The 56,621-nt window shown below is 57.2% G+C and carries 55 protein-coding genes and 1 tRNA gene; 34 read left to right on the top strand and 22 right to left on the bottom strand.

What is annotated here, in order from left to right; translation table 11 throughout:
• Window positions 1-32: 32 nt before the first annotated feature.
• The 3 genes from ACSVHP_RS18225 to ACSVHP_RS18215 all read right to left on the bottom strand — a co-directional run bounded on the left by ACSVHP_RS18225 (window position 33) and on the right by ACSVHP_RS18215 (window position 2,508).
• Window positions 33-386 (bottom strand): DUF4156 domain-containing protein, encoded by a 354-nt coding sequence (locus tag ACSVHP_RS18225; RefSeq protein ID WP_089600261.1) that lies wholly within the window; start codon window positions 384-386, stop codon window positions 33-35.
• A 152-nt stretch (window positions 387-538) separates the two neighbouring features.
• Window positions 539-2,182: a chaperonin GroEL gene (gene groL / locus ACSVHP_RS18220; RefSeq protein WP_010427772.1), complete on the bottom strand. Its 1,644-nt coding sequence runs from the start codon at window positions 2,180-2,182 to the stop codon at window positions 539-541.
• A gap of 32 nt (window positions 2,183-2,214) precedes the next feature.
• Window positions 2,215-2,508, bottom strand: coding sequence for a co-chaperone GroES (locus ACSVHP_RS18215; RefSeq protein WP_003855929.1), 294 nt, complete (start codon window positions 2,506-2,508; stop codon window positions 2,215-2,217).
• Window positions 2,509-2,686: 178 nt separating this feature from the next.
• Here ACSVHP_RS18215 and yjeH point away from each other — a divergent pair, with 178 nt between their 5' ends.
• Window positions 2,687-3,928, top strand: a complete 1,242-nt coding sequence (gene yjeH / locus ACSVHP_RS18210) for an L-methionine/branched-chain amino acid transporter (protein ID WP_447552641.1) — start codon at window positions 2,687-2,689, stop codon at window positions 3,926-3,928.
• 49 nt (window positions 3,929-3,977) lie between these two features.
• On the opposite strand, the gene ACSVHP_RS18205 is transcribed toward yjeH, so the two are convergent.
• On the bottom strand, window positions 3,978-4,442 hold the full coding sequence (locus ACSVHP_RS18205; protein ID WP_234673138.1) for an FxsA family protein: 465 nt from the start codon (window positions 4,440-4,442) through the stop codon (window positions 3,978-3,980).
• A 334-nt stretch (window positions 4,443-4,776) separates the two neighbouring features.
• Here ACSVHP_RS18205 and aspA point away from each other — a divergent pair, with 334 nt between their 5' ends.
• From aspA to ACSVHP_RS18180, 5 genes are all read left to right on the top strand, one after another.
• Entirely contained in the window at window positions 4,777-6,213 is a 1,437-nt protein-coding gene (gene aspA / locus ACSVHP_RS18200; protein WP_234673141.1) for an aspartate ammonia-lyase, read from the top strand.
• Window positions 6,214-6,330: 117 nt separating this feature from the next.
• Window positions 6,331-7,632 carry an anaerobic C4-dicarboxylate transporter gene (locus tag ACSVHP_RS18195; protein ID WP_417313017.1) on the top strand — a complete coding sequence of 434 codons (1,302 nt, stop codon included), beginning with the start codon at window positions 6,331-6,333 and terminating at the stop codon, window positions 7,630-7,632.
• Window positions 7,633-7,745: 113 nt separating this feature from the next.
• Complete coding sequence (gene cutA, locus ACSVHP_RS18190) at window positions 7,746-8,069, top strand: divalent cation tolerance protein CutA (protein WP_063144118.1); 324 nt, start codon at window positions 7,746-7,748, stop codon at window positions 8,067-8,069.
• The gene (locus tag ACSVHP_RS18185) at window positions 8,045-9,742 is read left to right on the top strand and encodes a protein-disulfide reductase DsbD (RefSeq protein WP_447552640.1); all 1,698 of its coding nucleotides are present in this window, start codon (window positions 8,045-8,047) and stop codon (window positions 9,740-9,742) included. Before cutA ends, ACSVHP_RS18185 begins: the two co-directional genes overlap by 25 nt.
• Window positions 9,743-9,791: 49 nt before the next feature.
• On the top strand, window positions 9,792-10,367 hold the full coding sequence (locus tag ACSVHP_RS18180; protein ID WP_234673146.1) for a transcriptional regulator: 576 nt from the start codon (window positions 9,792-9,794) through the stop codon (window positions 10,365-10,367).
• Here the strand turns inward: ACSVHP_RS18180 and ACSVHP_RS18175 are convergent.
• Window positions 10,364-10,954: a LysE family translocator gene (locus tag ACSVHP_RS18175; protein WP_417313011.1), complete on the bottom strand. Its 591-nt coding sequence runs from the start codon at window positions 10,952-10,954 to the stop codon at window positions 10,364-10,366. The genes ACSVHP_RS18180 and ACSVHP_RS18175 overlap by 4 nt on opposite strands.
• A gap of 37 nt (window positions 10,955-10,991) precedes the next feature.
• Complete coding sequence (locus ACSVHP_RS18170; protein WP_447552639.1) at window positions 10,992-11,837, bottom strand: AraC family ligand binding domain-containing protein; 846 nt, start codon at window positions 11,835-11,837, stop codon at window positions 10,992-10,994.
• A 169-nt stretch (window positions 11,838-12,006) separates the two neighbouring features.
• Here ACSVHP_RS18170 and ACSVHP_RS18165 point away from each other — a divergent pair.
• Both ACSVHP_RS18165 and ACSVHP_RS18160 read left to right on the top strand, forming a co-directional pair.
• Window positions 12,007-12,082: transfer RNA gene (locus ACSVHP_RS18165), tRNA-Phe, on the top strand.
• A gap of 193 nt (window positions 12,083-12,275) precedes the next feature.
• Window positions 12,276-12,503, top strand: a complete 228-nt coding sequence (locus ACSVHP_RS18160) for a YceK/YidQ family lipoprotein (RefSeq protein WP_447552638.1) — start codon at window positions 12,276-12,278, stop codon at window positions 12,501-12,503.
• 31 nt (window positions 12,504-12,534) lie between these two features.
• Here ACSVHP_RS18160 and ACSVHP_RS18155 read toward each other — a convergent pair whose 3' ends face one another.
• From ACSVHP_RS18155 to ACSVHP_RS18135, 5 genes are read right to left on the bottom strand one after another with little or no spacing between them, the layout of a single operon-like run.
• Window positions 12,535-12,966, bottom strand: a complete 432-nt coding sequence (locus ACSVHP_RS18155) for a hypothetical protein (RefSeq protein WP_447552637.1) — start codon at window positions 12,964-12,966, stop codon at window positions 12,535-12,537.
• Window positions 12,967-12,994: 28 nt separating this feature from the next.
• Window positions 12,995-13,669: a SanA/YdcF family protein gene (locus tag ACSVHP_RS18150; protein ID WP_447552636.1), complete on the bottom strand. Its 675-nt coding sequence runs from the start codon at window positions 13,667-13,669 to the stop codon at window positions 12,995-12,997.
• Between the two features lie 17 nt (window positions 13,670-13,686).
• Complete coding sequence (locus ACSVHP_RS18145; RefSeq protein WP_447552635.1) at window positions 13,687-14,880, bottom strand: SGNH/GDSL hydrolase family protein; 1,194 nt, start codon at window positions 14,878-14,880, stop codon at window positions 13,687-13,689.
• The gene (locus ACSVHP_RS18140) at window positions 14,873-15,979 is read right to left on the bottom strand and encodes an SGNH/GDSL hydrolase family protein (protein ID WP_447552634.1); all 1,107 of its coding nucleotides are present in this window, start codon (window positions 15,977-15,979) and stop codon (window positions 14,873-14,875) included. Before ACSVHP_RS18140 ends, ACSVHP_RS18145 begins: the two co-directional genes overlap by 8 nt.
• Window positions 15,966-17,357 (bottom strand): MBOAT family O-acyltransferase, encoded by a 1,392-nt coding sequence (locus tag ACSVHP_RS18135; RefSeq protein ID WP_447552633.1) that lies wholly within the window; start codon window positions 17,355-17,357, stop codon window positions 15,966-15,968. Before ACSVHP_RS18135 ends, ACSVHP_RS18140 begins: the two co-directional genes overlap by 14 nt.
• A 385-nt stretch (window positions 17,358-17,742) precedes the next feature.
• Here ACSVHP_RS18135 and ACSVHP_RS18130 point away from each other — a divergent pair, with 385 nt between their 5' ends.
• Window positions 17,743-18,696, top strand: coding sequence for a nickel/cobalt transporter (locus tag ACSVHP_RS18130; RefSeq protein ID WP_447552632.1), 954 nt, complete (start codon window positions 17,743-17,745; stop codon window positions 18,694-18,696).
• 51 nt (window positions 18,697-18,747) lie between these two features.
• Here the strand turns inward: ACSVHP_RS18130 and proP are convergent, their stop codons facing one another.
• Window positions 18,748-20,250, bottom strand: coding sequence for a glycine betaine/L-proline transporter ProP (proP, locus tag ACSVHP_RS18125; protein ID WP_234676000.1), 1,503 nt, complete (start codon window positions 20,248-20,250; stop codon window positions 18,748-18,750).
• A 649-nt stretch (window positions 20,251-20,899) separates the two neighbouring features.
• Between proP and kdgT the strand changes: the two genes are divergently transcribed.
• Entirely contained in the window at window positions 20,900-21,892 is a 993-nt protein-coding gene (gene kdgT / locus ACSVHP_RS18120) for a 2-keto-3-deoxygluconate transporter (protein WP_234676002.1), read from the top strand.
• Window positions 21,893-21,927: 35 nt separating this feature from the next.
• On the opposite strand, the gene ACSVHP_RS18115 is transcribed toward kdgT, so the two are convergent.
• Together ACSVHP_RS18115 and crfC are read right to left on the bottom strand one after the other, a co-directional pair.
• A complete protein-coding gene (locus ACSVHP_RS18115; protein WP_447552631.1) occupies window positions 21,928-22,806 on the bottom strand; it encodes a diguanylate cyclase regulator RdcB family protein in 879 nt (292 codons plus the stop codon).
• Window positions 22,803-25,157, bottom strand: coding sequence for a clamp-binding protein CrfC (gene crfC / locus ACSVHP_RS18110; protein ID WP_447552630.1), 2,355 nt, complete (start codon window positions 25,155-25,157; stop codon window positions 22,803-22,805). The genes ACSVHP_RS18115 and crfC overlap by 4 nt, the downstream gene beginning before the upstream one ends.
• A gap of 598 nt (window positions 25,158-25,755) precedes the next feature.
• Here crfC and ACSVHP_RS18105 point away from each other — a divergent pair.
• The 16 genes from ACSVHP_RS18105 (at window position 25,756) to phnP (ending at window position 37,633) form a co-directional block, all read left to right on the top strand.
• Window positions 25,756-26,091, top strand: coding sequence for a zinc ribbon domain-containing protein YjdM (locus ACSVHP_RS18105; protein ID WP_042719123.1), 336 nt, complete (start codon window positions 25,756-25,758; stop codon window positions 26,089-26,091).
• Between the two features lie 87 nt (window positions 26,092-26,178).
• Window positions 26,179-26,613 (top strand): VOC family metalloprotein YjdN, encoded by a 435-nt coding sequence (yjdN, locus tag ACSVHP_RS18100; RefSeq protein WP_447552629.1) that lies wholly within the window; start codon window positions 26,179-26,181, stop codon window positions 26,611-26,613.
• A gap of 190 nt (window positions 26,614-26,803) precedes the next feature.
• Window positions 26,804-27,592: a phosphonate ABC transporter ATP-binding protein gene (gene phnC / locus ACSVHP_RS18095; protein ID WP_447552628.1), complete on the top strand. Its 789-nt coding sequence runs from the start codon at window positions 26,804-26,806 to the stop codon at window positions 27,590-27,592.
• Window positions 27,593-27,615: 23 nt separating this feature from the next.
• A complete protein-coding gene (phnD, locus tag ACSVHP_RS18090; RefSeq protein ID WP_447552627.1) occupies window positions 27,616-28,632 on the top strand; it encodes a phosphonate ABC transporter substrate-binding protein in 1,017 nt (338 codons plus the stop codon).
• A 118-nt stretch (window positions 28,633-28,750) separates the two neighbouring features.
• Window positions 28,751-29,530, top strand: coding sequence for a phosphonate ABC transporter, permease protein PhnE (phnE, locus tag ACSVHP_RS18085; RefSeq protein ID WP_234676080.1), 780 nt, complete (start codon window positions 28,751-28,753; stop codon window positions 29,528-29,530).
• Between the two features lie 20 nt (window positions 29,531-29,550).
• Window positions 29,551-30,276: a phosphonate metabolism transcriptional regulator PhnF gene (phnF, locus tag ACSVHP_RS18080; protein WP_447552626.1), complete on the top strand. Its 726-nt coding sequence runs from the start codon at window positions 29,551-29,553 to the stop codon at window positions 30,274-30,276.
• The gene (gene phnG / locus ACSVHP_RS18075; RefSeq protein WP_417314552.1) at window positions 30,277-30,729 is read left to right on the top strand and encodes a phosphonate C-P lyase system protein PhnG; all 453 of its coding nucleotides are present in this window, start codon (window positions 30,277-30,279) and stop codon (window positions 30,727-30,729) included. It begins immediately after the preceding gene.
• Window positions 30,726-31,310 carry a phosphonate C-P lyase system protein PhnH gene (phnH, locus tag ACSVHP_RS18070; protein WP_447552625.1) on the top strand — a complete coding sequence of 195 codons (585 nt, stop codon included), beginning with the start codon at window positions 30,726-30,728 and terminating at the stop codon, window positions 31,308-31,310. The genes phnG and phnH overlap by 4 nt, the downstream gene beginning before the upstream one ends.
• Entirely contained in the window at window positions 31,310-32,374 is a 1,065-nt protein-coding gene (locus tag ACSVHP_RS18065; protein WP_447552624.1) for a carbon-phosphorus lyase complex subunit PhnI, read from the top strand. Before phnH ends, ACSVHP_RS18065 begins: the two co-directional genes overlap by 1 nt.
• The gene (gene phnJ / locus ACSVHP_RS18060) at window positions 32,367-33,212 is read left to right on the top strand and encodes an alpha-D-ribose 1-methylphosphonate 5-phosphate C-P-lyase PhnJ (RefSeq protein ID WP_447552623.1); all 846 of its coding nucleotides are present in this window, start codon (window positions 32,367-32,369) and stop codon (window positions 33,210-33,212) included. Before ACSVHP_RS18065 ends, phnJ begins: the two co-directional genes overlap by 8 nt.
• Window positions 33,209-33,964 carry a phosphonate C-P lyase system protein PhnK gene (gene phnK, locus ACSVHP_RS18055; protein WP_447552622.1) on the top strand — a complete coding sequence of 252 codons (756 nt, stop codon included), beginning with the start codon at window positions 33,209-33,211 and terminating at the stop codon, window positions 33,962-33,964. The genes phnJ and phnK overlap by 4 nt, the downstream gene beginning before the upstream one ends.
• A 112-nt stretch (window positions 33,965-34,076) precedes the next feature.
• Window positions 34,077-34,757, top strand: a complete 681-nt coding sequence (phnL, locus tag ACSVHP_RS18050) for a phosphonate C-P lyase system protein PhnL (RefSeq protein ID WP_447552621.1) — start codon at window positions 34,077-34,079, stop codon at window positions 34,755-34,757.
• Window positions 34,754-35,890, top strand: a complete 1,137-nt coding sequence (phnM, locus tag ACSVHP_RS18045; RefSeq protein WP_447552620.1) for an alpha-D-ribose 1-methylphosphonate 5-triphosphate diphosphatase — start codon at window positions 34,754-34,756, stop codon at window positions 35,888-35,890. Before phnL ends, phnM begins: the two co-directional genes overlap by 4 nt.
• The gene (gene phnN / locus ACSVHP_RS18040) at window positions 35,890-36,438 is read left to right on the top strand and encodes a ribose 1,5-bisphosphokinase (protein WP_447552619.1); all 549 of its coding nucleotides are present in this window, start codon (window positions 35,890-35,892) and stop codon (window positions 36,436-36,438) included. Before phnM ends, phnN begins: the two co-directional genes overlap by 1 nt.
• Window positions 36,431-36,865: an aminoalkylphosphonate N-acetyltransferase gene (gene phnO / locus ACSVHP_RS18035; RefSeq protein ID WP_447552618.1), complete on the top strand. Its 435-nt coding sequence runs from the start codon at window positions 36,431-36,433 to the stop codon at window positions 36,863-36,865. The genes phnN and phnO overlap by 8 nt, the downstream gene beginning before the upstream one ends.
• 9 nt (window positions 36,866-36,874) lie before the next feature.
• Entirely contained in the window at window positions 36,875-37,633 is a 759-nt protein-coding gene (gene phnP, locus ACSVHP_RS18030) for a phosphonate metabolism protein PhnP (protein WP_447552617.1), read from the top strand.
• 28 nt (window positions 37,634-37,661) lie between these two features.
• Here phnP and yjdP read toward each other — a convergent pair whose 3' ends face one another.
• On the bottom strand, window positions 37,662-37,991 hold the full coding sequence (yjdP, locus tag ACSVHP_RS18025; protein WP_447552616.1) for a DDRRRQL repeat protein YjdP: 330 nt from the start codon (window positions 37,989-37,991) through the stop codon (window positions 37,662-37,664).
• Window positions 37,992-38,226: 235 nt separating this feature from the next.
• On the opposite strand from yjdP, the gene fdhF reads away from it, so the two are divergent.
• The 4 genes from fdhF (at window position 38,227) to ACSVHP_RS18005 (ending at window position 43,090) form a co-directional block, all read left to right on the top strand.
• The gene (gene fdhF, locus ACSVHP_RS18020) at window positions 38,227-40,374 is read left to right on the top strand and encodes a formate dehydrogenase subunit alpha (RefSeq protein ID WP_234676050.1); all 2,148 of its coding nucleotides are present in this window, start codon (window positions 38,227-38,229) and stop codon (window positions 40,372-40,374) included.
• Window positions 40,375-40,671: 297 nt separating this feature from the next.
• A protein-coding gene (locus tag ACSVHP_RS18015) for an IS3-like element ISKpn8 family transposase (protein ID WP_085956500.1) occupies window positions 40,672-42,041 on the top strand; the annotation gives its coding sequence in 2 pieces (ribosomal slippage) (window positions 40,672-41,152 and window positions 41,152-42,041; 1,371 coding nt in all).
• 100 nt (window positions 42,042-42,141) lie between these two features.
• Window positions 42,142-42,294, top strand: a complete 153-nt coding sequence (locus ACSVHP_RS18010) for a Hok/Gef family protein (RefSeq protein ID WP_447552615.1) — start codon at window positions 42,142-42,144, stop codon at window positions 42,292-42,294.
• A 121-nt stretch (window positions 42,295-42,415) separates the two neighbouring features.
• Window positions 42,416-43,090, top strand: a complete 675-nt coding sequence (locus ACSVHP_RS18005; RefSeq protein ID WP_447552614.1) for a tetratricopeptide repeat protein — start codon at window positions 42,416-42,418, stop codon at window positions 43,088-43,090.
• Window positions 43,091-43,171: 81 nt separating this feature from the next.
• Here ACSVHP_RS18005 and gltP read toward each other — a convergent pair whose 3' ends face one another.
• Window positions 43,172-44,485, bottom strand: coding sequence for a glutamate/aspartate:proton symporter GltP (gene gltP / locus ACSVHP_RS18000; RefSeq protein ID WP_447552613.1), 1,314 nt, complete (start codon window positions 44,483-44,485; stop codon window positions 43,172-43,174).
• Window positions 44,486-44,908: 423 nt separating this feature from the next.
• Here gltP and acs point away from each other — a divergent pair, with 423 nt between their 5' ends.
• The 3 genes from acs to actP all read left to right on the top strand — a co-directional run bounded on the left by acs (window position 44,909) and on the right by actP (window position 48,964).
• A complete protein-coding gene (gene acs / locus ACSVHP_RS17995) occupies window positions 44,909-46,867 on the top strand; it encodes an acetate--CoA ligase (protein WP_447552612.1) in 1,959 nt (652 codons plus the stop codon).
• Window positions 46,868-47,003: 136 nt separating this feature from the next.
• Window positions 47,004-47,318, top strand: coding sequence for a DUF485 domain-containing protein (locus ACSVHP_RS17990; RefSeq protein WP_234676041.1), 315 nt, complete (start codon window positions 47,004-47,006; stop codon window positions 47,316-47,318).
• The gene (gene actP, locus ACSVHP_RS17985) at window positions 47,315-48,964 is read left to right on the top strand and encodes a cation/acetate symporter ActP (protein ID WP_417313233.1); all 1,650 of its coding nucleotides are present in this window, start codon (window positions 47,315-47,317) and stop codon (window positions 48,962-48,964) included. Before ACSVHP_RS17990 ends, actP begins: the two co-directional genes overlap by 4 nt.
• A gap of 32 nt (window positions 48,965-48,996) precedes the next feature.
• Here the strand turns inward: actP and ACSVHP_RS17980 are convergent, their stop codons facing one another.
• The 3 genes from ACSVHP_RS17980 to ACSVHP_RS17970 form a co-directional block, all read right to left on the bottom strand.
• Entirely contained in the window at window positions 48,997-49,956 is a 960-nt protein-coding gene (locus ACSVHP_RS17980) for a DUF4431 domain-containing protein (RefSeq protein WP_447552611.1), read from the bottom strand.
• Window positions 49,957-50,036: 80 nt separating this feature from the next.
• The gene (locus ACSVHP_RS17975) at window positions 50,037-50,726 is read right to left on the bottom strand and encodes an LrgB family protein (RefSeq protein ID WP_447552610.1); all 690 of its coding nucleotides are present in this window, start codon (window positions 50,724-50,726) and stop codon (window positions 50,037-50,039) included.
• A complete protein-coding gene (locus ACSVHP_RS17970; RefSeq protein WP_234676038.1) occupies window positions 50,719-51,129 on the bottom strand; it encodes a CidA/LrgA family protein in 411 nt (136 codons plus the stop codon). The genes ACSVHP_RS17975 and ACSVHP_RS17970 overlap by 8 nt, the downstream gene beginning before the upstream one ends.
• A 102-nt stretch (window positions 51,130-51,231) precedes the next feature.
• Here ACSVHP_RS17970 and ACSVHP_RS17965 point away from each other — a divergent pair, with 102 nt between their 5' ends.
• Entirely contained in the window at window positions 51,232-52,134 is a 903-nt protein-coding gene (locus ACSVHP_RS17965) for a LysR family transcriptional regulator (protein WP_417313234.1), read from the top strand.
• Between the two features lie 46 nt (window positions 52,135-52,180).
• Here ACSVHP_RS17965 and ACSVHP_RS17960 read toward each other — a convergent pair whose 3' ends face one another.
• From ACSVHP_RS17960 to ACSVHP_RS17950, 3 genes are all read right to left on the bottom strand, one after another.
• Entirely contained in the window at window positions 52,181-53,827 is a 1,647-nt protein-coding gene (locus ACSVHP_RS17960; protein ID WP_234676034.1) for a Na+/H+ antiporter, read from the bottom strand.
• A 149-nt stretch (window positions 53,828-53,976) separates the two neighbouring features.
• A complete protein-coding gene (gene ghxP, locus ACSVHP_RS17955) occupies window positions 53,977-55,326 on the bottom strand; it encodes an NCS2 family permease (protein WP_234676032.1) in 1,350 nt (449 codons plus the stop codon).
• Window positions 55,327-55,624: 298 nt separating this feature from the next.
• Complete coding sequence (locus tag ACSVHP_RS17950; RefSeq protein ID WP_417313236.1) at window positions 55,625-56,296, bottom strand: glutathione S-transferase family protein; 672 nt, start codon at window positions 56,294-56,296, stop codon at window positions 55,625-55,627.
• Window positions 56,297-56,621 lie beyond the last annotated feature (325 nt).

Raw genomic sequence — 56,621 nt, 5'->3', positions numbered from 1 at the left:
TCTCTTTTACGGGAGGGAAACCCGCGCTCACATCAGTTCGGGCACTTATAAACCTGGCCGTTCATCTGGCTTGCGGTCGGCACGAAGCTCGACAGCATTCCCTGCGTTGGGCTGCTCACGCCGTAAATCACGTTGCCGCCCATTGCCGCCGCCTGGTTACGCAGCGCGTTCGCCGCGCCGCGCATAGAGCCGCCCTCTTCGCCGTGCTGGCCTGACATCCAGTTGCTTTGCTCACCGGTAGCGGTGCCCAGCAGCTGGCATTCACTGCCCGGCTTATCTTCTACAAAGCGAACGCTCTGACCCGCAGCCGACAGCTCATTACTGGAGCTACAGCCCGCCAGCAGCAACGCTGCCCCTACGATCCCTGCACAGACTTTTACGCGCATGTTATTCCTCGTTTTCAATAAGCTGGACAGTAGTTGTCCGTGTGTAAACCTTATACCTAAAAGATGACCAAAAGAAAAACCCCCAGACATTTCTGCCCGGGGGTTTTTCAATTATGGGAGATACGCCCTGAAGATGTCAGGGCGCAGGGCAATTACATCATGCCGCCCATTCCACCCATGCCGCCCATACCAGCAGCACCTAAGTCAGGTGCGTCGCCTTTAGGCAGGTCGGTAACCATGCATTCGGTGGTGATCATCAGACCCGCAACAGAGGCCGCGTATTGCAGAGCAGAACGGGTCACTTTGGTTGGGTCCAGGATACCGAAGTCGATCATGTTGCCGTATTCTTCAGTTGCAGCGTTGTAACCGTAGTTACCTTCGCCCGCTTTCACGTTGTTGGTCACAACGGATGGCTCTTCACCGGCGTTAGAAACGATCTGACGCAGAGGCGCTTCCATCGCGCGCAGCGCAACTTTGATACCCACGTTCTGATCTTCGTTCTGAGCGGTCAGGCCAGCCAGTTTAGCGGCAACGCGCACCAGCGCAACGCCACCACCAGCAACCACGCCTTCTTCTACCGCAGCACGAGTTGCGTGCAGGGCATCGTCAACGCGTGCTTTTTTCTCTTTCATTTCAACTTCGGTCGCAGCACCGACTTTGATTACCGCAACACCGCCAGCCAGTTTCGCTACGCGCTCTTGCAGTTTTTCACGGTCGTAATCAGACGTTGCTTCTTCGATCTGCTTACGGATCTGACCAACACGGCCCTGAATCGCCGCTTCTTCACCCACGCCATCGATGATGGTGGTGGTGTCTTTGTTGATCACAACGCGTTTCGCCTGACCCAGGTCTTCCAGCGTCGCTTTTTCCAGCTCCATACCGATCTCTTCAGAGATCACGGTACCGCCAGTCAGGGTCGCGATATCCTGCAACATCGCTTTACGGCGGTCGCCGAAGCCAGGTGCTTTAACCGCAGCCACTTTCACGATGCCGCGCATGGTGTTAACCACCAGGGTCGCCAGCGCTTCGCCTTCAACATCTTCAGCGATGATAACCAGCGGTTTGCCTGCTTTCGCAACGGCTTCCAGCACTGGCAGCATTTCGCGGATGTTGGAGATTTTTTTGTCAGCCAGCAGGATGAACGGGCTTTCCAGCTCAACAGCGCCCGTTTCTGGCTTGTTGATGAAGTATGGGGACAGGTAGCCACGGTCGAACTGCATACCTTCAACTACGTCCAGTTCGTCTTCCAGACCGGTACCGTCTTCAACGGTGATCACGCCTTCTTTACCGACTTTATCCATCGCTTCTGCGATCAGTTTACCTACGGTTTCGTCGGAGTTAGCGGAGATAGTACCAACCTGAGCAATGGCTTTAGAGTCAGAGCACGGTACGGACAGGGCTTTCAGCTCTTCAACGGCGGATGCGACGGCTTTGTCGATACCACGTTTCAGATCCATCGGGTTCATACCCGCAGCAACGGCTTTCAGACCTTCAGTGATGATAGCCTGCGCCAGCACGGTCGCGGTGGTGGTACCGTCGCCCGCAGCGTCGTTCGCTTTAGAGGCAACTTCTTTCACCATCTGCGCGCCCATGTTTTCGAATTTGTCTTCCAGTTCGATTTCACGTGCTACAGAAACACCATCTTTGGTGATGGTTGGCGCGCCGAAGGATTTATCCAGCACTACGTTGCGGCCTTTCGGGCCGAGAGTCACTTTAACTGCGTCTGCCAGTACGTTTACGCCGCGGAGCATTTTTACACGAGCGTCGTTACCGAATTTTACGTCTTTAGCTGCCATGTTCTTATTTCCTCAAATTCTCGTGCGTAAAATTACGCTTCAACAATTGCCAGAATGTCGCTTTCGGACATGATCAACACTTCTTCATTGTCGATCTTCTCGGATTTCACGCCGTAGCCATCGTTGAAAATGACGATGTCACCAACTTTAACGTCCAGTGGCTGCACAGTTCCGTTTTCCAGGATGCGGCCCTTACCGACAGCGATGATTTCGCCACGCGTTGATTTTGCTGCCGCAGAACCGGTCAGAACGATGCCGCCAGCAGATTTGGTTTCAACTTCTTTACGTTTGACGATCACACGATCATGTAACGGACGAATACTCATTGATAGCTCTCCTTTGAGAAAGTCATTATCAGTTATGGATGACGCCGGGCCGCACGCGGTTTTCCGGCTAGTGCCCTGAGAGATGGGGATAGCTTTTTCCCCCTTCAAGGGGGAATCGAAAAAAAAATTGTGAAAGTGTTACCATCCCCTCTCTTTGAGCGGTGGCAGGACGATGTAAATGAGTGGTCTCAAGCAGGAGCTAGGGCTGGCGCAGGGCGTTGGATTGCTCTCAACCTCCTTGTTAGGTACGGGCGTTTTCGCGGTTCCCGCGCTGGCGGCGCTGGTCGCAGGCGATAACAGCCTGTGGGCGTGGCCGGCCTTGATTGTGCTGGTTTTCCCGATTGCCATTGTATTTGCCGTGCTGGGCAGACATTTCCCCAGCGCGGGGGGCGTGGCGCACTTTGTCGGCATGGCCTTTGGCCCGCGCCTTGAGCGCGTGACCGGCTGGCTGTTTCTCTCGGTTATCCCGGTCGGCCTGCCTGCGGCGCTGCACATCGCCACGGGCTTCGGTCAGGCGCTGTTTGGCTGGCATGACGAACAGCTGCTGTTTGCCGAACTGGGCACGCTGTTGATTATCTGGTGGGTTGGCTCGCGCGGCGCCCGCTCCAGCGCCAATCTGCAAACGCTGGTCGCGATCCTGATCGTCGCGTTGATTGCCGCCATCTGGTGGGCGGGCGATATCACCGTGAGGGAAATTCCCTTCCCGCCGCTCTCAGATGTCAGCACCTCACAGCTTTTCGCCGCGCTGTCGGTGATGTTCTGGTGTTTTGTCGGTCTTGAAGCGTTTGCCCATCTGGCGTCGGAATTTAAACAGCCCGAGCGCGATTTCCCGCGCGCGCTGATGATTGGCCTGCTGCTGGCGGGGTCGGTCTACTGGGCCTGTACCGTGCTGGTGCTGCACTTCAACGCCTTCGGGGAAGATAAAGCCGCAGCCGCCTCGCTGCCGGGCATCGTGGTGACGCTGTTCGGGGTGAAAGCGCTGTGGGTCGCCTGCGTGATTGGCTATCTCGCCTGTTTTGCCAGCCTGAATATCTATATTCAGAGCTTCGCCCGTATGGTGTGGTCGCAGGCGCAGTACAGGCCCGAGGGCCACCTCGCCCGCCTGTCAAAACGTCAGCTGCCGCTGAACGCGCTGAACGCCGTGCTGGGCTGCTGCGTGCTGAGCACGCTGGGGATTTACTGGCTGAACATCAATCTGGACGCGCTGATTGTCTATGCCAACGGCATTTTCATCATTATCTATCTGCTGTGTATGCTGGCGGGCTGTCGTCTGCTGACGGGGCGCTATAAAACGCTGGCGGTAATTGGCGGGGTGCTCTGTTTGCTGCTGCTGGCGATGGTCGGATGGAAGAGCCTGTACGCCATCGTAATGCTGGCGGGGCTGTGGGCGTTTTTGCCGAAGCGCGGAGCCTTAAAATAGCGCCCGGTGGCGCTTCGCTTACCGGGCCTACAAAGGGATAAACTGCCGTTTAACGGTCGTCTTTATGATCTAAACGGTCGTGCTGCTCGTCTTTACGCTGATATTCCCCGTCAAAGGTATCGCCCGGGCCGGTGCTGAACCCACCGCCCGGCATCCGGTTAAAGCGCAGGTGCGGCAGAAGCTTCAGGGTCAGGTGCTTTTGCACCGGCGGCAACAGCAGCAGCAGGCCAAGGAAATCGGTGAAGAACCCCGGCAGGATCAGCAGCAGGCCGGCAATAATCAGCGACACGCTTTTAATCATCTCGGCCGCCGGGCTTTCGCCTGCCGCCATCTTCTGCTGCATTAACAGGAAGTTTTTGAAGCCCTGATTACGCACCAGCGACATCCCAATGACCGACGTGAAGATCACCAGAATCAGGGTCAGCAGGACGCCCAGCACGTGAGCGACCTGAATAAAAATCGAAATCTCGATGTAAACATAGAGAAAAATGGCAATTAACGGTATCCAGCGCACCGGCATCTCCTGTGTGGCAGAGGCGCTTCGCCCCTGTCTGAATGTGTTCGCAACTCGCGTTCAGGAGAAATGGGGGTGGATAGCCAAAATTCAATCAGTTTGCACGGATATTTTTTTTGGAAATATTAAAGCGGTGACTCATTTCACAGATTAATAATTATCATGTAACAGGCTCGATAATAAGTGATCCAGATTACGGCAATTCGCTATCATCAGCATATGATCTCGAACATCTGGCTGATTGAGGGAATAATCGTCGGTCAGCAAATAGTGAAAACCACATATCTACTGTGTGTTTAGTACAATCCATCGGCAGCTTTAAAAGAAGGTTCACATGTTAAACAACATTCGTATCGAAGAAGATTTGTTGGGTACCAGGGAAGTTCCAGCGGATGCCTACTATGGTGTTCACACTCTGAGAGCGATTGAAAACTTCTACATCAGCAACAGCAAAATCAGCGACATCCCTGAGTTTGTGCGTGGCATGGTGATGGTGAAGAAAGCCGCAGCCCTGGCGAACAAAGAGCTGCAAACCATTCCGAAAAGTGCTGCAAATGCGATTATCGCCGCGTGCGATGAAGTGCTGAACAACGGCAAATGCATGGATCAGTTCCCGGTTGACGTCTATCAGGGCGGCGCGGGTACTTCCGTCAATATGAACACCAACGAAGTACTGGCGAACATCGGCCTGGAGCTGATGGGCCACCAGAAAGGTGAATACCAGTACCTCAACCCGAACGACCACGTGAACAAGTGCCAGTCCACCAACGACGCCTACCCAACCGGCTTCCGCATCGCGGTCTACGCCTCGGTGGTGAAACTGGTCGACGCGATCAACCAGCTGGGCGATGGCTTCCAGCGTAAAGCGGTTGAGTTCCAGGATATCCTGAAAATGGGTCGTACCCAGTTGCAGGACGCGGTGCCGATGACCCTCGGTCAGGAGTTCCACGCGTTTAACGTGCTGCTGAACGAAGAGACCAAAAACCTGCTGCGCACCTCTGAGCTGCTGCTGGAAGTGAACCTCGGCGCAACTGCAATCGGTACGCGTCTGAACACCCCGGACGGCTATCAGCAGCTGGCGGTGCAGAAGCTGGCTGAAGTCTCTAACCTGCCGGTAGTGCCTGCGGAAGACCTGATTGAAGCCACCTCCGACTGCGGCGCCTACGTGATGGTTCACAGCGCCCTGAAACGTCTGGCGGTGAAGCTGTCCAAAATCTGTAACGACCTGCGCCTGCTCTCTTCCGGCCCGCGCGCTGGCCTGAACGAAATCAACCTGCCAGAGTTGCAGGCGGGTTCCTCCATCATGCCGGCCAAGGTCAACCCGGTTGTGCCGGAAGTGGTCAACCAGGTGTGCTTCAAAGTCATCGGTAACGACACCACCGTGACCATGGCCTCTGAAGCCGGTCAGCTCCAGCTGAACGTCATGGAGCCGGTGATTGGCCAGGCGATGTTCGAGTCAATCCACATCCTGACCAACGCCTGCTACAACCTGCTGGAAAAATGCATCAACGGCATCACCGCCAACAAAGCGGTCTGCGAAGGTTACGTCTACAACTCCATCGGGATTGTTACCTACCTGAACCCGTTCATCGGCCACCACAACGGCGACATCGTCGGTAAGATTTGTGCCGAAACCGGTAAGAGCGTGCGTGAGGTGGTTCTTGAACGAGGACTGTTGACCGAAGCCGAGCTGGACGATATCTTCTCGGCGCAAAACCTGATGCACCCGGCCTATAAAGCGAAACGATATACCGATGAAAGCGAACAGTAGCAGTACAGGCTAAGCTTCCGAAAGGCACGTCACTTGTGACGTGCCTTTTTTCTTTTTAAGCATTACCAATTACACAACAATTTAATATCAACTTGTTAATAAACAAGGAAGGCACTTATGTTTGGAGCAGAACTCGTCATCGTCCTGTTGGCGATTTATTTGGGAGCACGACTCGGGGGGATCGGCATTGGTTTCGCCGGTGGTCTTGGGGTGCTCGTTCTTACCCTGATCTTTCAGATTAAACCCGGCGCAATTCCGTTCGACGTTATCGAAATCATTATGGCGGTTATCGCTGCCATCGCCGCCATGCAGGTGGCGGGCGGTATGGACTACCTGGTGAGCCTGGCGGAGCGTATGCTGCGCCGCCATCCAAAATACATTACCTTCCTGGCCCCGCTGGTGACGTGGTTTATGACCATTCTCGCGGGGACGGGCCACACCGCCTTCTCTACGCTGCCGGTGATCACCGAAGTGGCAAAAGAGCAGGGCATTCGCCCTTCCCGCCCGCTCTCCATCGCCGTGGTGGCGTCGCAGATTGCGATTACCGCCTCGCCTATTTCGGCGGCGGTGGTCTTCTTCGCCGGTATTCTTGAGCCGATGGGCGTGAGCTACCTGACGCTGCTGGCGATCTGTATTCCGGTCACGCTGATTGCGGTGATGATCACCGCCGTGCTGTGTAACTTCCTCGGCGCGGAGCTGAAAGACGATCCGGTGTATCAGGAACGCCTTGCCAAGGGTGAAGTAAGCCTGCGCGGTAGCCAGGTCTTCGAGCTGAAGCCACACGCCAAACGCTCGGTGCTGCTGTTCCTGATTGGGATTGTCGCGGTGATGTTCTACGCCACCGCCATCAGCGATACCGTGGGCCTGATCCAGAACCCGGTGCTGCCGCGTAACGAAGCGATTGTGGTCTTCATGCTGACCATCGCGACGCTTATCAGCATCACCTGCAAAATCGACACCAGCGAAGTGCTGAACGCCAGCACCTTTAAGTCCGGCATGAGCGCCTGCGTGTGCGTGCTGGGCGTGGCGTGGCTTGGCGATACCTTCGTGAAAGCGCACATCGCGGATATCCAGACCGTGGCGGGCGACCTGCTGCACAACTATCCGTGGCTGCTGGCCGTGGTGCTGTTCTTCGCGGCCACCCTGCTCTACTCCCAGGCGGCAACCACCAAAGCGCTGATGCCTGCGGCGTTGATGCTGGGCGTGACGCCGCTGACGGCCATCGCCTCGTTTGCCGCCGTGTCCGCGCTGTTCGTACTGCCAACCTACCCAACCCTGCTGGCGGCGGTAGAAATGGACGACACCGGCTCGACCCGTATCGGTAAGTACGTGTTTAACCACGCGTTCCTGATCCCCGGCGTGGTCGCCATTTCGCTGTGCGTGATCCTCGGCTTTATCATTGGCGGCGTGGTGCTGTAAATCGTTAGCGGTTGTAAAAATGGTTAAAATCGGGTCGCTCTGCGGCCCGATTCATTAATGAGCAACGGCCTCGCGTGGTATAGTGCTTCTTTTCGCGATAACGAGGTCGACCTGTGAATACACCAGACGCTGTTGTTGTGCTTTGTACCGCTCCTGATGAGGCTTCCGCCCAGGATCTCGCCGCCAAAGTGCTGGCAGAAAAACTGGCCGCCTGTGTCACCCTCCTCCCCGGCGCGACCTCCCTGTACTACTGGGAAGGCAAGCTGGAGCAGGAGTACGAAGTCCAGATGCTGCTGAAGACCAACAGGGCGAATCAGCAGGCGCTCCTCGATTGTCTCAAGTCCCATCATCCTTACCAAACCCCGGAACTGCTGGTTCTGCCAGTCGTCCACGGCGATAACGATTATCTCTCATGGCTCAACGCATCCTTACGCTGATCCTGCTGCTGTGCAGCACGTCAGCTTTTGCCGGGTTGTTTGACGCACCCGGCCGTTCGAACTTTATTCCCGCCGACCAGGCGTTTGTTTTCGACTTCCAGCAAAACCAGCACGATCTGAATCTCACCTGGCAGGTCAAAGAGGGCTATTACCTCTACCGCAAGCAGGTTAGCGTCACCCCCGCTCAGGCCAGCGTGGGCGCCCTACAGCTGCCCGCAGGCGAATGGCACGAGGACGAGTTTTACGGCAAAAGCGAGATTTACCGCCACCAACTGAGCGTGCCGGTGACGGTGGAGCAGGCCGCGAAGGGCGCAACGCTGACGGTGACCTACCAGGGCTGCGCCGACGCCGGGTTCTGCTACCCGCCGGAAACGAAGGTCGTTCCGCTGAGCGAAGTTAGCGCGGCCGCCGCCGTTTCCCCTTCCCCCGCAGAGGTGAAGGAACAGGGCGAAACCGGTTCAGAACTGCCCTTCTCCGCCCTGTGGGCGCTGCTGATTGGCATAGGGATTGCGTTCACGCCCTGCGTGCTGCCGATGTACCCGCTGATTTCCGGCATCGTGCTGGGCGGCAAACAGCGCCTGTCGACCGGCCGCGCGCTGCTGCTGGCCTTTATCTACGTGCAGGGAATGGCGCTGACCTACACGGCGCTCGGCCTGGTGGTGGCTGCCGCCGGGCTACAGTTCCAGGCCGCGCTGCAACATCCTTACGTGCTTATCGGGCTGTCGGCGGTCTTTACCCTGCTGGCGCTGTCGATGTTTGGCCTGTTTACCCTGCAACTGCCTTCGTCGCTGCAAACCCGCTTAACGCTGATGAGCAATCGTCAGCAGGGCGGCTCAGCGGGCGGGGTGTTCGCGATGGGGGCCATCGCCGGGCTGATCTGCTCGCCCTGTACCACCGCGCCGCTGAGCGCCATCCTGCTCTACATCGCCCAGAGCGGCAACCTGTGGCTGGGCGGCGGCACGCTCTATCTTTACGCGCTGGGCATGGGCCTGCCGCTGATCCTGGTCACCGTCTTCGGCAACCGGCTGCTGCCAAAAAGCGGCCCGTGGATGGAAACGGTGAAAACGGCGTTTGGCTTTGTGATCCTGGCGCTGCCGATCTTCCTGCTTGAGCGTGTGATCGGCGACGTTTGGGGGCTGCGCCTGTGGGCGATGCTCGGCGTGGCGTTCTTCGGCTGGGCGTTTATCGTCAGCCTGGGCGCGAAAAAGCCGTGGATGCGTCTGGTGCAGATCCTGCTGCTCGCCGCCGCGCTGGTGAGCGTTCGACCGCTTCAGGACTGGGCCTTTGGCGCCCCAGCCGCACAGTCGCAGGCGCACCTGACTTTCACCCGGATTAACACCGTCGACGACCTGAACCGTGCGCTGACGCAGGCGCAGGGCAAGCCGGTGATGCTCGATCTCTACGCCGACTGGTGCGTGGCCTGCAAAGAGTTTGAAAAATACACTTTTAGCGATCCGCAGGTGCAAACTGCGCTGAAAGATACCGTGCTGCTTCAGGCCAACGTCACGGCGAACAACGCGCAGGACAAAGCGCTGCTCAAGCAGCTTAACGTGCTCGGCCTGCCGACCATTTTGTTCTTTAACGAGCAGGGCGAAGAGCAGCCCGCCGCGCGCGTGACAGGATTTATGGATGCGGCGGCGTTTAGCGCGCATTTGCGCGATCGCCAACCGTAAACGACACTGTAGACGGGAGAAACCGTTGGGAAAAACGGAGGAGAAAACCGTGCAACGCGAAGACGTACTGGGACAAGCCCTGCAATTGCTTGAAATTCAAGGTATCGCCAGCACCACGCTTGAGATGGTCGCGGACCGTATCGACTATCCTCTGGACGATCTCAGGCGTTTCTGGCCTGACAAAGAGGCGCTGCTATATGACGCGCTGCGCTACCTCAGCCAGCAGGTCGATATCTGGCGCAGGCAGCTTATGCTCAACGACGAGCTGACGACCGAACAAAAACTGCTGGCCCGCTATACCGCGCTGACCGACTGCGTAAGCAATAATCGCTATCCGGGCTGCCTGTTTATCGCCGCCTGCACCTACTTCCCGGATCCGGGCCATCCGATCCACCAGCTGGCGGATCAGCAGAAGCGTGCCGCGTATGACTTCACGCACGAGCTGCTCACCCGACTGGAGGTAGACGACCCGGCGATGGTCGCGAAACAGATGGAGCTGGTGCTCGAAGGGTGTCTGAGCCGGATGCTGGTGAACCGCAGCCAGGCAGACGTCGATACCGCGCACCGACTGGCGGAAGATATTCTGCGCTTTGCCCGCTGCCGGACGGGAGGCGCGTTAACCTAAGCGAACATGCCCGCCCACGCGGAAATGAACAGACACAGCGCCATCAGGCGCTGAAATCGCACCATCGCCACGGTGGTGCGAAACACCCGGTTTACCGCCTTCCCCAGCCACGCCCAGCACAGCAGGCACACAATCGAAATCACCAGAAAGCAGAACGCCATCAGCGCAATATCCTTTACCGGATGGGTGCTTGCGGGCGCAAACAGGCTCACCACCGCCAGCGCCAGCATCCAGGTTTTTGGATTCACAATCTGCAATAGCGCTGCGGCCCGTGGGGTAAAACGATGAGGGTCTTTGGCCGATAAATTCGCGGCGGGCGCGCTGAACAGCTGCCAGCTCATCCAGCTTAGCCACAGCACCCCGGCCCAGCTCATCACCTGACGTATCAGGGGATACTGACGCAGCACTTCCCCCGCCCCGGCACCGGAAATCAGCACGATCAGACTCGCCGCAAAACAGCCGCTCAGGATCGCCGGCACGGTATTTTTAACGCCAAAATGCTGGCTGTTGGTCAGCACCAGAATATTGGTCGGACCGGGGGTTATCGAGGCCACAAAGGCAAACAGCAGGAAGGGGATCAGGCTCACAGGAGGCTCCTTTATTATAAGAGCCATGAATGTGCCGTTATTTTCTGGAAACGTCTGGAAGGTTTGTGCACAACTGACGGTAATGGGCTGGCGAGATGCGATAGGCCCGCTGGAACCAGCGCCCCAGATGGCTTTGATCGGCAAAACCCAGCGCCGCCGCCACGTCGACCGGCCGATCGCCACTCGCCAGTTTTTGCCGCGCCTTCGCCAGCCGCAGCTGGATCAGCCAGGCATGCGGCGCGAGATGAAATTCACGCTTAAAGCAGCGCGTCAGGGTGAAGCGATCCGTCCCGGTCTCCCGCGCCAGATCGGACAACCCGATGTTGTCGCCAATATGGGCATACAGATAGTCGCGAGCGCGGTGCGCCACCGCCGCGCTCTGCAACTGCGACGGCAGCCGTTTACGCCAGTGGCAGTGGGAGGTGATTTGCGCCAGCAGTCCGTCCATCGCGCTCTGCTGGACGATCTTCATCTCGTCATTGTGCAGCGCGGTGAAGGTCTCATTTATCGAACGCACCAGCTGCGGCTCGCGCGTCAGCGTCTGGGCAAAATGGAGGGAATAGCTGCCGGGCGTGGATTCATAGAGCCCGCGCAGCGTCTGGGTCAGCCAGTGCTCGTCGAGGTAAAAGGTCAGATAGGTAAACCCGCCTTCGACCGGCGCATCGCCGTCGTGGATTTCCCCCGGCTCAAGCAGAAACGCATCGCCCGGATGGCTGTGATGCCGCTCGCGCCGACAGTGAAACTGCTGGGTGCCGGACAGCGTAATCCCCACCAGATAGCTATCGTGCCAGTGCGGATCGAACGCATGGCCCTCAAAGTGCGCTTTGATGGTTTCAATACCCGTATCTGAATGCTGACGCAGCTCAAGCCAGTCGTTTGCCATACCGCCCTCCTCTCCCCCACAGCATTGCCACACCGCACCCGATCGGTCTGGAAGATTTGTGCAATTTCGACGCGCAAACCGACAGATTGCCGCAAAGTTAAGCAGTTGAACAGCTTTTCCAGAAATAGTGTTGACGACCGTGCGTGATTGCGGTTTAATGCGCCCCGTTGCCCGGATAGCTCAGTCGGTAGAGCAGGGGATTGAAAATCCCCGTGTCCTTGGTTCGATTCCGAGTCCGGGCACCACTATTTAAAGAACCCGCCCTCGTGGCGGGTTTTTGCTTTCTGGCATTCCGATAGATTTCGGGTCGCTGCAAAGTGCCTCGGCACGTGTCGTTGCCAACACGCCTACCCGCAGATTGCGATAAACCGCGCAGTCCAGTCGGTAGCGCACACAGGTAAGTTGTTATAGTTCAGCAAGTATGAACAGGGAGTTCGTATGAAAAGGATTGTTATTGTTGCTTTAATTTCGATGTTTTTGAGCGGATGCGGCACTTTTGTCAGCCGCGATCCTTTTTTCAAAAAACCGGGGGTTTATCCTGCAACACGCTTTGATGCTGAAGGAATCGAAGAATTAGAATTCCCATACCCACTCTTTTTAGCACTTGATATGCCAATATCTCTTATAACCGATACGTTGCTCATTCCTTATGACTTATTAAGATAAATTTTTTTAGCAAGGCTAAAAAGCGCATAAATCAAAAAATTTCAATAGAAACAACAACAAGCAACAGTATCGCCACAGCAAAAATAAGTGAAATGCCAAACGCCTTCCAGCTGGATTCAAACGCCCCTTCGCTAAGTCTGTGTTTCTCCAGCAGTGCGCCCTGGAACTGCTTCATGCTCTGCCACATTGCAATCAGTGCAGACGTGGAAAAAACCGTTGAAGGTAAATCTTCACTGACTAAGTGGGCAATAAAACTCCAGACAACAACAAACAGGAGGGTGTAAATCATTGTACGTCTGGCATTGGGCTTATTATTCAGGCGTTCGTAATTCTTCGCCATTAAATATCCCCCGGCCAGCGGGGTACCAAAAATTGTCGCAATAACGACTGACTTAGTGCTGTAAAGCTTATAGCCAGATACATTGTGACTTCCGGTATTTTTAACCTCAAGTGTATCGTCCATCCCGCGAAACTCCATTTTGTCTTTTCCTTTATAGTTGACTCTTACAGCCTTCCTGCACCGTTACGCCCGGAATAATTTTCGGCCCGCCAAAATGTGGCTGGCGGTTGAACAGCGAGGTATCAAGCAACGCGCGGCCGCGTGCAACATACTCGCGCAGGCTGCCCAGCCAGTAGCGCCGTTCAGGGGCTACGTCGGCCGCGTTGACGCCGATCGCGTCGATGTTGTTTTCTCTCGCGAGATAAATAGCCCGCTTGTTTTGGAACCCTTGTGAAATCAGGGTGAACTTGCTCTGGCCAAATATCTCCCGGGCGCGCAGTACGGTGTCCAGCGTGGTGAATCCGGCGTAGTCACAGTAGATGGCCTCTGCCGGTACGCCTTTCAGCACCAGCGCTTTCTGCATTTCCAGGGGTTCATTGTAATTTTTCTGGCGATTATCTCCGCTCACAATTAACCATTTCACCTTGCCTGCGTGGTACAGCTCTGCGGCCCTATCAATGCGGTTGGCGAAATAAAAGCCCGACGGCTTCGTGCCGGGGACAACGCCCACGTCATTGTACGGCGCACTTTCAGCGGTTGAGTACAGCCGGTGGCGGGAAGAATCAACGACCGTCTTGTTTGCATACGCCAGAAAACAGCAGGCGATAACCCCTGCCGTGCACAGCAAGCCCAGCCCGCGCGTGACGATTTTTCGACCTCTTTTCACCCTAACTCCCTTTGTATTCACGGGTTCAGCTTATTCTCCAGATCCTGCCACAGCGCCGCCGCGCTTTCCTGATAACCTTCCGCCGTCAGGTGGATTAAATCGGGACGCGCCTTGCCCTGCTTCGCCAGACGTTCGATAGAACAATCCCCGCCCATCCACGCGAACCAGTCCCAGAACAGGGTCTGTTCGGATTTTGCCACCTGCTTTTGCATCTCGATAATCGGCTTCAACAGCGCGGGCTGGCGCTTCTCGCAGCGCGTCGCATCTTTATGCATGATACTGCTGCCCGGCCCGACCAGCAGGATCGCCGCGTTGGGTTCTGCGTGGCGGATTTTCTGTATCTGGCGCACCAGCGTCTGGCGGTATTCGCTGAGGGAGAGTTCCGTATTAAACGCCTCGTTGGTACCGTAGGCGAGGATCACCAGATCCGGGTTGAGCATACTGAGCGTGCCCGCCCAGTCGTCCTGCCACTTATCCAGCATAGAGATCTGCGCGCCGTTAATACCCAGCGCGCTGACGATGACCCCTTTTGGCTGCGCGGCGGTGAGCCACAGCCCGGCCAGCTCGGTGGCGTTTTCACCGGAGACCGACATGGAAAACGACAGCGGGACGCGCGCCGCCTCGGAAAGCTCCCAGCGCCCCTGGCTGTCGGCCAGCGCGATGTTACGCCCCTGAAGCAGCAAGGTGGCCCCGCCGAACGAGCGATAGAGCGCCTGCGCCTTGATAAAGGACTCGTCAGCCAGCGCGGTGACGCGCGTTTCGCTGTCCCACGACAGCGGTTTAGCGATGGTTCCCCCGAGCGTAAAGTACGGGCTGCTCTGTCGACGGCTGTTCATCAGCGCCCAGCCCTTCGCGCGGCCGTACTTGACGTTGCTGTAGCGATTGCCCGGCACGGCAAGCGGGCTGATAAACCCGATGCCGCCGTTGCCATATTTCTTCTGAAACTGGCGGCGAAGCTGGCCGGAGAGAAAATCGGCCGCCGTGTGGGAATCCCCAATCACCACGACATGGGTCAGCACGTGACGGCTGTTGCCCAGGCGGGCGGAGAGCGCCTCCATCCCCTGCTCACCGTAATCGGTTAAGTAACCGCCGGTGTGATGCACGGGGGATGTCGGCTGAGGCTGTACCGGCTCGTTTTTTTTGCATGACATCAACGCTACGCCGGAGACCATCAGCAGCAGTATGCCGGGCAGCAGAACGCGATTATTCACTTTCAACCTCCGGCTGCTCCGGCGGCATAACGTGGATATTGTTCATCATGGCGGCGGCAATAACATCGAGTCCGGCCGGGGAGTAATGGGTTCCATCGCTGGCACGCACGTTTACCGGCTTGCCATCGATCAACGCCTTAGCAGAATAAATGGTGCCCTGATAGCCAAACAGGGCATTAACGGACAGGGCAATCCCCCCGGCGGCGTTAACCTCGGATTCGTATAACGCGCTCAGTACCGCCATCCTCTGATTCAGCTTCTCTTTACGCATATTCGGCGGCAGCACCCAGATTACCGGCAGAGAGTATTTCTCCGCCAGGGCGAGGATCTGACGGATGCGGGCCCGGTACTCCTCTTCCCACTCTGCGCTGCCAAACCGCAGGTAGGGCTGGCCCTTGCTGACAGGCATATCCCACGGGTCGTTTGGCCCGAGGAAGACCGCCAGCAGGCCGATGTCCGGATGTTTTTCCAGCGCGCTGGCGGTGGCCTCTGGCCAGCTAAAGAACCCCGGATAGGCAAGCCCGGTGCTGCGCTTGCTGAGGTTGATGCCCTTCACCTGATGGCCCTCTTTCAGCAGCTTAAGCACGCGGGGCGCAACGCCTTCCATCATGGAATCCCCGATGAACAGCACCTGTTTTCCCGGCGCCAGAAGGGCGTCACCCTCTTCATCGTAAAGCACGTCAGACGGCTGTCCTTCCGGCTGCATGTTGTCCGACTCTCGCTCTGCCGATAGCCAGCGGCTGAGCTGACGCACATCCTTTGGATGTTCAGAGGCCAGCACCGCTTCACGCTCAAACACCGGTTTATATTCCAGCATCGGCAGCGGCTTGCGTTTTGGCACCTCCGGCGCGGGTGGAGGCGCGTTCAGGCTGTCAACAAAGGCCTCTTTCGCCGCCTCTGCCGCCGTCATGATTTTTCCCCCCTGCTTCCAGGCCGGAGAAGAAATATGGCTCCATGGGCTGTCACGGTGGAAATGCTGCACCCAGTACCGGTCGAGCGACTGCTGATTCAGCCACAACAGCCCCAGCATACAGGTCAGGATCAGGCACGAGGCTTTGACGATTTTAATAATGACGTTTGAGTATTTAAAAGTTGGCATAAATAAATCCAGGCACACCGGACGGTGCAAAGAAAAAGGCACAGGTCAAAACGGGAATAATCATTAAGGGGATCGCATACCAGCGCGTGGCGTTAATAAGGTTAACCCCACGGATGCGTAAATTAACCATCAGCGGATAAAACACGACCAGCAGAATAAAGGCCAGGATGCTCCACATCTGCGGGGCGTGTAATGTGGCGAGACTGCAATGCTGAATATTGTGCAGAAGGCCCCGCGCATCGTCGAAAGTCTCGGCCCGGAAGAATATCCAGGCAAAGCAGACGTAATGGAAGGTGAGTAATCGCGCGAGCACCTCCGGAAGCGGACGCAGACGCCACCGGCGCCAGAGGTTATAAATAACCAGCCCGATACCGTGAATAGCGCCCCACAGCATAAAGTTCATGCCAGCACCGTGCCACAGCCCTGAAATCACCATCGCCAGCACGACGTTGATTTGCGTTCGGGTCAGTCCCTTTCGGCTGCCGCCCAGCGGGAAGTAAATCGAATCCCGAATGAAGTTCGACAGGCTGATATGCCAGCGGTGCCAGAACGCCTGAAGCGAGGCGGCGAGATACGGATGATCGAAGTTTTTCGGCAGCCGATACCCCAGCAGCATCGCAAGCCCGGTGACTAAATTGGTGTAGCCGGAGAAATTTAAATAGATATTCCACGCCCAGCCGTAGGTGGCGAGGATCGTATCCCAGCCGTTATGCGCCGCAGGCTGGCTAAACACCGGGTCGACCAGCGTGTCGCTTAGCCAGGTGCTGAGGAGGAAGAGCTTGATCAGCGCCAGCGCGATCAGGCAAAAAGCCGTTTTAAGATCCAGCACGATGCGCCGCGTCGCCTGGATTTGCGGGATCAAATCCACCGCCCGATTCACCGGGCCAGCTACCAGCGTGGGGATAAAGTTAATGTACAGCAGCACGCTGAGCAGATCCGGACGGGCGATCTCCTGCTTCGCTACCGACCGCACCAGGCTCAGGGAGTTAAACAGGTAAAACGACAGCCCCAGGGGCAGCAGAATGTCGAGCACCGGAATGGGCCAGACGGCGTTGAAACGCTCCAGATTCGCCCGCAGCCAGTCCGCAAACGGCATACAGTATTTAAAGACCAGAAAATAGCCCAGCATCAGCCCAACAAGGAGCCCCGTCGCCAGGTTTGCACAGCGTCTTTTTTGCGCCAGATTCGTCAGCAGCCAGACGCAAAGACTCCATGACAATAAAATCATAAGAGAATATGCGCTTATCTGATAGACGAAGAAATATCCGCCGAGCAGCAGCAGGCCGTTCTGCACTTTAGGCAGCGGAGCCACCAGCCAGTACAGAATAAAGAACATCCAGAATGCGAATAAAAACTCAATAGTAAACAAGGCCGCCATCGATAAAAGTCCCTTTACCTCCGCCTGCAAGACCCGAGATAATAGGGCACCCGACGCGTATTTATCAAATATTCCGCATAGCTAACCAGCTTGAGAAATACCTTATATTTCCTGAAAACAAAATACGTACTTATCGATTTTCGCTGAAAAGACAAAATACATCCTACTTTCACCACGAATGCATAACCGTGAAGAATCAATGTTTAAAAAAGGATTAAAAATAAATCCTAAAATTGCTTAAAAAATAAAAATAAATTCATATGCAAAAATAATAAAATTAAAGATAAATATATCACCCGTCTATACTCGCGATTTCACCCCGCAGATCGCCCCCAGCTATCTTGCTATACTTCCCTCAAAATCTGCCCCCTTTGCGAGCCTTATCATGACCGCACAACGTCTTACCCACGACTGGCGCATCCCCACGGCGGGGCTAATGCTGCTGATTGTTCTGGCGGCTGGCTTTACCCTGCACAGCCACTGGAATGCATTTATTCAGTGGTGTCTTGCCAGTCAAATCACGCTGCACCGCTATCTGGTTATGTACCTGCTGCAACTCAACAACCACCAGTACAGCGGCGGATTATGGCTGCTGACCGGCGCGTTTTTTTACGGCGTGCTTCATGCTATCGGGCCGGGACACGGCAAATTTATCGTCACTACCTATCTCAGCACCAACAAAGAGAGCCTGCTGGCCGCGCGCGTGGTGCCCTTTATCGGCAGCCTGATGCAGGGCGTCAGCGCGATCCTGTTCGTCTTTATTCTGGCGGTCGGGTTTAACCTCGCCTCCGGCGATCTCAGCGCCAGCCGCTGGTACGTAGAGAAAATCAGCGCCGTGATGATTGGCGCCTTCGGGGCGTTTGTGATTTACCAGGCGCTAAAAAGCCTGCGTCCGCCGAAAATGACCGTGCGCGCCATTAAACTGCTGCATCAGCACGACGAGCAGTGCGGGTGCGGTCATCATGGCGTGGGCGCCGACCTCGCTCAGGGCGACTGGAAAACGCGTCTGGGGGTGATTCTGGCGATTGCCGCGCGGCCGTGCAGCGGTGCCATCATGATTTTGATGTTCTCGAACGCGCTGGGTATCGTCACCTGGGGAATGGCGGCGGTGATGACGATGGCGCTCGGCACCGCGCTGTCGATTATGGGGCTGTCTCTGGCGGTGCGTTATGCCCGCGAGCGCACGGTGGCCTTTTTCGGCGGCGGGTCTTCCCTGAGCTGGCTGATGCCGCTGGTGAAAATTGTCGGCGGGGTAGCGCTGATCCTGTTTGCGACGGTGCTGTTCCTGACGGTGATCCCCATCAGCGCCAACGGCGATTACATCGCGGCGGGCTGCTAAACGTAAAACGGGGTGCTGTAATAGCACCCCGTTTGTTATGGCGAGAAAGATTTATTCGTTGATGCGTGGATGCTGATCCACCAGGCGAGAACGTTTTTTCTGAAGCTCTTCGATCTCAAGATCGATGTCTTCAATCTTCTGCTCTACGTTGTCGTAGTGCTCGCGCAGGATCTCTTTCGCTTCCTGAATATCCGACGCCGCAGGGGTTGCCCCTTTCAGCGGACGGTTAGCCGTTTCCTTCATGGTCAGACCGGTCGCCAGACCAATCACCGCGATCACCATCAGGTAATAGGCGGGCATCATCAGGTCCTGCGTGCTTTCCACCAGCGACGCGGCAAGCGTCGGCGTCAGACCGGCAATCAGCACCGAGATGTTAAAGGCTGCCGCCAGCGCGCTGTAACGAATGTGCGTCGGGAACATCGCTGGCAGCGTAGAAGCCATCACCCCGATGAAGCAGTTGAGGATCACCGCCAGCATCAGCAGACCGGCAAAAATCAGCCCCAGCACGTTACTGTTGATCAGCACGAAGGCCGGAATAGAGAGTGCAAACAGCGCGACGCTGCCCAGAATAATGAACGGACGACGGCCGAAGCGGTCACTCAGCAGCCCCATAATCGGCTGGACAAACAGCATCCCGACCATGATGGCGATAATAATCAGTACGCCGTGATCTTCCGAGTAGTGCAGGTTATGCGACAGATAGCTCGGCATGTAGGTCAGCAGCATGTAGTAGGTGACGTTAGTCGAGATAACCAGGCCAATACAGGTCAGCAGGCTGCGCCAGTGTTTGGTGGCAATCTCTTTGAACGACACTTTCGGGCCTTCCTGCAAGCCTTCACGATCGCCCTGCTCCAGCTTCTCAACGTGCTGCTGGAACGCCGGCGTCTCTTCCAGCGCATGACGCAGGTAGAGGCCAATGATGCCCAGCGGCAGCGCCAGGAAGAACGGAATACGCCAGCCCCAGCTGAGGAAGTTCTCTTCGCCGACCACGGTTGAAATCAGTACGACAACGCCCGCGCCCAGCACAAACCCGGCAATCGAACCGAAGTCCAGCCAGCTTCCCATAAACCCACGCTTACGGTCCGGGGAGTACTCGGCGACAAAGATAGAGGCACCGGTATACTCACCGCCGACGGAGAAGCCCTGCGCCATCTTACACAGCAGCAGCAGGATCGGCGCCCAGATACCAATAGTGGCGTAAGAGGGTATCAAACCAATACAGAACGTACTGATCGACATAATGACAATGGTGATGGCAAGTATCTTCTGACGACCGTATTTATCGCCGAGCATCCCAAAGAACAGGCCACCCAGAGGACGGATCAGGAAGGGAACAGAGAAGGTACCCAGCGCGGCAATCATTTGCAGGCTCGGATCGGCACCGGGGAAGAACACTTTACCTAACGCATAGGCCACAAAGCCGTAAACGCCAAAATCGAACCACTCCATCGCATTACCCAGCGACGCTGCGGTAATGGCCTTACGCAACTTCCCGTCATCAATAATGGTGACGTCGCGAAGGGTAATGGGTTTTACTTTTTTCCTTTTAAGCATAGCTTTCCTCGTAGACTGAGCCCTGTCTGCACCACAGAAAAATGCGGGTCTGTGAGCCTGGTGAGCGCCTCTTGCGCATCCCCTTCATCAAGCGTAGCAGGTTTACTTACATTGACGTTTTAACGTCTATACAACCGAACCTGTTGACGCCTGTCTGGGCAGTTAGTGACCTTTTTACCCTACCAGCGTTTATATTTGTGATCAACTTCACGTTTAATTTTACATAAGGTCAGCGGGCTTCAGGTTTTGTCAATTTCCCACTTTAGATGATTCTCAAGCACAGCCATAAAAAGATTATTCCACCCGTTATTATTCCTCCTGCAACAAAATATCATCCACTTTTCTTCACAGCATATTTACAGAAATTTTAATTGTTAGTTGGCCTCACAAATGTTTACACGAAATATGTGATTCAGATAACTAAAACGCTGTTTTATTTTCATTGAATCACCATTCCGATGATCGCATGATACGTCCACGCACCGCTTTCTGAGTACTTTCTGCGGACGCTTAACAGAAAGCACTTATTTAACCTTACTGCATGGATAACGAATTTACCGCCGGAACGAGCGGTCAATACGTTGAATTTATTGATTTATTTTTTTCACCCTTTTCGTCAACTACGCGGGGTGAGATGTGAGGACTCAACATGAAGATTAAAGCCACGATTGAACGCATTCCTGGCGGGATGATGCTGGTTCCGCTGGTGCTTGGCGCCATTTTAAATACCCTGGCACCGAACACCGGCGCTTATTTCGGTGGGTTTACCAAAGGAATGATCACCGGTACCGTTCCGATCCTCGCGGTCTGGTTCTTCTGTATTGGTGCGTCCATTAATTTACGCGCAACGGGGACGGTACTGCGCAAATCCGGGACGCTGGTGATCACCAAAATCGCGGTCGCGTGGGTGGTCGCGATGATCTGTGCGCTGTTTATTCCTGAGAACGGCATTCAGACCGGATTCTTCGCCGGATTATCCGTGCTGGCGATTGTTTCGGCGATGGATATGACCAACGGCGGGCTGTATGCGAGCCTGATGAACCAGTACGGCACCAAAGAGGAGTCCGGCGCGTTCGTGCTGATGTCTCTGGAATCTGGCCCGCTGATGACCATGCTGATCCTCGGCTCTGCCGGGCTGGCGACCTTCGAGCCGCATCACTTTATCGGTGCCGTCCTGCCGTTCCTGATTGGTTTCGCGCTGGGCAACCTTGACCACGATCTGCGTGATTTCTTCAGCAAGGCGACGCCGGTGCTGATCCCGTTCTTCGGCTTCGCGCTGGGTAACACCATTAACCTGAACGTGATCCTCGAAACGGGTCTGCTGGGGATTGTGCTGGGTGTGGCGGTTATCGTGATTACCGGTATTCCACTGATTATTGCCGACCGCGTGATTGGCGGCGGTAACGGCACCGCAGGCGTCGCCGCCTCATCCGCCGCAGGGGCCGCCGTGGCAAACCCGATGATTATCGCCCAGATCAACCCGGCCTTTGAACCGGTCGCCGCCTCCGCCACCGCGCTGGTTGCCGCGAGCGTGATTGTAACCGCGATTCTGGTGCCGATTATTACCGCGCTGTACGCAAAACGCTTTGGCGCAGTGCCGGAGAAGCAGGTCGAGGTGAAACCGGTTGAGATGCATCACTGAGTGATACTACGCCCTCTCCCACAGAGAGGGCGTCATTAAACCCCAAATATCTCCTCTACCATCCCATCCACCAGCCGCTTTGCGGAACACAGCCTCGGCATTCCCAGCGCCACGGTCTGCCAGTTCTGCGTTACCGACCAGCTCACGGGATGCCTCTCCGCCTGACACCAGTCGCCCAGCCAGCCGAGCATATCTTTATGATCCACCAGCCCCGGCGATGCCGGAGTCGTCAGCCACTGGTGGTAAAAATGGCGGGTCGTGGGCGAGGCGTTAATCCCCTGGGCGAGATAGTTCGCCGCCATGCTGCGCAAATTATCCTTCAGCATGTCGGCCACATCCTGATTCGCCAGACGACACGCGTCGCCAAACGCCCCCCAGCGCAACTCTTCCAGCACGATGTAACAGCGCCCGGCGAGCGACCAGCCGTCGTAATGCCCGGCGCGCCAGCGGGTGAAAATCTGCTCGCTGTGCTCACCGGCCTGCACCGTCAGGCCGCGCTGGGTTAAGGCCTTCTCTTTATAGGCCGCACGCTGCTGAAAATGGGAGGAGAGTTCGTCGTACTGCTGCATCAGCCCCGGCGACTGCGGGGAGCGAGGATTAGCCTGCATCCGCAGCGCCGTCAGCTTGTCGGTCATGCGGGTCAACGCCAGATGCCCGGGATCGAGCATGCCCGCCAGCTTTTCAGCCAGCCCCAGACGCAGCGCCGCATTTTCGTTGAGCATTCCCACCATTGCCCACGGCCTCAGCCGGGTATGCGTCACGATCTCCTGCGTCAAACGCTCACGAAAGTGCAGCTGCTGTGGCCCCAGCGGGGCGTGACGCACCGCGTCCTCCCCCTGAACCAGATCGACCATAAATTTGGGATGAATACACTCCAGCGTCCGCCCGGGACCGTCCAGTAGCCGTGTTGTCATGGTTGCTCTGCTGCGAAAAGGGTTTGAATATCATCGCGTAACAGTCGGGTATCTTCCTGAATCCACGTCGCGGTCGTAATACTGTGCTTCAGCAGCTGGCTAAGCGCCCGGGTGGAGTGCTCGTTCTGCTGACGGACGGCGAGGCTATCACGCAAGCTTTCCTGTAACCCGGTCAGGCATAACGAAAATTCCGCAAAGAACGTCGCCATACCCGCCGTAACAGAGACATCGACCTGCGCGGCCAAAGCTTTACGGATTTGTTCACAAAACTGGTCAATATGCTGCTTAAACCTGTCGTGAAGCTGCGCAATATCAATCACGTAGCGGGTACGCGTCATCACGTAATCTTCCCAGCCCCAGCCCGGATTATTGAGCCAGCGGGAGACCGTTTCACGCACGCTGCCCGCGGTGGAAGGCTGCCCGGCCGGGCGATTGTCCATCGCGATAGCGTCAGTAAACAGCGCCCGGGTGTTGAAGTTCAGCTGGCTGGGCTGAAACGCCGGGAAGCTGATCCGCGCGCGGAATCCCGAATGGCTCAGCTGTTCTTTTATACGCGTTTCGATCGGGCGCATCGCCTCATTCAGCGAGCGCGCCAGCGTTGATTCCAGCTGATCGAAGCGCAGCGCCAGCTCCCGGCTGATTTTGTTCTGCGCGTCCAGCACGATCGTTTCGCAGGCGGAGCGGATCTTACTCAGCACGATCTGCGCCTGGCCCTCGTCTTCCAGCACCAGCTGTGTAAACGCGTTCTGCCCGTCGTCGCTGGCCTTACCCGGCTCAATGCCCGCTAAATCAAGCACGCTGTCGTGGCTGAAGACACGATCGATCGCGGCTTGTAGCGCTGTTTTCTGCCGGGCAATAAACAGATCCGTTGCGCCAAGCGCCTGCTCTACCTCGTGCTGCACTTCATCACTGACCACGCTCTGGCGCGTCTGAAGCAGCGCCATATCCTCTTCAAGGCGGGCAATATTCAGCTCCAGCGCCTCAAAGGCCACCGTCAGCCCCTGATAGCGAAAATCGAGGTACTCCCGGGCGTTTTGCGCGTAGTTCAGCAGCTTGTGCGACGCCGAGCGCAGGGCAAATAAAGAGGCGTTGGCGTAGGCGGCATAAATGAGCTTGCGGATCGGCTGTTCGAACAGCGAATCCTCCCACAGCAGGTCGGCCGCGTGGCGAATATGGTCGATATCGTCTAAATCCGCCGTGCGCCATCGACGCCCGAGCGCCGCTTCGGCAAAGTCCTGCACCCAGCGCTGGGCCTGATGGTTCGGCAGGCGACCGTTGGCGGTCAGCTCATAGCGGGCGCGGTTCGCCAGATAGGCCCACATGGACGACACCGGGTAAATCTGCCCCGGCGAGATATTCCCTTTCATCAGGGTGCCGGAAATCATCGCCCGGACCTGCTCCTCATCGTCGCTGTTGCGATCTTTCTGGTCGAACTTATTGACCAGCGCATACAGCGGCACGGATTTGCCGACGGCGGAAATCGCCTGGCGCACCTCTTCATCAGAAATCGATTTAAGCTGGGTGTAATCCATCACCGCCAGCACTGCCGAAGCGCGCGCCAGCTGCTCGGTAAGCATTTTTTGCAGGTGCGGCTGCCCGGCCTCGTTCGGCCCCGGCGTATCCAGCAGCGTCAGTTGACCAAGATGCGCGTCCAGCCCCGCCAGATGGACAAACTCCACCTCGATAACCGGGATATGTTCGATGGCAGCGTATTCCGTAAACGGAAAATCCACGCCCAGCGCCAGGGATAGACGCACCAGATCGTTCAGGCTTTTCAGGCAGTGAAATATTGGCTCTGCGCCAAGATGATGTTTTTCGAAAGCCTCGCCCTTTTCGATCCGCCCCAGCAGGGCGTTCATGTCTTTATCGATTTCGAGGCGGCGGGTCAGCTTCCCGCGATCGGCGTTGCACAGCTTGTGCTGCAACTGCTGAAGCAAGGTATCAATCGGCGACACGTGGGTAAAATGCAGCACCGGCTCCTTCTGGCCGGGGGTGTGGCGGATAAGCGTCGGCAGCGCGGTCATCGGACGGTTACGGTTCGGCAGTACTTCCGTGCCGACAATCGCATTAATGGTGGTGGATTTTCCCGCCTTCATTGTACCGACAATGGCCAGCACCATTTCGAGGCGGGTAATTTTGCGTAATTCATTATTCAGCATCGCCTGCTGGGCCTCTACGCCGCGGGCGCTGAAATGCAAAGGCAGGACGTTATTATTCACGCCGCTAATAGCAGACGTTGTACTATCCAACACCGCGGCGGGCATTGATTTGAGCGTATCAAGATTCTGTAAGGCGAGCTTAAGCAAACGCTCAGCTTCCTGGCTTAATTCAAAAATGGTCTGTGTGTGCATGATAAAAGCCTTTCCTTAACGCAAATTTATTACTTTTATTAAGCCACTTCGTTTTTATTATGCTGTTTCGGCTTATATGATCACGTGGGGAAAACATGTTCACTCAAATATAACTATTTGATGATTATCAACATTATATTTTTATTTGCTGTTTAGCGTGTAAAGTTCCCCTCTGGTCGGAAAACCAAAAGATAAAAAGCGTAGCGCACTCTCAGAGAACTTCAGGATATATCATCGTTATTTACCCACCAAAAAAGAGAGGTAATTTACCGCCGTCATTAACGGCATGACGGGAGGAACCGGGGATTAATAACGATTTACCGCTTCACCTTATCCGAAATGAAGAAGGGTAGCAATTTGCGGCAATAAAATAATTGATATAATTAGCATCAATGTTTTCCACTGCCTAATTGCAGTAAGTCTCGCTTAACTGACTGACAGGACATGTCATTCCAGAATCCTTTTTAACGCTTTTTTAATGCGCGAATATCACCGACAAGATTGTGGATTTACGCTATACTTGCCGCCTTTTTCGGCACCCTGCCGTCATTTCGCTGGCACTTTCCAGCCCGTTACGCACTTTTTTGAGGATACCGACATGCAACTCCCACACTGCCCAAAATGCAATTCTGAATATACCTACGAAGATAATGGCATGTTCATCTGCCCGGAATGCGCACATGAATGGAACGATGCAGAACCGTCGCAGGACAGCGATACGCTGATCGTGAAAGATGCCAACGGCAATCTGCTGGCCGACGGCGACAGCGTCACCGTGGTAAAAGATCTGAAAGTCAAAGGCAGCTCTTCCATGCTGAAAATCGGCACCAAAGTGAAGAATATCCGTCTGGTTGAAGGCGATCATAATATCGACTGTAAAATTGACGGCTTTGGCCCGATGAAGCTGAAATCTGAGTTCGTGAAAAAGAACTGATGATTAACCCACAGGCCCGGTGGCGCTTCGCTTACCGGGCCTACACCAACTAAACTTATCTGGCTTCTCTTACCTGAGGTAAAGATTATGCCGTTAAGTCCCTACATCTCATTCGCCGGGAGCTGTGCAGAGGCAAGCGCCTTTTATCAGCAGGCCGTCGGCGCAGAAGTACTCTACACAATCACCTTCGGCGATATGCCAAAAGACGACCACAGCGAAGAAGGCTGTCCGTCCGGTATGCAGTTTCCTGATTCCGCCATCGCCCACTCCAACGTCCGCATCGCCGGCAGCGATATCATGATGAGCGACGGACTGCCGCCCGGCAGCAGCGCGCAATACGCGGGCTTTACGCTTGTGCTCGACACCCAGGACGTTGAGGAAGGCAAGCGCTGGTTCGATAGCCTCGCCGCTGGCGGGAATATCGAAATGGCCTGGCAGGAGACCTTCTGGGCGCACGGATTCGGGAAAGTGACCGATAAATACGGCGTGCCATGGATGATCAACGTCGTTAAGCAGCAGTAGTCTTTTGTAGGCCTGGCAAGCGAAGCGCCGCCGGGCGCTTTTTCCGGATGCGCTGCGCTTATCCGGCCTACAAACGACAGGTACTGTCATCGCTTTTGTCTCAACTCTTCAAACTCCCGCAACAATGACTTAACCCAAATGTCACATTGATACGCCAGCATGAGGCCACATTTATCGTGAGGCCACGCACATGCAAACCGTCATCCGCGTCGAGAAACTCAGCAAGACCTTTCATCACAATAAGGCGCTGTATTCCGTTGATCTGACCGTCCAGCAGGGTGAGATGGTGGCGCTGCTGGGGCCGTCCGGTTCCGGTAAATCCACCCTTCTGCGTCATTTAAGCGGGCTCATCACCTGCGATAAAACCCCGGAAAGCCACGTTGAGCTGCTCGGTAACACCGTGCAGCGCGCCGGGCGTCTGGCGCGGGACATCCGCAAAAGCCGCGCGCAGACGGGCTATATCTTCCAGCAGTTCAACCTGGTGAATCGCCTGACGGTGCTGGAGAACGTGCTGATTGGCGCCCTCGGCAGCACCCCGTTCTGGCGCACCTGCCTGCGCTGGTTCTCTCCTTCGCAGAAGCAGGAGGCCTTACGGGCGCTGACCCGCGTCGGCATGGCCCATTTCGCCCACCAGCGCGTTTCCACGCTCTCCGGCGGCCAGCAGCAGCGCGTGGCGATTGCCCGGGCGCTGATGCAGAAAGCGAAAGTCATTCTTGCCGACGAGCCTATCGCCTCTCTCGATCCGGAATCGGCCCGCATCGTGATGGAGACCCTGCGCGACATTAACCAGAACGACGGCATCACCGTGGTGGTGACGCTGCATCAGGTGGATTACGCCCTGCGCTACTGCGAGCGCATCGTCGCCCTGCGTCAGGGACACGTCTTCTTCGATGGCCCAAGCCATCAGTTTGATAACGAACGTTTTGACCATCTCTACCGCAGCGTAAACCGCGTCGAAGAGCGCGCGCAGGCTGCTTAACGTCCCCACTACGAGGAATGGAAATGAGCTATAAAACGGTTGCCGCGCTGGCCTTTACCAGCATGTTCAGCATCAGCACCCTGTTAAGCCCGGCGTACGCACAAGAGCAGGAAAAAGCGTTGAACTTCGGCATTATTTCGACGGAATCACAGCAGAACCTGAAGCCGCAGTGGGAACCCTTCCTGAAAGATATGGAAACCAAACTGGGGATCAAAGTAAACGCCTTCTTCGCCCCGGACTACGCGGGCATCATCCAGGGGATGCGCTTCAACAAGGTGGATATCGCCTGGTACGGCAACCTCTCGGCGATGGAAGCGGTGGATCGCGCGAACGGCCAGGTCTTTGCCCAGACCGTGGCGGCAGATGGCTCCCCGGGCTACTGGAGCGTGCTGATCGTCAACAAAGACAGCCCCATCAACAACCTCAACGACCTGCTCGCGAAACGCAAAGACCTGACCTTTGGCAACGGCGATCCGAACTCCACCTCCGGCTTCCTCGTCCCGGGCTATTACGTCTTCGCCAAAAACAACGCCTCCGCCAGCGACTTCAAGCGTACCGTCAACGCCAGCCATGAAACCAACGCGCTGGCCGTGGCGAATAAGCAGGTGGATGTCGCCACCAACAATACCGAAAACCTCGACAAGCTGAAGACCTCTGCCCCGGACAAGCTGAAAGAGATCAAGGTTATCTGGAAATCGCCACTGATCCCGGGCGACCCGATCGTGTGGCGTAAAAACCTCTCCGAAACCACCAAGGACAAGGTGTACGACTTCTTTATGACCTACGGCAAAACGCCGGAAGAGAAAGCGGTGCTTGAGCGTCTGGGCTGGGCGCCTTTCCGCGCCTCCAGCGACCTGCAACTGGTGCCGATTCGCCAGCTGGCGCTGTTTAAGCAGATGCAGGGCGTGAAGGACAACAAAGGGCTGAAGGACGAAGAGAAGACCAGCAAAGTGTCTGAGATCCAGGCCCAGCTGGACGATCTCGACCGCCTGACCGCCGCGCTGGGTGCAATGACCAGCGTGAATAAAGCGGTGCAGTAACGCTTTTCTCCCTCTCCCTGTGGGAGAGGGCCGGGGTGAGGGCATCAGCGCGCACATTTCCCCCTCACCCTAACCCTCTCCCTCAAGGGAGAGGGAATAAAAAACACAAGGAGACAACATGCAAACCATCACCCTCCCGCCGCCAAAACGCAGCTGGTTCTCGCTCTTTAGCTGGGCCGTTCTGCTGGCGGTGCTGGTTATCTCCTGGAAGGGCGCGGAAATGGATCCGCTGCTGCTTTTCAAAGATTCCGGCAACATGGCGACCTTCGCCGCCGACTTCTTCCCGCCGGACTTCAGCCAGTGGCAGGACTACCTCGGCGAAATGGCGATCACCCTGCAAATCGCCGTCTGGGGCACCGCGCTGGCGGTCATCCTCTCCATTCCCTTTGGCCTGATGAGCGCCGAGAACATCGTGCCGTGGTGGATCTATCAGCCGATGCGCCGCCTGATGGACGCCTGTCGCGCTATCAACGAAATGGTCTTCGCGATGCTGTTCGTGGTCGCCGTCGGTCTGGGGCCGTTCGCGGGCGTCATGGCGCTGTTCATCCACACCACCGGGGTGCTCTCCAAGCTGCTCTCCGAGGCGGTGGAAGCCATTGAACCCGGCCCGGTGGAAGGCATTCGCGCGACGGGCGCTAACAAAATCGAAGAGATCCTCTACGGCGTCCTGCCTCAGGTGATGCCGCTGCTGATCTCCTACTCGCTGTACCGCTTTGAGTCTAACGTTCGCTCGGCGACGGTCGTCGGGATGGTGGGTGCAGGCGGCATCGGCGTGACCCTGTGGGAAGCGATTCGCGGCTTCCAGTTCCAGCAAACCTGCGCCCTGATGGTGCTTATTATCGTCACCGTCAGCCTGCTGGATTTCCTCTCTCAACGTTTGCGTAAGCACTTCATCTGAGAAGCGAGGCTTTGTTTTATATGCACTTATCCAGACATCCGACCAGTTATCCGACGCGCTGGCAAGAGATTGCCGCAAAGCTCGAAGTAGAGCTGCGCGCCCACTACCGCTGTGGAGACTACCTGCCCGCCGAACAGCAGCTTGCCGACCGCTATGAGGTCAACCGCCACACCCTGCGCCGCGCCATTGACCAGCTGGTTGAACGCGGCTGGGTGCAGCGTCGCCAGGGCGTAGGCGTGCTGGTGCTGATGCGCCCGTTCGACTACCCCCTCAACGCCCAGGCGCGCTTTAGCCAGAACCTGCTCGATCAGGGCAGCCATCCCACCAGCGAAAAGCTGCTCTCGGTGCTGCGCCCGGCCTCCAGCCACGTGGCGGACGCGCTCGGCGTGCAGGAGGGGGACAGCGTGGTTCACCTGCGTACCCTGCGCCGGGTCAACGGCGTGGCGGTCTGCCAGATAGATCACTACTTCGCCGACCTCAGCCTCTGGCCGGTGCTGCAACACTTCGCCAGCGGTTCGCTGCACGACTTCCTGACCCACGCTACCGGCATTGTGCTGAGGCGCACCCAGACGCGCATCAGCGCCCGCCGCGCGCAGGCCAAAGAGAGCAAGGTGCTGGAAATCCCCAACATGGCTCCCCTGCTCTGCGTGCGCACCCTTAACCACCGTGACGGCGAGATCGACGCGACGGAGTACTCCGTCAGCCTGACCCGCGCCGACATGATTGAATTCACCATGGAGCACTGAATGCACCACGACACCTCCACCCGCCAGCGCTGGATGCGCGTCCTGGCCCACAGCCGGCCCGAGGCGCTGCGCAGCCGCATGAACGCGCTCGGCCTCACGCCCGACTACGACATCCTGCGCGCCCCGGAAATTGGCCTGGTGCAGATCCAGGCGCGCATGGGCGGCACGGGCGATCGCTTCTTCGCCGGGGATGCCACCCTCACCCGCGCGGCTATCCGCCTGAGAAGCGGCACGCTCGGCTACGGCTACGTGCTCGGGCGCGATAAAGAGCACGCCGAACGCTGCGCGGCGATCGACGCGCTGATGCAGGAACCCGCGCATTTTCAGTCCCTGATGGAAACCTTAATTGCCCCGCTGGAAGCCGACCGCGCCGCACGACTTGCCGCACGCCAGGCCGAAGTGAACGCCAGCCGGGTCGACTTCTTTACGCTCGTTCGCGGAGATAACGCATGACGCTTCAACCCGCTTTTACCCTGGCCGTCCAGGACGCCCAGCACAGCTTCCGCCGCCTGCTGAAGGCCATGAGCGAGCCCGGCGTGATCGTCTCGCTGCATCAGCTTTCACAGGGCTGGCTGCCGCTAAACCTCGCCACCACCAGCGTGCTGCTGACCCTTGCGGATAACGACACCCCGGTGTGGCTCTCGGGGGCGCTGTCGAACGACATCGCCTGCCAGAACCTGCGTTTTCACACCGGCGCCCCGCTGGTCGAGCAGCCCCGGCAGGCGTTGTTTGCGGTCGCCGACGAGCAGATCGGCCTGGAACAGCTTAACGCCCTGAGCGAAGGCAGCGCCGTCGCCCCGGAGACCAGCGCCACGCTGATTGTGCAGGTATCGAGCCTGAGCGGCGGGCGCATGCTGCGTCTGACCGGGGCGGGGATCGCCGAGGAGCGCATGGTCGCGCCCCAGCTGCCGGAGTGCATTCTTCATGAGCTGACCGAGCGCCCGCATCCGTTCCCGCTCGGTATCGATCTGATCCTGACCTGCGGCGAACGCCTGCTGGCTATCCCGCGAACCACCCATGTGGAGGTGTGCTGATGTATGTCGCCGTAAAAGGGGGCGAGAAGGCGATAGCCGCCGCCCATGCGTTGCAGGAGCACAGACGACGGGGCGATGAGCGGCTTCCCGCGCTGAGCGTTGCCCAGATAGAACAGCAGCTTAACCTGGCCGTCGACCGGGTGATGACCGAAGGCGGCGTGGCGGACCGGGAGCTGGCGGCGCTGGCGCTGAAGCAGGCCAGCGGCGATAACGTCGAAGCCATTTTTCTGCTGCGCGCGTACCGCACCACGCTGGCAAAGCTGGCGGTCAGCGAGCCGCTGAACTCGGCAGAGATGCGCCTGGAGCGCCGAATCTCTGCGGTTTACAAAGATATTCCCGGCGGTCAGCTGCTTGGCCCGACCTGTGATTACACCCACCGCCTGCTCGATTTCACCCTGCTGGCGAACGGTGAAACGCCGCCGCCTGCCACCTCCGACGCCCCGCACGAGGCGGCGCCGCACGTCTTTAGCCTGCTGGCCGGTCAGGGGCTGGCGAAAGCCGAAGAAGACACGGGCCGCACGCCTGACGACATCACCCGCACGCCCCCGGCGTATCCCTGCTCCCGCTCGTCGCGCCTGCAACAGCTGATGCGCGGCGACGAGGGCTACCTGCTGGGGCTGGCCTACTCCACCCAGCGCGGCTACGGGCGCAACCACCCGTTTGCCGCAGAAATCCGCAGCGGCTATATCGACATCGAAATTGTGCCGGAAGAGCTGGGTTTTGCGGTGAACGTCGGCGAACTGCTGATGACCGAGTGCGAAATGGTGAACGGCTTCGTGGCCCCGGAGGATGACGCCCCGCACTTCACGCGCGGCTACGGGCTGGTGTTTGGCATGAGCGAGCGTAAAGCGATGGCGATGGCGCTGGTCGATCGCGCCTTGCAGGCTCCGGACTACGGCGAGCCCGTCGCGGGCCCGGCGCAGGACGAGGAGTTCGTGCTGGCCCACGCGGATAACGTCGAGGCCGCAGGCTTTGTCTCGCACCTCAAGCTGCCGCACTACGTCGATTTCCAGGCCGAACTGGAACTGCTGAAACGCCTGCAACGGGAGCGTGAAAATGGCTAACTTAAGCGGCTACAACTTTGCCTATCTGGACGAGCAAACCAAACGCATGATCCGCCGCGCCATTTTAAAAGCGGTGGCGATACCGGGCTATCAGGTGCCGTTTGGCGGTCGCGAAATGCCGATGCCCTACGGCTGGGGAACCGGCGGTATTCAGCTCACCGCCAGCGTGATCGGCGAGTCCGACGTGCTGAAGGTCATCGATCAGGGAGCGGACGACACCACCAACGCGGTTTCTATCCGCAACTTCTTCAAGCGCGTCACCGGGGTGAACACCACCGAACGCACGGAAGACGCCACGCTCATTCAGACCCGCCACCGCATCCCGGAAACTCCGCTCGCGGAAGATCAGATTTTGATTTTCCAGGTGCCGATCCCGGAGCCGCTGCGCTTTATCGAGCCGCGCGAAACCGAAACCCGCACCATGCACGCGCTGGAGGAGTACGGGATCATGCAGGTGAAGCTGTATGAGGATATCGCCCGCTTCGGCCATATCGCCACCACCTACGCCTATCCGGTGAAGGTTAACGGGCGCTACGTGATGGATCCCTCCCCAATCCCGAAATTCGATAACCCGAAGATGGACATGATGCCCGCGTTGCAGCTGTTCGGCGCCGGGCGCGAAAAGCGCATCTACGCCGTGCCGCCGTACACCCGCGTTGAAAGCCTCGATTTCGACGATCACCCGTTTACGGTGCAGGAGTGGGACGAGCCGTGCGCCATCTGCGGCTCGAAGCACAGCTATCTGGACGAAGTGGTGCTGGATGACACGGGCAAACGGATGTTTGTCTGCTCCGATACCGATTTCTGCCGCCAACAGAGCGAGGCCAACAGCCAATGAAACCGCTGCTTTCGGTTAATAACCTGACCCACCTTTACGCGCCGGGCAAAGGCTTCAGCGACGTGTCGTTTGAGCTGTGGCCGGGGGAAGTGCTGGGGATTGTCGGCGAGTCCGGCTCCGGCAAAACCACCCTGCTGAAGTCTATCTCGGCGCGCCTGACGCCGCAGAATGGCGACATTGTGTATGAGGGCCAGTCCCTGTACGGCATGAGCGAGGGCGAGCGCCGCCGCCTGCTGCGCACCGAGTGGGGCGTGGTGCATCAGCATCCGCTGGACGGCCTGCGCCGTCAGGTGTCGGCGGGCGGGAACATCGGCGAACGGCTGATGGCGACCGGCGCGCGGCACTACGGCAACATCCGCGCCACCGCGCAGCGCTGGCTGGAGGAGGTGGAGATCCCCGCCGCGCGCATCGACGATCTGCCGACAACCTTCTCCGGCGGGATGCAGCAGCGTCTGCAAATCGCCCGCAATCTGGTGACGCACCCGAAGCTGGTGTTTATGGACGAACCCACCGGCGGGCTGGACGTGTCGGTGCAGGCGCGCCTGCTCGACCTACTGCGCGGCCTGGTGGTGGAGCTGAACCTGGCGGTGGTGATTGTCACCCATGATTTGGGCGTGGCGCGCCTGCTGGCGGACCGTTTGCTGGTGATGAAGAGCGGCGAGGTGGTGGAAAGTGGGCTGACCGACCGGGTGCTGGACGATCCTCACCATCCGTATACCCAGCTGCTGGTGTCGTCCGTTTTGCAGAATTGAGGGCGCTGTTTTGCCGGGTGGCGGCTGCGCCTTACCCGGCCTACACGGTGCGATATTCGTTTTGCCGGGTAAGCGAAGCCGCCACCCGGCATAAAAACCCCGCGAGGCCAACATGATCCACGTTGAAAACGTCAGTAAAACCTTCGTACTCCACCAGCAAAACGGCGTACGGCTGCCGGTGCTGCAAAACGCCTCTCTTGAGGTCACTCACGGCGAATGCGTGGTGCTGCACGGCCACTCCGGCAGCGGTAAATCCACCCTGCTGCGCTCCCTGTACGGCAACTATCTGCCGGACGAAGGGCACATCCGTATTCGCCACCGCGACGAGTGGGTCGATCTGGTACAGGCTCCGGCGCGCAAGGTGCTGGACGTGCGCCGCTCGACCATCGGCTGGGTCAGCCAGTTTTTACGGGTGATCCCGCGCGTGTCCGCTCTCGACGTGGTGATGCAGCCGTTACTCGATCTCGGCGTGCCGCGCGATACCTGCGCCGCCAAAGCCGCCAGCCTGCTGACGCGCCTGAACGTGCCGGAACGCCTGTGGCACCTCGCCCCGTCGACCTTTTCCGGCGGCGAGCAGCAGCGCGTCAATATCGCGCGCGGCTTTATCGTCGACTACCCGATTTTGCTCCTCGATGAACCCACCGCCTCGCTGGACGGTAAAAACAGCGCCGCCGTGGTGGAACTGATCGAACAGGCCAAAGCGCGCGGCGCGGCGATCGTCGGGATCTTCCACGACGACGCCGTGCGCTCGCGCGTGGCGGACAGACTGCACCCAATGGGGACAACCGCATGATTATCAATAACGTTAAGCTGGTGCTGGAAAACGAGGTCGTAGACGGCTCCATTGAAATCCATGACGGTACGATCCGCGCCTACGCCGAAACCCAGAGCCGTTCCCCCGAGGCGATGGACGGTGAAGGCGGCTGGCTGCTGCCGGGGCTAATCGAGCTGCACACCGATAACCTGGATAAATTTTTCACCCCGCGTCCGAAAGTCGACTGGCCTGCCCATTCGGCGATGAGCAGCCACGACGCGCTGATGGTCGCCAGCGGGATCACCACCGTGCTGGACGCGGTGGCGATCGGCGACGTGCGCGACGGCGGCGATCGTCTGGAAAATCTGGAGAAGATGATCAACGCCGTCGAGGAGACCCAAAAGCGCGGCCTCAACCGCGCCGAGCACCGCCTGCACCTGCGCTGCGAGCTACCGCATCATACCACCCTGCCGCTGTTTGAAAAGCTGGTCGGGCGCGAGCCGGTCACCCTGGTCTCGCTGATGGATCACTCACCGGGACAGCGCCAGTTCGCCAACATCGAGAAGTATCGCGAATATTATCAGGGCAAATATTCCCTCAGCGACGTGGAGATGGCGCGCTATGAAGAGGAGCAGCTTCAGCTTGCCGCGCGATGGTCGCAGCCCAACCGCCAGGCCATCGCGGCGATGTGCAGGGATCGCAATATCGCTCTTGCCAGCCACGACGATGCCACACACGATCACGTGGCGGAATCCCACCGGCTTGGCAGCGTGATCGCCGAATTTCCCACCACGTTCGACGCGGCAGCAGCCTCCCGCAAACACGGAATGAACGTGCTGATGGGCGCGCCCAACATCGTGCGCGGCGGCTCGCACTCCGGCAACGTGGCGGCAAGCCAGCTCGCCTCCCTCGGCCTGCTGGATATTCTCTCCTCCGATTACTACCCCGCCAGCCTGCTCGATGCGGCGTTTCGCGTGGCCGATGATAAAGACAACGCGTTCACGCTGCCTCAGGCGATTCGGCTGGTGACGAAGAACCCGGCGGACGCGCTCAATCTTTCGGATCGCGGGGTGATTGCGGAGGGGAAACGGGCGGATCTGGTGCTGGCGCATCGTAAAGGCGAGCACATCCATATCGACCATGTCTGGCGTCAGGGAAAACGGGTGTTTTAATGGGAAAACTGATCTGGTTAATGGGGCCGTCCGGCTCCGGTAAAGACAGCCTGCTGTCGGCGCTACGAGAGCGGGAACATACGCGGCTGTTGGTGGCCCATCGCTACATCACCCGGGCGGCAAACGCCGGAAGCGAGAACCATATCGCCCTGAGCGAACAGGAGTTTTTCACCCGTGCCGGGCAGAACCTGCTGGCGCTCAGCTGGCACGCGAACGGCTTTTACTACGGCGTGGGAATAGAGATAGACCTGTGGCTGCACGCCGGATTTGACGTGCTGGTGAATGGCTCCCGCGCCCATCTGCCGCAGGCGCTGGCGCGGTATGAATCGGCTCTGCTGCCGGTCTGCTTGCAGGTATCGCCCGAGGTGCTGCGCAGCCGTCTGCAAAGCCGGGGGCGCGAGAACGCCAAAGAGATTGAACAGCGTCTGGAACGCGCGGCGCGCTATACCCCGTCGGCGTGCCACATCCTCAATAACGACGGAAGTTTGCTACAGTCAGTCGATAGCTTTTTATCGCTTATCCGCCAGAAGGAGACACAGCATGCCTGACTGCCAGCTTCGCCCCGCCGCTGCCGACGACGCGCAGATCGTCTATGCCCTGATCTGCGAGCTTAAGCAGGCCGAGTTCGATCATCAGGCCTTTCACGCCGGCTATCTTGCCAATTTGCAGGATCACAACATGCGCTATCAGCTGGCGGAGGTGGACGGGCAGATTATCGGCTTGATCGGCCTGCACATGCAGTTTCACCTGCATCACGCGCGCTGGATCGGCGAGATCCAGGAGCTGGTGGTGATGCCGCAGGCGCGCGGGCTGAAAATCGGCAGCCAGCTGCTGGCGTGGGCCGAAGAGGTGGCCCGCCAGGCGGGCGCCGAGCTGACGGAGCTGTCCACCAGCGTCAAGCGCACCGACGCGCACCGTTTTTACGTTCGCGAAGGATATACGCAGAGCCATTTCCGATTCACCAAACCGCTGTAGAGGTGCGTTATGAGTCTGACAATCACGCTGACGGGTACGGGTGGGGCACAGCTGGTGCCGGTGTTTGGCTGCGACTGCGCCGCCTGCCGCCGGGCGCGTTTACAGGAGGCCCATCGCCGCCGCCCCTGTAGCGCGGTGGTCAAATTCAACGACGCGGTGACGCTGCTGGATGCGGGCAACCCGCACCTGGTAGACGACCGGGCGGCGGGCAGTTTTCAGCAGTTTTTACTGACCCACTACCATATGGATCACGTCCAGGGGTTATTTACTCTGCGCTGGGGTGTGGGGTCGACGATCCCGGTGTACGGCCCGCCGGACGAGGCGGGCTGTGACGACCTGTTTAAGCATCCGGGCATTCTTGATTTCAGCCATAGGGTTGAGCCGTTTGTGGTGTTCGAGCTTCAGGGGCTGCGCGTTACCCCGCTGCCGCTGAACCACTCGAAGCTGACCTTCGGCTATCTGCTGGAAAGCGCCCACAGCCGGGTGGCGTGGCTGTCGGACACCGCCGGGCTGCCGGATAAGACCCTGAAGTTTTTGCTCAACAACCAGCCGCAGGTGATGATCATCGACTGTAGCCATCCTCCGCGCGTTCAAACCCCGCGTAATCACTGTGATTTAAACACCGTCAGAGCGTTAAACGAGGTGATTGGCTGTCCGCAGGTGATCCTGACCCACATCAGCCACGAGTTCGACGTGTGGATGATGGACAACCCGCTGCCCGAGGGCATCGAAGCGGGGTATGACGGGATGGTTTTAGTGCTGGATTAGCGTGCCGGGTGGCGGCAACAGGCCGCACTTATCCTCTGTCGTAATCATCCTCTAGCCGACGCTCGTCATCTTCCAGCTGGCGCCGGTCCTCATCAAGCTGGCGCTGGCGCTCGTCTAACCGCCGACGCCGGTCATCAAGCTGCCTGCGCCGCTCGTCGTACTGTCGGCTGTCGGTTTGACGGCTGCGATCGTAACGTTCGTCGTCATCGTCATTATTGCTGCGGCTGCTGTTGGGGTTATAGGCGTCATTGATCGCCTGCTGAATGTTGCCAATAGCATCATCAATAACATCGGCGTGGGCCAGCTGGCTGGTTAAGGTAAGCGAAGCAAATAACAGCGCGGTTGAGTAACGTTTCATAAGGCCAGTCTCGCAGGTGGGCTGGCTTTACGGTAATTAACCCTTCTCCTGAGAAGTAGCAGAGAAATCCCAATCCCTCGGCACACGCGTCGACACGTCAATTTTGACGATTGTCTGTTTTTCGTCAGGGTTTTTCGTGCATATCGCCCGTAAAGTCTGGAGATACCCACAATAAAAACATGGCATAGAAGCTGCATAATGGGTGTGAAAGAACTGATTAACTGGAGCGAAAGCGATGAAAAAAGTCGTCACGGTCTGCCCTTATTGTGCCTCAGGTTGCAAGATAAACCTGGTGGTCGATAACGGCAAAATCGTCCGGGCGGAAGCGGCGCAGGGTAAAACCAACCAGGGCACGCTGTGCCTGAAGGGGTATTACGGCTGGGATTTTATTAACGATACCCAAATCCTGACCCCGCGCCTGAAAACCCCGATGATCCGCCGCGAGCGCGGTGGCAAGCTGGAATCCGTTTCCTGGAACGAGGCGCTGGACTACGTGGCCACGCGCCTGAGCGCCATCAAGGCCAAATACGGTCCGGATGCCATTCAAACCACCGGCTCCTCACGCGGTACGGGTAATGAAACCAACTATGTAATGCAAAAATTCGCGCGCGCCGTTATTGGAACCAATAACGTCGACTGCTGCGCTCGCGTCTGACACGGCCCATCGGTTGCAGGTCTGCACCAGTCGGTCGGTAACGGCGCAATGAGTAACGCGATTAACGAGATTGATAACACCGATCTGGTGTTTATCTTCGGCTATAACCCGGCGGATTCTCACCCTATCGTCGCGAATCACGTCATTCGCGCTAAACAGAACGGGGCAAAAATCATCGTCTGCGATCCGCGTAAAATCGAAACTGCGCGCATTGCGGATATGCACATCGCACTGAAAAACGGCTCGAACATCGCGCTGTTGAATGCGATGGGCCACGTCATTATTGAGGAAAACCTGTACGACAGCGCCTTTGTGGCGAGCCGTACCGAAGGCTTTGAAGAGTATCGCAAAATCGTCGAAGGCTATACGCCAGAGTCGGTAGAAGCGATCACCGGCGTCAGCGCGCTGGAGATCCGCCAGGCAGCCCGCATGTACGCGGGGGCAAAAACGGCCGCCATTCTGTGGGGCATGGGCGTCACCCAGTTCTATCAGGGTGTCGAAACCGTACGCTCCCTGACGAGCCTCGCGATGCTGACCGGCAATCTGGGTAAAGCGCACGTCGGCGTGAACCCGGTGCGTGGGCAAAATAACGTTCAGGGTGCCTGTGATATGGGTGCGCTGCCGGATACCTATCCGGGCTATCAGTACGTGAAGTTCCCGGAAAACCGCGCCAAGTTCGCGAAGGCCTGGGGCGTGGAGAGCCTGCCGGAACATACCGGCTATCGCATCAGCGAGCTGCCGCACCGTGCGGCGCATGGCGAAGTGCGCGCGGCCTACATCATGGGTGAAGATCCGCTGCAAACCGACGCCGAGCTGTCTGCGGTGCGTAAAGGCTTTGAGGATCTGGAGCTGGTGATCGTCCAGGATATCTTTATGACCAAAACCGCGGCGGCGGCGGATGTGATTTTACCGTCAACGTCATGGGGCGAGCATGAAGGGGTCTACACAGCGGCAGACCGTGGCTTCCAGCGCTTCTTCAAAGCGGTAGAGCCGAAGTGGGACCTGAAAACGGACTGGCAGATCATCAGCGAAATCGCCACCCGCATGGGTTATCCGATGCACTACAACAACACGCAGGAGATCTGGGACGAGCTGCGCGGCCTGTGTCCGGACTTTTACGGCGCAACCTATGAAAAAATGGGTGAGCTGGGGTATATCCAGTGGCCGTGCCGCGATGAGTCAGAGGCCGACCAGGGAACGTCGTATCTCTTTAAAGAGAAATTCGACACCCCGAACGGGCTGGCGCAGTTCTTCACCTGCGACTGGGTTGCGCCAATCGATAAGCTCACCGATGAGTATCCGATGGTGCTCTCCACCGTGCGTGAAGTGGGCCACTACTCCTGTCGTTCAATGACCGGCAACTGTGCCGCACTGGCGGCATTGGCGGACGAACCGGGCTACGCGCAGATCAACACGGCGGACGCACAGCGTCTGGGCATTGAAGATGAGGCGCTGGTGTGGGTGAACTCGCGCAAAGGGCGGATCATCACCCGCGCGCAGGTAAGCGACAGGCCAAACAAGGGGGCGGTCTATATGACCTACCAGTGGTGGATTGGCGCCTGTAACGAGCTGGTGACGGAGAACCTGAGTCCGATAACCAAAACGCCGGAATATAAATATTGCGCCGTTCGCGTCGAGCCGATTGCCGATCAATATGCTGCCGAGCAGTATGTGATTGACGAATATAACAAGCTCAAATCCCGACTGCGTGAAAGCGCAATGGGGTGAAGCCGTTAATTAAACGCTGAATAAATGGGGTGATATATTCACCCCATTTTTATTTGTGCGTGTTTTATCAATAATGCCGATTAAAATTACGGAAGGCGGCTCGCAAAAAAATGTAAATAGCGCGGCGCATGAATTACATCTTTGCATTTTAATTCAGAGGGATAAGATGTGCGGCGGGTGCTTAAGACTTTCTGTCTTGAGCATGGTTGAGGGACAGAAAGTGGAAAGCCCCGGGAAATGTGCATTTACCTGTACTGCACCCATTTTGTTGGACGATGAAATGGAATAGTCCCTGATATGTCAAAGCCAAAATACCCCTTCGAAAAGCGCCTTGAAGTCGTGAATCACTACTTCACAACTGATGATGGTTACAGGATCATCTCTGCACGTTTTGGTGTACCCCGAACCCAGGTCAGGACGTGGGTTGCCCTCTATGAAAAACATGGAGAAAAAGGTTTAATTCCCAAACCTAAAGGCGTTAGTGCTGATCCAGAGTTGCGCATTAAGGTCGTGAAAGCCGTGACCGAGCAGCAGATGTCCCTCAATCAGGCTGCTGCTCACTTTATGCTTGCTGGTAGTGGTTCTGTAGCCAAGTGGCTGAAAGTCTATGAGGAGCACGGAGAAGCTGGTTTACGCGCACTCAAGATCGGCACCAAAAGAAACATTACAATGTCAGTTGATCCAGAAAAAGCGGCGTTAGCATTGGAGCTGTCGAAAGACCGACGTATCGAAGATCTTGAAAGACAAGTTCGATTCCTTGAAATGCGGCTTACGTATCTAAAAAAGCTGAAAGCCTTAGCTCATCCCGCGAAAAAGTGAAAGTACTCAACGAGCTAAGGCAGTTTTACCCTCTTGATGAGCTTCTCAAGGCAGCGGAGATACCGCGCAGTACGTTTTATTACCATCTTAAGGCTCTCAGCAAGCCTGATAAGTATGCGGATGTTAAAAAGCGTATTGGTGAGATTTATCACGAGAATAAAGGTCGATACGGATACCGCAGGGTAACGTTGTCTCTCCATCGAGACGGGGAACGGATTAACCATAAAGCTGTTCAGCGCCTGATGGGAACCCTCTCGCTTAAGGCAGCGATTAAGGTCAAGCGATACAGCTCCTACAGAGGAGAGATAGGGCAAACCGCCCCCAATGTTCTCCAAAGGGATTTCAAGGCTACACGGCCAAACGAGAAGTGGGTTACCGATGTTACTGAATTTGCAGTCAATGGGCGCAAGCTGTATTTGTCTCCAGTAATAGATCTCTTCAACAACGAAGTTATTTCTTATAGCCTGTCGGAAAGACCTGTGATGAACATGGTCGAGAATATGCTCGATCAGGCATTCAAAAAGCTTAAGCCTCACGAGCATCCTATTCTGCACTCTGACCAGGGATGGCAGTATCGTATGAGAAGGTATCAAAACATCCTTAAAGAACAAGGTATTACACAGAGCATGTCAAGAAAAGGGAATTGTCTGGATAATGCAGTCGTGGAATGTTTCTTTGGAACCTTAAAGTCGGAGTGTTTTTATCTTGACGAGTTCAGTAATATAAGCGAACTGAAGGATGCTGTTACGGAATATATTGAGTACTACAACAGCAGAAGAATTAGCCTGAAATTAAAAGGTCTGAGTCCAATTGAATATCGAACCCAGACCTATGTGCCTCGTGTTTAACTGTCCAACTTTTTGGGGTCAGTACAACCCGAGGCTACCCCTCAACTACCCACAAGTTGAGAGTAGCCTCTTATTCTTATTTACACAAGGAGTAAAAGGCATGACGCCATTAAAAACTGCGTTAGGCATTGTTGTTATTATTTGCCTGACCATAGTGATATTCACCTTTATTAATCGCGGTAGATTGTGCGAGTTCACAATAAAGAGTGGAAATCATGAGGTGGCGGCTAAATTAGCCTGCCTCGCAGGCTAACCTCATCGGGCGGAACCTCTGTTCCGCCCGGCTTGTAGGATGCTGAGGTCTTAATGCACCCGTTTTTTTCTGCTGTCCGCGCGACTATACTGCGCGGCATGTACCCTAATGATAAGAATCCATGAAACACATTTATCTGCTGTTGTTCCTTTTTACCTCGCTTGCCCGTGCCGATGAGATTGGCAGTCAGTATAAAGCGCAGGCTGAAGCCGGCGATGCGCGCGCCCAGTATTATCTTGCCGACACCTACTTTAGCTCCGGCGACAGCGCACAGGCGGCGCTGTGGGCAGAGAAAGCGGCGAAAGGCGGCGATGTCGACGCGATGGGGCTGCTCTCGCAAATCCTCTTTACCGAGGGAAATTACGCGCAGGCGAAATCCCTCGCGCAGCAGGCCAATCTGGCAGGCAGCAAGCGTGGCGCCATTATGCTGGCGCGCCTGCTGGTTAACACTCAGGCAGGCAAGACCGACTACCCGCAGGCCATCCAGCTGCTGCAAACGGCGACGGAGGACATCGACAACGACTCGGCGGTCGACGCGCAAATGCTGCTCGGGTTGATTTACGCCAACGGCGTTGACGTGGCGCAGGATGATGTTAAAGCGGCGTCGTGGTTCAAACGCAGCTCGTCGCTGTCGCGCACCGGTTACGCCGAATACTGGGCGGGCATGCTGTTCCAGCAGGGTGAAAAAGGGTTTATCACGCCAAATAAACAGAAGGCGCTGTACTGGCTGAACCTGAGCTGTACCGAAGGGTTTGATACGGGATGTGAAGAATTTGATGCGTTGAGCGGGGAGTAACATGTCGGGTGGCGGCTTCGCCTTACCCGACCTAAAAGACCCGTAGGCCCGGTAAGCGCAGCGCCACCGGGCTTTTTTACATTACTGGTCCGCAGTCTTATCAAAACGACCCAGCACATCGCGTTCATACGCCAGCGCTTTTTTGCGGTCGAATTTGTGTTCCCACTTGGCAATCACCAGCACCGCCAGCGCGTTACCCACCACGTTCAGCGCGGTACGCGCCATGTCGAGGATACGGTCAACGCCCGCGATAAACGCCAGCCCTTCCAGCGGAATACCCACGCTACCCAGCGTTGCCAGCAGCACCACAAACGACACGCCCGGCACGCCGGCGATACCTTTTGAGGTCACCATCAGCGTCAGCACCAGCACGATTTCCTGCCACAGGGACAGGTCGATGCCGTACAGCTGGGCGATAAAGATAGCGGCGATACTCTGGTACAGCGTTGAGCCGTCGAGGTTAAAGGAGTAACCGGTCGGCACCACGAAGCTGGTAATCGAGGCAGGCGCGCCGTAGGCCTCCATTTTCTCGATAATACGCGGCAGCACGCTCTCGGAGCTTGCCGTGGAGTAAGCCAGAATCAGCTCGTCTTTCAGGATACGGATCAGGATCCAAATGCTCAGCCCGCACAGGCGCGCCACGATGCCCAGCACCACCAGCGCGAAGAACAGGATCGCGAAGTGAACCAGAATCACCAGCTTCGCCAGCGGCCACAGGGAGGCGAAGCCGAAGTTCGCCACGGTAACTGCGATCAGCGCAAACACCCCGACCGGCGCGTAGCGCATCACCATGTGGGTCACTTTGAACATGGTTTCAGAGATAGAGCGGAACACGGTCACCAGCGGTTCGCGGTGCGTGGCAGGCAGAGAAGAGAGCCCCAGACCAAACAGCACCGAGAAGAAGATGATAGGCAGCATCTCGCCCTTCGCCATAGAGGCGATAATGTTGGTCGGCACCAGCGACAGGATGGTTCCCATCAGGCCGTGCGCATGGCTCTGCACGTCTGCGGTCGTACTTTGGTATTTCGAAATATCCACCGTCGCCAGCTGGGACATATCAATACCCGAGCCCGGCTGGAACACATTCGCCAGCGTGATGCCAAGAATGATGGCCACCGTGGTGATCACTTCGAAATAGATAATGGTTTTCGCGCCGATACGGCCAAGCTGTTTCGCATCGCCTACACCTGCGATACCGACCACCAGCGTCGAGATCACAATGGGCACGACAATCATCTTGATCAGATGAATAAAGATGTCACCCGCCGGAGAGAGCAAATTGGCAATCAGCCACTCGCGGCTGTCGCTGTGATAGTGGAGATAGCTGCCCAGCAGGATGCCCAGCACCAGAGCCAGCAGGATTTGCCAGGCCAGGCTGATTTTAACGTTTTTCATAGAAACTGACTTCCTCAATGAAGCCCTCACATCACCTGAACTGCATGAATATGAAGACATACTGAAAGGGTATGAATTGTGTTGCGTTGGTTTATGGGATTTTTTAACGCGGCGTATGAGTATCATTTGCACGGCCTGCTGCGCAAGCCTTAAAGAACGGGGCATTTGACTGCGAAAAGTCACTATGACGCTAATTTGTAATAATTCGCATAAATAACCTTTTGTTATAAAAAAGATTTTTTTCACCTAAATGTGAATAATCTTTCCGCTGAATTATTTCCCTTCAAAGTTTCATTCGCTCATTTTTCATACTCTTCAGGCAATGCGTGATCTGCCGCCCAAATAATAAACAAAGCTTGTAAAGCCCCTACTCTTAACGTTTTTGCGACATATTATTAACATCTTACAAGGAGAAAAAAAGCCATGAGCCAAATACATAAACACAAGATTCCCGCCACTATTGCGGAACGTTGCCTGATCACCCCGGAGCAGTACCACGAGAAGTATCAGCAATCCGTTTCCAGTCCTGACGCTTTCTGGGGCGAGCAGGGCCACATCCTTGACTGGATAAAACCCTATCAGAAGGTTAAGAACACCTCGTTTGCCCCCGGCAATGTCTCGATTAAATGGTATGAAGACGGCACGCTGAACCTGGCGGCAAACTGCCTGGATCGCCATCTGGCCGAGCGCGGCGACGAAACGGCGATTATCTGGGAAGGCGACGACGCCTCGCAGAGCAAACACATCTCCTACAAAGAACTGCACCGCGACGTCTGCCGCTTTGCCAACGTGCTGCTGCAACAGGGCATTAAAAAGGGCGACGTGGTGGCGATTTATATGCCGATGGTGCCGGAAGCGGCGGTGGCGATGCTGGCCTGCGCGCGTATCGGGGCCATTCATTCCGTCATTTTCGGCGGCTTCTCGCCGGAGGCGGTGGCCGGGCGTATTGTCGACTCCAGCTCTAAGCTGGTGATCACCGCTGACGAAGGCGTGCGCGCCGGACGCGGCATTCCGCTGAAGAAAAACGTCGACGACGCGCTGAAAAACCCGAACGTTACCACCATCAGCAACGTCATTGTCCTTAAGCGCACCGGCGGCAAGATCGACTGGCACGAAGGCCGCGACCTGTGGTGGAGCGACCTGATTGAAAACGCCAGCGACCAGCACCAGCCGGAAGAGATGAACGCGGAAGACCCGCTGTTTATCCTTTACACCTCCGGCTCCACCGGCAAGCCAAAAGGGGTGCTGCACACCACCGGCGGCTACCTGGTGTATGCCGCCACCACCTTTAAATACGTCTTCGACTACCATCCGGGCGACATCTACTGGTGTACCGCAGACGTGGGCTGGGTCACCGGTCACAGCTACCTGCTTTACGGCCCGCTGGCCTGCGGGGCGACCACGCTGATGTTTGAGGGCGTGCCGAACTGGCCAACCCCGGCGCGCATGTGTCAGGTGGTGGACAAGCACCAGGTCAATATTCTCTACACCGCGCCAACGGCGATCCGTGCCCTGATGGCGGAGGGCGACAAGGCTATAGAAGGTACTGACCGCTCGTCCCTGCGCATTCTCGGTTCCGTCGGCGAGCCGATCAATCCGGAAGCCTGGGAGTGGTACTGGAAGAAGATCGGCAACTATAAATGCCCGGTGATGGATACCTGGTGGCAGACCGAAACCGGCGGCTTCATGATTACCCCGATGCCGGGCGCAACCCAGCTGAAAGCGGGCTCAGCGACCCGTCCGTTCTTCGGCGTGCAGCCTGCGCTGGTGGATAACGAAGGCAATCCGCAGGAGGGCGCAACCGAGGGCAACCTGGTGATCGTCGACTCCTGGCCGGGCCAGGCGCGCACGCTGTACGGCGACCACGAGCGCTTCGAGCAGACCTATTTCTCGACCTTCAAAAACATGTATTTCAGCGGCGACGGCGCACGTCGTGATGAAGACGGCTATTACTGGATCACCGGGCGCGTTGACGACGTGCTGAACGTGTCCGGCCACCGTCTGGGCACGGCGGAAATTGAATCGGCGCTGGTGTCGCATCCGAAGATCGCCGAAGCGGCGGTGGTGGGCATTCCCCACAACATTAAGGGCCAGGCGATTTACGCCTACGTCACGCTCAACCACGGCGAAGAGCCGTCGCCGGAGCTGTATACCGAGGTGCGCAACTGGGTACGAAAAGAGATTGGCCCGCTTGCCACCCCGGACGTGCTGCACTGGACCGACTCGCTGCCGAAAACCCGCTCCGGCAAGATCATGCGCCGTATCCTGCGCAAAATCGCGGCAGGTGACACCAGCAACCTCGGTGATACCTCGACGCTCGCCGATCCTGGCGTGGTGGAAAAACTGCTCGAAGAGAAGCAGGCCATCGCGATGCCATCGTAACCTGTTTTCCCCCTCTCCCTGTGGGAGAGGGCCGGGGTGAGGGCATCAGACTTCACCTTCCTCCCCTCACCCTAACCCTCTCCCCATAGGGGAGAGGGGATAAAATAAACCAACCTTACCTCTGGAGATTTCTGTGATGAATAACGATATTTGTCAGCAGATAGAGAACAGTGCGCACTACAGGGAGCTCGTCGAAAAACGGCAACGGTTTGCCTTCTTACTGTCCATCATCATGCTGATCATCTACGTCGGCTTTATTCTGCTGATCGCCTTTGCTCCGCACTGGCTCGGCACACCGCTTCATGCAGGCACCAGCGTCACGCGCGGCATCCCGATTGGGATCGGCGTGATTGTGATTTCGTTTGTGCTGACGGGCGTCTACGTCTGGCGCGCCAACGGTGAATTCGATCGTCTTAACAACGCGGTTCTGCGTGAGGTAAAAGCATCATGAAGCGAGTCCTGACGGCGCTAGCCGCCACACTTCCCTTTGCCGCGAACGCCGCCGATGCCATCACCGGCGAGGTGCAGCGTCAGCCGACCAACTGGCAGGCGATCATCATGTTCCTGATTTTCGTGCTGCTGACGCTCTACATCACCTACTGGGCGTCGAAGCGCGTGCGTTCGCGTAACGATTACTACACCGCGGGCGGCAACATTACCGGCTTCCAGAACGGGCTGGCGATCGCGGGCGATTTTATGTCGGCGGCGTCGTTCCTCGGAATTTCTGCGCTGGTTTACACCTCCGGCTACGACGGGCTGATTTACTCCCTCGGCTTCCTCGTGGGCTGGCCGATCATCCTGTTCCTGATTGCCGAGCGCCTGCGTAACCTGGGTCGGTTCACCTTTGCCGACGTGGCGTCGTATCGCCTGAAGCAGGGGCCGATCCGTATCCTCTCCGCCTGCGGTTCGCTGGTGGTGGTCGCGCTGTACCTGATTGCGCAGATGGTGGGTGCAGGCAAACTTATCGAGCTGCTGTTCGGCCTGAACTACCACGTCGCGGTGGTGCTGGTCGGCGTGCTGATGGTGATGTACGTCCTGTTCGGCGGAATGCTCGCCACCACCTGGGTGCAGATTATCAAAGCGGTACTGCTGCTGTTCGGCGCGAGCTTTATGGCCTTTATGGTAATGAAGCACGTCGGCTTTAGCTTCAACAACCTGTTCACCGAAGCGATGGCGGTTCACCCGAAAGGGGAAGCGATCATGAGCCCGGGCGGGCTGGTGAAAGACCCGATATCCGCGCTCTCGCTGGGGCTGGGTCTGATGTTTGGTACGGCGGGGCTGCCGCACATCCTGATGCGTTTCTTCACCGTGAGCGACGCGCGTGAGGCACGTAAGAGCGTCTTCTACGCCACCGGCTTTATGGGCTACTTCTACATCCTGACCTTTATCATCGGCTTTGGCGCGATCATGCTGGTGGGGGCGAACCCGGCGTTTAAAGATGCGGCGGGCGCGCTGATTGGCGGCAATAATATGGCGGCGGTGCATCTGGCTGACGCGGTGGGCGGTAACCTGTTCCTCGGCTTTATCTCCGCCGTGGCCTTCGCCACCATCCTCGCAGTGGTTGCCGGGCTGACGCTGGCGGGGGCGTCTGCGGTATCGCACGATCTCTACGCCAACGTGTTCCGCAAAGGGGCAACCGAGCGCCAGGAGCTTAGAGTCTCCAAAATCACCGTGCTCATTCTGGGCGTGGTGGCGATTCTGCTGGGGATCCTGTTCGAGAAACAGAACATCGCCTTTATGGTGGGGCTGGCCTTCTCGATTGCGGCAAGCTGTAACTTCCCGATCATTCTGCTCTCCATGTACTGGTCAAAACTGACCACTCGTGGCGCGATGATTGGCGGCTGGCTCGGCCTGCTGACGGCGGTGATCCTGATGATCCTCGGCCCGACCATCTGGGTGCAGATCCTCGGTCACGAAAGCGCCATCTTCCCGTATGAATACCCGGCGCTGTTCTCGATCGCCGTCGCGTTTATCGGGATCTGGGTCTTCTCCGCCACCGACAACTCGCCGGAAGGCAACCTGGAACGCGAGAAATTCCGCGCCCAGTTTATCCGTTCACAAACCGGCCTGGGCGTTGAGCAGGGCCGCGCGCACTAACCCTTTCTCCCCGGCCGTCTGGCCGGGGAACTTCAGCCTGCGGAATAGCTTTTAACCAGCCTGAGCTTTCCATTTATCAGGTTGAAGACATAGCCAGAGGAGTGCTCGCAATACTCCGGGAAGTCGGGGAGTTGCGCATTAGAATCGCTGCCCCGAAAAACCCATAAACTGTTTTCATCAAGTCTGCCGCCAGCGACATCATCACAAACAACGCCCACCTCATGCCGCTTGCCGTTTTCGAGATAATAATAACGCCCATCCTCCGATGCCAGATGGTACTGACGCTTTTGCGCCTCCTCCGACAGCGAATTTATCCTGTGCTCATTCACCGTGTAATTCGTGAAATTAAGTTTGATATCAACGAGCGGTTGTAATCCTTTAATTATCGCGTCTGAATATTTATCGAATAATTTTTCGGTAAATGGAGTGGAATAGTTTAAGGATTCGTCATAGATCATAAAATCATAAAGGTGACCGTCGAAAGGGAATACAAAAAATGTTTTCAATTCCGCCACATTTCGCTCACGCAGCACCTGCTGAAAACGCTGAAACTGAAGCAGTACGCTCTTTTTTTGCGAAGCCGTTTTAATGGGTTCGATAACACCAGCCTCTTCCACTAAGAGCAGAATCGGCGTAGCGTGCCGACCCGTTTGGGCATACATCGCTTTGCCTGTCACGACAATATTTTTACCCACCATGCCGCTAAGTTCAGCGTTAGAAACCTGACTTTTCGTTGAAGCGATCGTCTGCACGTCACTAACGGTCAATTCTTCATTATCAACAGTACAGCTAATCGGCTCATCAAGTTCCAGAATGGAATAGTTCAATGCTTCGTCACCGGTTTCAATACTTTCGTAATTAGGCGGACCGGCATAGACTTTTTCCATCAATTTACCCTTCAATGCAATAGACTCATCCTCCGCAGGACAATCAGCATTAACGACCTGGCTAAAGATCAGCGCAGGTAAAAAAATCCATTTTAAATAATTCACGTTTTGTATCCCTACCATGCAGTTTCGCGACGCAATATTGTAAGGACTACGCAAATCAATAACTATCCGCGTATTAAAAATCAGAACAACGCCCACGCCACCAGCGGCGCAATCAGTACCATCACCACGCCGGACAGCATCATCACCAGGCTTGCGACAACGCCCTCCTGCTGACCGAGCTCATAGGAACGCGCGGTGCCCGCGCCGTGTGAGGCCGCGCCAAACCCGGCCCCTTTTGCCATCCCTTCGCGGATCGACAGGCGCAGAAACAGCATATCTCCCACCGCCATGCCGAACACCCCGGTGACCACCACAAACAGCGCCACCAGATCCGGCTGACCGCCGAGCGGTTTGGCCGCCGCCAGCGCAAACGGCGTAGTAACGGAGCGCACGGCCAGGCTGCGCTGAATTTCATCGGAGAGGGTAAACAGCCGCGCCAGCCAGACGGAGCTGCACACCGCTACCACCGTAGCGGTCACCACGCCCGCGCTGAGCGACATCCAGTGGCGTTTGATAATCGCCAGGTTGTCGTAAACCGGAACCGCAAAGGCGATGGTCGCCGGGCCGAGCAGCCACAGCAGCCAGTGGGATTCGCCGATGTAGTTCTGCCAGGAGATATGCCCGAACACCAGCATCAGCACCAGCAGGATCGGCGTGAACACCAGCGGCATCAGCGGCAGCGCGTGAAAGCGGCGATAGAGGCGTTTGTTGGCGAAGTAGATAACCAGGGTGGCAACCAGGCACAGGACGCTTATCTGGAAGTTAGTCATGCTTCTGCCTGCTGATTTCAAAGCGATAAACTTTATCCACCACCCAGGCGGTAGCGCCCAGCACCATCAGCGTGCTCAGGGCGATCACCGCGAATATGCGCCAGCCGTCCACCATCAGCAGCTGGGCGTAGTTCACCACCGCCACCACCGCCGGAACGAAGAACAGCAGCATTTCCGCCAGCAGCCAGCGAGCGCCCGCGCGCACCCAGTTAAGCGGGATTACGCGGCACAGAATCAGCGTCAGCATTAAAAGCATTCCCACCAGGTTGGCGGGCAGCGGCAGGTGTAGCCAGGTGACAAGATATTCCGCAAACACGAACAGCGCGGCATAGAGCAGTACCTGAACCGGTACCTGAAGTCGTTGCACAACGGCAGGCGTAACACGACTTAACGCCACGGCCATGGGGGATTTCCTCAAAAATGAGATGGAGCGCCAGTATAGCGAGCGCACGGAGTGGGCTGAAATGAATTAAAATCATCGAATGCATAGTTCCGAGGAATAATCATGGACATAAGAACGCTGCGCTATTTTGTCGAAGTGGTTCGTCAGCAGAGTTTTACCCGCGCAGCGGAAAAGTTGTTTGTGACCCAGCCTACCATCAGCAAGATGCTGAAAAACCTCGAAGATGAGCTGAACTGCACCCTGCTGATCCGCGACGGACGCAAGCTGCTGCTGACCGACACCGGACGAGTGGTGTTTGAACGCGGGCTGGCGATCCTCGCCGAATTCCGCCAGCTGGAGGCCGAGCTTGGCGATATCAATCATCTGAACAAAGGCATTCTGCGCCTCGGCATTCCGCCGATGGTGGGAATGATGATGGCCGGGCCGATTAGCCTGTTTCGCCAGCGCTATCCCGGCGTCGAGCTTAAAATATCCGAGTTCGGCGGCCTGACCGTTCAGCAGGCGGTGATGAACGGCGAGCTGGACGTGGCGATGACCGCGCTGCCCGTTGAAGAAGAGAGCGGGCTGGCTTCGCTGCCGCTGTTTAGCCATCCGCTGTGCGTGCTGGTGCCGCGCTCCGGCGAGTGGCTGCATATCGATTCGGTGCAGCCTGAGCGCCTCGGCGAGCATCCGCTATTAATCTATAACGAAGATTTCGCCCTGAGCCGCCAGCTGATGGCGCTGTTCAGCCAGCACAACGTTAAACCGCGCATTGCGGTGCGCAGCGGCCAGTGGGATTTTCTCGCGGCGATGGTGCAGGCGGGCGTGGGGATTGCCATTTTGCCGCAGCCGATTTGCGAGCGGCTGGACAAGAACACGCTGCGCTGGATCCCGCTTGAGAGCGATTTGTACTGGCAGCTGGGGATGATCTGGCGGGAAGGGGTGTATTTGTCGCACAGCGCGAAAGCGTGGCTGGAGTGCTGTGAGGGGTTTTGGGTTTCCCCTCACCCTACCCCTCTCCCATAGGGAGAGGGAACCGATCGAGCCCCTATGGGGTGAGGGGGAAAACGGACTACTGATTCTCTATCAACAGCGCTTCCAGCAGGTCCAGATCGTGCAGCAGCTTTTGCAGCGTTTCGTTGCTGATCTGTCGCGTGGCGCGCAGGTGGTACAGCTCTGCACGCTCCGAACGTAAGGCCGCGAGGCGGAAGCGGCGCTCCAGATTCTCTTCCTGAAGCGAACTCTCCACGTCATTGCGCCCGTCCGCACGGCGGCGCAGGTTACCGATGACGCGCGAGCTCACCTCGGTCAGCAGCTGGTTATCGATGTTCTCTTCGGCATCGGCGGCCAGACGTTCTTCCATTTTCTGGATCGCCACAATCGCCACTTCAGCCGTTGCCGCGCGGGCAATACGCTCCTCTTTATGCTGCTGCGATGAGTCGCCGGTGTCGATATGCTGAAGCAGGATCGGCAGCATCACCACGCCGACAAACAGGGAGAACAGAATCACCCCTGCCGCCAGGAACACCAGCTCGTAACGCGCCGGGAAGACGTCCCCGGTCGGCAGCAGCAGCGGAATGGAGAGCACACCGGCCAGGGTGATTGCACCGCGAACCCCGGCGAACGAGGCGATCAGCAGTTCACGCGTGGTCCAGGAGCCAAACTCCATCGGCTTTTTCTTCAGGAAGCGCTTGCTGAACTTCTGCATCGTCCACAGCCAGCCGAAGCGCACCAGCATCAGCGCGATATAAATCAGCACGATATCGGTGAACAGCATCCAGGTTTCGACGTTCGGATCGGCCTCTGCCGCCACCAGCGAAGACTCCAGAATGCCCGGCAGTTGCAGGCCCAACAGCAGGAACACCATGCCGTTAAACACGAATTCGAGCATCGCCCAGGTGCTGTTGGCACGCAGGCGCATCGCCAGCGGCGCGCGGCGCATCACGCCAGAGCGGGTGATGGTCATCCCTGCCGCTACCGCCGCCAGAATGCCCGACACGCCAATGTGTTCAGCGATCAGGTAAGAGGCGAACGGCAGCAGGAACAGCAGCACGATCTGCGTAGCGGGTTCATCACCGCCCCAGCGGCTGAGGAAGCGCAGCGAGCGGCCATACAGCCAGCTCACCACGAAGCCCGCCAGAATACCGCCGATGGCGACCTTGAAGAACTCCAGCGTCGCGCCGCCAACGGTGAAGACCATCGTCCCCATCGCTACCGCCACGGCAAACTTCAGGGCGACCAGGCCGGAGGCGTCGTTCATCAGCGCCTCGCCCTGCAAAATGCCCATAATTTTTTTCGGAATGCGCCCTTCCCCCACGATGCCGGACAGCGCCACGGCATCGGTCGGGGAGAGCACGGCCGCCAGCGCAAAGGCCGGAATGAGCGGAATGCCCGGCACCGCCCAGTAGATCAGGAAGCCAATCCCGACGACGGTGACCACCACCAGCGCCAGCGCCAGACCTAAGATCTCTCGCCCGTGTTCGAGGAATTCACGCGTTGGGGTTTTCCAGCCGTCGGCGAACAGCAGCGGCGGAATAAAGAGGACCAGGAACAGTTCCGGATCGAACTCGACGTGTAACCCAAACGTCGGCCAGGCCAGCAGCGCACCAATGGCGATTTGCATTAACGGCAGGGGTAACTGGAAGGGCAGTACGCGAGTAACTACCCCGGACAGAGAGACCACCAGGGTCATGATGAGTATTGTGAAGAAAATTTCCATGCGTTCCCTGTTTGCAATGTGTCTTATGTACAACGGAAGGCGTCGTGCCTTAATTCTATCTTCCTGAGAGTAACGCAAATGACAACAATCTGTGTTCCGAAAATAAAAACGGGCGGCCAAAGCCACCCGTTTTCGCATAAATCGATAACTTAAATCGCCCAGCCGCCCGCGTAGAAGGCCACCAGCGCGATGGCAATCACCACCGTGCCGATGTTCAGCTTGCGCCATTCGCCTGACACCAGACGACCAATCACCAGAGAGGCAAAGCCAATCATGATGCCGGTGACGATGTTGCAGGTGAGCACGATGAACACCGCGGTGATCAGGCCGGACATGGCGTCGACGAAGTCAGCGAAGTCGATTTTCGCTACGTTGCTCAGCATCAGCAGGCCAACATACATCAGCGCAGGCGCCGTTGCATAGACAGGCACGAGGTACGAAAGCGGAGAAAGGAACAGGATCAGCAGGAACAGCACGCCGACGGTGATTGCCGTCAGGCCGGTTTTGCCGCCCGCCGCCGTACCCGCTGCGGATTCGATGTATACCGCCGCAGGCGCTGCGCCCACCAGGCCGGAGAAGACGCTGCTCAGGGAGTCGGTGGTCAGCGCTTTGCCGCCGTCGATAATCTGGCCGTCTTTATCAAGCAGGTTCGCCTGACCGGCCACCGCACGGATGGTACCGGTAGCATCAAACACCGCGGTCATCACCAGCGCCAGAACGCTTGGCAGGATCACCGGGTTCAGCGCGCCCACGATATCCAGGCTGCCAATCAGGGAGTTGCCGTTTTCATCGCTCAGGGATGGCATGGCGAAAATGCCGGAGAAGTGGACGTTCGGATCGAAAATCAGACCGACAACCGAGATACCGATGATGGTCAGCAGAATGCCGCCCGGCACCTTCAGTTTTTCCAGACCGATAATCACCGCCAGGCCAATCAGGGACATGATCACCGGGAAGCTGGCAAAGTGGCCCAGCGCAACCGGCAGACCGTCCAGCGGGTTCTTGATGACCAGACCCACGCCGTTGGCGGCGATCAGCAGCAGGAACAGGCCGATACCGATACCTGTGCCGTGCGCCACGCCCTGCGGCAGGTTGCGTAAAATCCAGCTACGAATGCCGGTGGCGGAAATGACGGTGAACAGCACACCCATCAGGAATACCGCGCCAAGGGCAACGGGCACGCTGATGTGCTGACCCAGCACCAGGCTGAAGGCGGTAAACGCGGTCAGCGAGATGGCGCAGCCGATAGCCAGCGGCAGGTTCGCCCACAGGCCCATCACGATGGAGCCGACGCCGGCGACCAGACAGGTCGCCACGAAGACGGCCGCAGGCGGGAAGCCCGCTTTACCCAACATGCCCGGCACCACGATGACGGAGTAAACCATCGCCAGAAACGTGGTCAGACCGGCAACGACTTCCTGTCGCACGGTGCTGCCGCGAGCAGAAATTTTAAACATGGCGTCGAGTGAACCGCCATTACGCGCAGAAGGCGTAGACATAGAAAACATCCCCTGAGAATTTTTATAGAGCGTCTGTAAGTCGTGGTGGAGACTCCACTGCCAGCAAAACGTCAAATCCTTGTGCTACGTTTGCGACGAATAGGGGCGTCACAAAAAAAGCAAACGTTTAGCTCCGCGCTTACAAAACGGGTGGTCAAAAAAGGCAAACGATTATCTAGCCTAATCACCGCCCTTTTCAACTGAACTTTCTCCTTTTTCGCTAAAATTCACATCCAAAGATGAAGAAATAACCAGAGGATGCGCAAACGTTATCGTTGGTGCGCAATTTAGTTACATTTCACGCCTCGCCGGGAAGGGTTAACGGCCCACCCTGCTCCAGCGTTTTTTGCCAGGCCGGGAGCGCTTCTACCTTTTCCTTCCACGCCCGGGTATGCGGCAGGTTGTCGATCCCCCCGCGCGCCAGCAGGGCAAAAATAGGGAAGCTCATCTGGATATCGGCCATGCTCAGCGCGTCACCGGCAAACCAGCGGTTCTGCGCCAGATGCGATTCAATAAAACGCGCGTGGGTTTCAAGCTGGCGGTTAAGGTAGGCTTTTTGCACCCCCTGCCCCAGCGCCTTGCCGATGGTGCGCAGCCCGAACGGAACGGGCGGTTTACCCAGGCTGTTGAACACCAGCTTCATGAGCAGCAGCGGCATCAGGGACCCTTCGGCGTAGTGTAGCCAGAAGCGATACTGCACTTTGTCGGCAGGATCCTGCGGCTTGAGGCGCGATTCGCCGTCGTAGGTCTCTTGCAGGTACTCAAGAATGGCCCCGGACTCGGCAAGGACCAAGCCGTTATCCTCAATGACCGGCGATTTCCCCAGCGGATGCACTTTTTTGAGCGACTCCGGCGCAAGCATGGTTTTTTCGCGCTGGTAGCGAACAATCTCATAGGGCAGAGCGAGTTCTTCCAGCGCCCAGATTACGCGGTGAGAGCGCGACTGGTTAAGATGGTGGAGCGTTAGCATCGGTTTCTCCTTAATGGCTACGCCTTAACTATAGAAAATCGAACAACATCGCGAAAAAATTTTGGCTAAAAAGGAACCGTCTGCGCTGGCGAAAAACGGGGTCTTGCATAGAATTAAAGTGTCGGCACAATCCGGAACCTCCCCAACTTGCTCGACACGAGGGGTGCTGATGTCGGGGGAAACCCTCCTGTGAACCAGCGGGATAGAGAGAAAGACAAAGACCGGGAAAAACTAAAGCGCCCTTAGTGGCGCTTTAGTTCTTTGTGCGGTGCGGTTTTTTGCCGGGTGGCGCTGCGCTTACCCGGCCCACGTTCGTGCGGTGCGG

This window comes from Enterobacter sp. 186315, from assembly GCF_053290175.1.
This window is presented reverse-complemented; position numbering and strand designations above follow the sequence as displayed.

Bases quoted from the DNA above. Each gene is read 5' to 3' on its own strand.
- ACSVHP_RS17990 (WP_234676041.1), top strand. From the start codon at position 47,004: ATGAATAACGATATTTGTCAGCAGATAGAGAACAGTGCGCACTACAGG.
- ACSVHP_RS17970 (WP_234676038.1), bottom strand. From the start codon at position 51,129: ATGGCCGTGGCGTTAAGTCGTGTTACGCCTGCCGTTGTGCAACGACTT.
- ACSVHP_RS17975 (WP_447552610.1), bottom strand. From the start codon at position 50,726: ATGACTAACTTCCAGATAAGCGTCCTGTGCCTGGTTGCCACCCTGGTT.
- ACSVHP_RS18215 (WP_003855929.1), bottom strand. From the start codon at position 2,508: ATGAGTATTCGTCCGTTACATGATCGTGTGATCGTCAAACGTAAAGAA.
- aspA (WP_234673141.1), top strand. From the start codon at position 4,777: ATGTTAAACAACATTCGTATCGAAGAAGATTTGTTGGGTACCAGGGAA.
- groL (WP_010427772.1), bottom strand. From the start codon at position 2,182: ATGGCAGCTAAAGACGTAAAATTCGGTAACGACGCTCGTGTAAAAATG.
- ACSVHP_RS18005 (WP_447552614.1), top strand. From the start codon at position 42,416: ATGAAACACATTTATCTGCTGTTGTTCCTTTTTACCTCGCTTGCCCGT.
- phnM (WP_447552620.1), top strand. From the start codon at position 34,754: ATGATTATCAATAACGTTAAGCTGGTGCTGGAAAACGAGGTCGTAGAC.
- kdgT (WP_234676002.1), top strand. From the start codon at position 20,900: ATGAAGATTAAAGCCACGATTGAACGCATTCCTGGCGGGATGATGCTG.
- ACSVHP_RS18225 (WP_089600261.1), bottom strand. From the start codon at position 386: ATGCGCGTAAAAGTCTGTGCAGGGATCGTAGGGGCAGCGTTGCTGCTG.
- phnP (WP_447552617.1), top strand. From the start codon at position 36,875: ATGAGTCTGACAATCACGCTGACGGGTACGGGTGGGGCACAGCTGGTG.
- ACSVHP_RS18010 (WP_447552615.1), top strand. From the start codon at position 42,142: ATGACGCCATTAAAAACTGCGTTAGGCATTGTTGTTATTATTTGCCTG.
- phnK (WP_447552622.1), top strand. From the start codon at position 33,209: ATGAAACCGCTGCTTTCGGTTAATAACCTGACCCACCTTTACGCGCCG.
- phnL (WP_447552621.1), top strand. From the start codon at position 34,077: ATGATCCACGTTGAAAACGTCAGTAAAACCTTCGTACTCCACCAGCAA.
- ACSVHP_RS17965 (WP_417313234.1), top strand. From the start codon at position 51,232: ATGGACATAAGAACGCTGCGCTATTTTGTCGAAGTGGTTCGTCAGCAG.
- yjdP (WP_447552616.1), bottom strand. From the start codon at position 37,991: ATGAAACGTTACTCAACCGCGCTGTTATTTGCTTCGCTTACCTTAACC.
- phnC (WP_447552628.1), top strand. From the start codon at position 26,804: ATGCAAACCGTCATCCGCGTCGAGAAACTCAGCAAGACCTTTCATCAC.
- ACSVHP_RS18105 (WP_042719123.1), top strand. From the start codon at position 25,756: ATGCAACTCCCACACTGCCCAAAATGCAATTCTGAATATACCTACGAA.
- ACSVHP_RS18155 (WP_447552637.1), bottom strand. From the start codon at position 12,966: ATGGACGATACACTTGAGGTTAAAAATACCGGAAGTCACAATGTATCT.
- phnJ (WP_447552623.1), top strand. From the start codon at position 32,367: ATGGCTAACTTAAGCGGCTACAACTTTGCCTATCTGGACGAGCAAACC.
- actP (WP_417313233.1), top strand. From the start codon at position 47,315: ATGAAGCGAGTCCTGACGGCGCTAGCCGCCACACTTCCCTTTGCCGCG.
- phnO (WP_447552618.1), top strand. From the start codon at position 36,431: ATGCCTGACTGCCAGCTTCGCCCCGCCGCTGCCGACGACGCGCAGATC.
- ACSVHP_RS18065 (WP_447552624.1), top strand. From the start codon at position 31,310: ATGTATGTCGCCGTAAAAGGGGGCGAGAAGGCGATAGCCGCCGCCCAT.
- ghxP (WP_234676032.1), bottom strand. From the start codon at position 55,326: ATGTCTACGCCTTCTGCGCGTAATGGCGGTTCACTCGACGCCATGTTT.
- yjeH (WP_447552641.1), top strand. From the start codon at position 2,687: ATGAGTGGTCTCAAGCAGGAGCTAGGGCTGGCGCAGGGCGTTGGATTG.
- phnG (WP_417314552.1), top strand. From the start codon at position 30,277: ATGCACCACGACACCTCCACCCGCCAGCGCTGGATGCGCGTCCTGGCC.
- yjdN (WP_447552629.1), top strand. From the start codon at position 26,179: ATGCCGTTAAGTCCCTACATCTCATTCGCCGGGAGCTGTGCAGAGGCA.
- ACSVHP_RS17950 (WP_417313236.1), bottom strand. From the start codon at position 56,296: ATGCTAACGCTCCACCATCTTAACCAGTCGCGCTCTCACCGCGTAATC.
- phnE (WP_234676080.1), top strand. From the start codon at position 28,751: ATGCAAACCATCACCCTCCCGCCGCCAAAACGCAGCTGGTTCTCGCTC.
- ACSVHP_RS18160 (WP_447552638.1), top strand. From the start codon at position 12,276: ATGAAAAGGATTGTTATTGTTGCTTTAATTTCGATGTTTTTGAGCGGA.
- proP (WP_234676000.1), bottom strand. From the start codon at position 20,250: ATGCTTAAAAGGAAAAAAGTAAAACCCATTACCCTTCGCGACGTCACC.
- phnH (WP_447552625.1), top strand. From the start codon at position 30,726: ATGACGCTTCAACCCGCTTTTACCCTGGCCGTCCAGGACGCCCAGCAC.
- ACSVHP_RS17960 (WP_234676034.1), bottom strand. From the start codon at position 53,827: ATGGAAATTTTCTTCACAATACTCATCATGACCCTGGTGGTCTCTCTG.
- ACSVHP_RS18130 (WP_447552632.1), top strand. From the start codon at position 17,743: ATGACCGCACAACGTCTTACCCACGACTGGCGCATCCCCACGGCGGGG.
- acs (WP_447552612.1), top strand. From the start codon at position 44,909: ATGAGCCAAATACATAAACACAAGATTCCCGCCACTATTGCGGAACGT.
- ACSVHP_RS18135 (WP_447552633.1), bottom strand. From the start codon at position 17,357: ATGGCGGCCTTGTTTACTATTGAGTTTTTATTCGCATTCTGGATGTTC.
- ACSVHP_RS18140 (WP_447552634.1), bottom strand. From the start codon at position 15,979: ATGCCAACTTTTAAATACTCAAACGTCATTATTAAAATCGTCAAAGCC.
- ACSVHP_RS18115 (WP_447552631.1), bottom strand. From the start codon at position 22,806: ATGACAACACGGCTACTGGACGGTCCCGGGCGGACGCTGGAGTGTATT.
- phnN (WP_447552619.1), top strand. From the start codon at position 35,890: ATGGGAAAACTGATCTGGTTAATGGGGCCGTCCGGCTCCGGTAAAGAC.
- phnF (WP_447552626.1), top strand. From the start codon at position 29,551: ATGCACTTATCCAGACATCCGACCAGTTATCCGACGCGCTGGCAAGAG.
- phnD (WP_447552627.1), top strand. From the start codon at position 27,616: ATGAGCTATAAAACGGTTGCCGCGCTGGCCTTTACCAGCATGTTCAGC.
- ACSVHP_RS18195 (WP_417313017.1), top strand. From the start codon at position 6,331: ATGTTTGGAGCAGAACTCGTCATCGTCCTGTTGGCGATTTATTTGGGA.
- ACSVHP_RS18185 (WP_447552640.1), top strand. From the start codon at position 8,045: ATGGCTCAACGCATCCTTACGCTGATCCTGCTGCTGTGCAGCACGTCA.
- crfC (WP_447552630.1), bottom strand. From the start codon at position 25,157: ATGCACACACAGACCATTTTTGAATTAAGCCAGGAAGCTGAGCGTTTG.
- gltP (WP_447552613.1), bottom strand. From the start codon at position 44,485: ATGAAAAACGTTAAAATCAGCCTGGCCTGGCAAATCCTGCTGGCTCTG.
- ACSVHP_RS18170 (WP_447552639.1), bottom strand. From the start codon at position 11,837: ATGGCAAACGACTGGCTTGAGCTGCGTCAGCATTCAGATACGGGTATT.